We start from the raw sequence: 56,392 nt of genomic DNA, 5'->3' as shown, positions 1-56,392 counted from the left end.
CTCCATGACCCGGGGGCCACATGAGTCGGGCCCCGGTGCGGGCACGGCAGGCCGTCCCCTGCCTGCCGTACCCACCTCCGGGGCCCATTTCCACCCGGCCGCGACAGCCTCTCCGCAAGAAGTGCTGTCCGACCAGGGGCCTTTGCGATCCCTTCACGTGTTGACGCGCATCCTTATAGGCACCCGCGTGCGCCTGAGGGAGGGATCAATCACTCACCGGAATGGGCGAGTTCGATGTCGTGTCCGTCAACTCCGGTACCGGTCACTGTCACGGCGCCGGCCACCGGCGGGTAGCCGGTCGCGATGACCGAGTACTCGCCCGCGTCCAGGTCGGTGAAGGCGTACGCGCCGTCCTCACCGGTCGTCGCGGTGGCGACCACGTTGCCGGCCGCGTCGATCAGCGTGACCCGGGCGTCGGCCAGCGGGCTCCGGCCGGACCCGGCCCGTACGACACCTCGGACCAGCGCACCGGCCCGCAGCGCGGCCTCGATACGGGTCACACCTTGGCCGCCGACCTCCACCGGCAGTGCCAGCGGGCGGAACCCGGCCGCGTTGACGGCCACGGTCACGGAGCCCGGGACCAGCTCGCCGAAGGCGAACTCGCCGGTCGGGCCGGACGTACCGGTGGCCAGGACATCGCCGCGTACGTCGGTCACGATGACCATCGCGCCGTCCACCGGCGTACCGGACTCGGCGGCCCGTACGGTTCCGGCCAGTCCGCTCGTACCGGAGAGCAGGATGTCGAAGGCCAGCGGCTCCTCGCCGACGACCACCGTGGACGCCTGCGGCTGGAAACCGTCGGCGGAGGCGATCAGGACGTAGCTGCCGGAGCCCGGCGCGTCCAGCGTGTAGCCGCCGTCGGCCCGGGCGACGGAACGTCCCAGCTGACGGCCGCCCAGCGAGATCAGGGTGAGCGCCGCACGAGCGACCGGAACCCCTTCGGCACCGCGCACCACACCGCGTACGGGCGTGCCTTGGACGTTCTCGTACGAGGTGTCCTGCACGGTTTCGTTCGCGTACGAGGTGGCGGTGTCGGCCGTGGAGGCCGTGTCGACCGAGGTGACCCCGGCCGCGCCTTCGGAGCCGAGCCCGGCGGCGCCGACGGCGGCGGGAACGGGAGCCTCCGCCTCAGCCTCGACCGAAGCCGGGGCGTCGTTGGCGGCGCTGGTCTTCAGCGCGACCTCCTTGATGAAGAGCGTCACGATGAAGGCGATCAGCGCGCACGGAGCGGCGTACAGGAAGACGTCACCGACGCCGTGCCCGTACGCGGCCTCCATGACCAGCCGGAACGGCTCGGGCAGCTTGTCCAGGTCGGGGATGCCTCCGCCGCCCGTTCCTCCGTGGCCGAGCCTGGCGCCCTCGGGGCCGAGGTCGGCGAGGCCCTCCTTGACGTACTGCGTGACGCGGTTGCCCAGGACGGCGCCGAGCGCCGAGACGCCGATCGCGCCGCCGAGGGACCGGAAGAAGGTGACGACGGAGCTCGCGGAACCGAGGTCCTCGGGAGCGACCTGGTTCTGCGTCGCGAGGACCAGGTTCTGCATCATCATGCCGATGCCGAGACCCATGACGAACATGTAGATCGCGACGTGCCAGTACTCGGTGTCGTACCGGATCGTGCCGAGCAGTCCGAGCCCGGCCGTGACCAGGAAGCCACCGCTGACCAGCCACGCCTTCCAGCGGCCCGTCTTGGTGATGACCTGGCCGGAGATGGTCGAGGAGAGGAAGAGGCCCGTGATCATCGGGATGGTCATGACGCCGGACATCGTCGGCGACTTGCCGCGCGCCAGCTGGAAGTACTGGCTGAAGAAGACCGTGCCGGCGAACATCGCGATACCGACGAAGAGCGAGGCGATGGACGCCAGCGTGATGGTGCGGTTGCGGAAGAGGCGCAGCGGAATGATCGGTTCCTTGGCCCGCGACTCGATGAGGACGAAGATCAGGCCGAGCAGGACCGATCCGCCGACCATCACGTACGTCTGCCAGGACATCCAGTCGTACTTGTCACCGGCGAAGGTGACCCAGACCAGCAGGAGCGAGACGGCGGCGCTGATGAAGAACGCGCCGGTCCAGTCGACCTTGACGCCTTCGCGCTTGACGACCGGGAGCTTCAGCGTCTTCTGGAGCACGACGAGCGCGATGATCGCGAACGGCACACCGACGTAGAAGCACCAGCGCCAGCCCATCCAGCTGGTGTCGGTGATGACACCGCCGAGCAGCGGACCGCCGACGGTGGCGACGGCGAAGACCGCGCCCAGGTAGCCGCTGTAGCGGCCGCGCTCGCGCGGAGCGATCATCGCGGCCATCACGATCTGCGCGAGGGCGGAGAGGCCGCCGACGCCGATGCCCTGCACGACACGGCAGGCGATGAGCATGCCGCTGCTGGTCGAGAGACCGGCGACGACCGATCCCAGGACGTAGATGATCAGCGCTATCTGGACCAGCAGCTTCTTGCTGAACAGGTCCGAGAGCTTGCCCCAGAGCGGGGTGGTGGCGGTCATGGCCAGCAGTGAGGCCGTGACGACCCAGGTGTAGGCGCTCTGGCCACCGCCGAGGTCGGAGATGATCTCGGGCAGGGCGTTGGAGACGACCGTCGACGACAGGATCGCGACGAACATGCCGAGCAGCAGCCCGGTCAGCGCCTCCATGATCTGGCGGTGCGTCATGGGTGTGCCGTCGGAGGCGCCGGAGCCGCTGTGGCCTCCGTGGCCTCCATGACCTCCGTGCTTGGCGTGGCCGCCCCGCACACCGGTCGGTGTGGTCGTAGCCATGGGGTTCCTTATCCGTGCGTATTTGCTTCTGTTACACAGGTGTACGGGTGTGCGCGTCGTCACCGAGCCCGTTCCGGCACTCGCCGGAGTGGCTTCCGGGAGCACAGCCACCGGGTCCGCGACAGGCGAAGCTGTCACGCAGCCGGGACAGCAGCGCGTTGAGCCGGCCGACGTCCTCGTCGGACCAGTCCTGGAGGTTGCGGGCGAACATCTCGGTGGTCCGCCGCGTCAGCTCGTCGAGCTGAGCGTGGCCGCCGGGGGTCAGCCGCAGGATGCGGGACCGCTTGTCCGCCGGGTCCGGTGACCGCTCGATCCAGCCGCGCTCGGCCACATGGGCCACGTGGCGACTGGTCACCGAGAGGTCCACGGCCATCAGCTCGGCGAGCCTGCTGATCCGCATCTCGCCGTGCCGGTCCAGGAGCGTCAGCACGGCGGCGGAGCCGCCGGGACACTCGGGAGGCAGTGCGCGAGCGAGTCCCCGCTTGACGGCGCCGACGGCGCTGAGCTGCCGGGCCAGTTCCTCGTACCGACTCCGTGCGGCCACCGGGACCCCCCAACGCACTGATGACTAAGTTGGCTATGTTGTTGCTTAGGGCAACCATAGAAGCCGTTGGTTGCTACAGGCAAACGAAAACGGCCTTGCAGAAGTAAAGGAACGCAAAAGGCTCCGTAGGTTCCCGGTCAAGCGCGGCCTCCTTGCGCTCCGACCCGTTTTCCGCGTACTCCACCGCTGGTCGGGCAGGGTGCCGGACGGCCCGGGGGTTGGGCGGAAGGCCCGAGTTCGCTAGGGTCCTGCCCCATGGCACACAACCCCCACGCCCCTCAGCCGGGCCCCGAGGGCACCTCTGATCCGGCGGGCAGCACGCAGATGTTCCGCGCCTTCGTCGACGAGGGCGAGCCGCAGCGCCGGGTGCAGCCGGCCGCGACCTCGTCCGGGCCGAGAGTCGGGGTGATCGCGGCGGTCGTCGCGGTCGTCGTCGTCCTCGGCGCGGTGGCGTGGCTCGCACTGGGCTGACGCACCGAACCACGACCGAGACGCCTGTGGGGCGGGCGGCGGCTCCGGCCGCTGCCCGCCCCACGGACGTTTCCGGCCTCAGTCCCACACGGCGGAGACGCCCTGGGTCTCGACGCGCATCCCGAGCGGAACGCGCCAGGACTCCACGCACACGGTGTACGTCTCCGAACGCCTGGCCCCGGCCGCGATGGGCGCGGGCAGCGACTGGCTGGACCGGATGGTGGCCCAGTCGACACCGAGGGCGCCGATGATGTGCGTGGCGAAGGTGATGGTTCCCGAACGGGCCGGGGCGCCGCCGGTGTTGCGGAACTCCACGGTCACCTTCTCGCACCACCGCTTGTCGGCCGGCGCGCGCTGCGGGGCGCTGAGGGTGAGCGCGGGCGGTGCGGGGGGCTTGCTGGGCTTGCCGGCGGGAGGAGGTGAGGGGGCGCCTGTGGATCCGCTGCCGGGCTTGGAGGGCTTGGGCGCCGGTTTCGGGTTCGGCTTCGAGGGCTCGGCGGCCCCGGTCCCGCCTGGTGTCTCCGTACGCGCTCCGCTCCCTGACCCAGAACCGGTGACCGGCACCGCCGGACCTCCCGTAGGCCCATCCGCAACGCCAGGACCACCGCCGGACGGTCTACCGGCGGACGGCCTACCGGCAGGCGACTCACCGGCAGGCGGCTCACCGGCAGGAGCCGAAGGGAGTACGGGACTCCGCGGCCCGGCTCCGTCCTCACCGCCACCCGTACGGTCGTCACCGTCCAACGGAACCAGCGTCACCTTGCCCGAGGGCCCCGACGGCCCGGAAGCCCCGGACCGCTCGGCCCCGCCGCCGGCCGCGCCCACCGCCGCGTAACCCTCTCCGTCTAATCCGCCTCCGCAACCGGTCAGAAGGCCACCGCTCAGACACAGTGAGGCCGCCGAGGCGACGATCAAGGTGCCTCGGCGGCCGTACGGACCGAAGGTGTGACGGGTCTGCCGTATCCGACGTCGCATCGCGCCAGTGTGTCTGACGCTCCGTCAAATCAGAACCCTCCTGCGCGGCTCAGTCGGAGATGAGCCCTTCCCTCAGCTGGGCGAGGGTGCGGGTGAGGAGGCGGGAGACGTGCATCTGGGAGATGCCGACCTCCTCGCCGATCTGCGACTGGGTCATGTTGGCGAAGAACCGGAGCATGATGATCTGGCGTTCGCGCGGGGCGAGCTTGGCCAGCAGGGGCTTCAGCGACTCGCGGTACTCGACGCCTTCCAGCGCCGCGTCCTCGTACCCGAGGCGGTCGGCGAGGGAGCCTTCGCCGCCGTCGTCCTCGGGCGAGGGGGAGTCGAGCGAGGAGGCGGTGTACGCGTTGCCGACGGCGAGACCGTCGACCACGTCCTCCTCGGAGACACCGAGCGCCTTGGCGAGCTCCGGGACGGTCGGCGAGCGGTCGAGCTTCTGGGCCAGCTCGTCGCTGGTCTTGGTCAGCGCGAGCCGCAGCTCCTGGAGGCGCCGGGGGACCCGGACGGACCAGGAGGTGTCGCGGAAGAACCGTTTGATCTCGCCGACGACGGTCGGCATCGCGAACGTCGGGAACTCGACGCCGCGTTCGCAGTCGAACCGGTCGATCGCCTTGATCAGGCCGATCGTGCCGACCTGGACGATGTCCTCCATCGGTTCGTTACGGCTCCGGAACCGCGCCGCGGCGTAACGCACCAGCGGGAGGTTGAGCTCGATGAGTGTGTCCCGCACATAGGTCCGCTCCGGACTGTCCGTTCCCTCGGGACCCGAGGCGGGGCCGAGCGCGGCGAGCCGCAGGAACAGGGAGCGGGACAGAGTGCGGGTGTCGATGGCTTCCGGCGAGCTGGTGAGCACGGCGGGTGCCGGCACGCTCTTCGTGAGCGTGAGCACCTTCGAGCTGCCCTGTTCTGCGGACATGCCACCCCCTTGAGGTCGCGGACGGTCGCGGTGGCCGCGACCATCGGAGGAACGCAGCCTCCACCTGAATACCGGAGGCGGGGCTGCGGCAAACGCGCTTCCAGCAGAATGTCACATGTCGGCAACACGCTGTAGTGACATGTCGACAAGTCAGCGGTGAATCCGCCCTGGAAACAGGGGGTGTAGGGCATTTATGCCGTCAGAACCGTTCCCTGGAGGGTCTACCCGTTCCGGTTACGCTTCGATCCTGTTTGCGGACCTCAGTCGGGCGAAACTTCTGGCCAAAAGCCTTGACACATGCATCTGGGAGACGCCTAGTTCGGCGCTGATCTGAGACTGGGTCAAGTTGCTGTAGTAGCGCAGGAGGAGGATGCGCTGCTCACGCTCGGGGAGCTGGACGAGGAGGTGGCGTACGAGGTCACGGTGCTCGACGCCGGCGAGCGCGGGGTCCTCGTAACCGAGCCGGTCGAGCAGCCCGGGCAGCCCGTCACCTTCCTGGGCGGCCTCCAGGGAGGTCGCGTGGTACGAGCGCCCGGCCTCGATGCAGGCGAGCACCTCGTCCTCGGAGATCTTCAGGCGCTCGGCGATCTCGGCGGTGGTGGGCGAGCGGCCGTGAGCGGTCGTCAGGTCCTCGGTGGCGCCGGTGACCTGGACCCAGAGCTCGTGCAGCCGGCGCGGGACGTGGACGGTGCGGACGTTGTCGCGGAAGTAGCGTTTGATCTCGCCGACGACGGTGGGCATCGCGAAGGTGGGGAACTGGACGCCGCGTTCCGGGTCGAAGCGGTCGATGGCGTTGATCAGGCCGATGGTGCCGACTTGAACGACGTCCTCCATCGGCTCGTTGCGGCTGCGGAAGCGCGCGGCGGCGTACCGGACGAGCGGGAGGTTCGCCTCGATGAGGGCGGCCCGGACGCGGCCGTGTTCCGGGGTGCCGGGCTCCAGGTTCTTGAGCTGCCCGAAGAGGACCTGCGTGAGGGCCCTGGTGTCCGCCCCGCGGGTTCTGGCGGGCGGGGTGGTGGGGTCGGGGGTTTCGGTCTGGATCTCGTCGGCGGAGGCGGCCTGGACGCCCTGGGAGGCAGTTTGAGGAGCGCCCTGGGGTGGCTGGACGGACTGGGGAGGCACTTGAGGCGCTGTACTGGCCGGCACGGTGACGCCACCCCTTCGCGGTCAACTACGGTCAACTCATCCGTCAAAAGCGGTCATAGCATCACAAGACATGTCCACTGTGTGCAAGCACCGCAAAGTGCCGTGTTGAGGTCATAAAGGTTTAAAAAGCACGAAGAAACCCCTCGCCTGAACGGCGAGGGGTCAGTCGGAACAGGTCCCGCATCTGCGCGCGGGAAGGATCAGAAGGGATAGTCCGCGATCACCCAAGTGGCGAATTCGCGCCACTGGCCGGCGGCGGCCTGGTGGGCCGGGTGCTCGATGTAGCGCTTGAGGGCGGCCTCGTCGGCGACGGCGGAGTTGATGGCGTAGTCGTACGCGATCGGCCGGTCGGTGATGTTCCAGGCGCACTCCCAGAACTCCAGCTCGGGAACCTGCCCCACCAGCTCCCGGAAGGCACGGTCCCCGGCGACGACCCGCGGATCGTCCCGCTCGACGCCGTCGTTCAGCTTGAACAGGACCAGGTGGCGGATCATTCGGTACCCCTACGGTTTCGCTACTTCACCAGTTCGGTCATGAAGTCGCCGACGCTCTGAGCAGCGCTGGAGACGCTTTCGAACGCTACCCCTACGAGCTCGGTGGACCGTGTCGGAGAGGTGATGATCGAGTACAGCACGAAGACCACCACTATGTAGAGCGCGATCTTCTTTGCCTGCGCCACTGCCCTTGCCTCCCCGTAGACCCGCCGGACCCGCGTGCGCCCTACCTAGGGCCGCCTGGGCCGGGCGTGTGATCGGCAGATTGTATCCGCACGTATGGCCGTATCCAGTAGCCGCTCTCGATCACTGATGCGTCTTTTAAGGCCCTAGGACCCGCCTATAGGGGCCTTTCGCCCACGGCCGAGCCGGTCAGCACCCCGGCAGGATGGACCTCGGCCCTCCGGCCCTGGCAGGACCCGGAGGACCCGGAACAGGCCCTCCCCGCGGGGCCACCGCCGCGCGACTTCCCCCTGACCGCGACGGCCGGCCTGGAGGCCCTGTTCTCCCCGGGGGAAGTGGCCTGTCCCCCCGACGCCGCTTCCCCCGATCTGGCCTTTCCCTACCTCTGCTCTTCTGACGCTGACGCCGACGTGGTCCGTCAGGCGAGGCCGCTGGTGTCGAGATCGAACGGCGACGGGATCCGCGCGACGGCACCCCTTGCACCAGACGGCTCGTGCGGCCGCAGGCGCAAGGGGTGCCCGGTACTCGACATACCTACGTCGCTTGACGCCCCCGATCCGCGTCCATGTTCGGCCAGGGACCACCTCGCATGCGCGGGGACACGGTCGGCCGATGTTCATGAGAGCGGGAGACACCTCGTGGAGCCTCCCGTCGGCCGGATGGAGGCAGGCGCAGTTGGTCCGCGCGCCGGTGTCAGCGTGCTCCATAGGGTGGTCGGATGTTCGATCGTTTGGAGATCAAGGTCTTGCCGCCGGGTCCCCGCTTCGCTGCTCAGTTGCGGTTCTGGGTCAACGGCGAGGACGTGGTCGAGGAAGCAGTCGGCGAAGGCGGCCGCGGGCCATACACGGCCGACGCGTTGCCATCCGACGGTCCCAGCCCTCTTCGGGCGACCGGCGAAGCACGGCGCCTGAAGCTGGGGGAACCGGACTGCACCGGTGGCTGCTGCGGATTTCTGACCGCGGTCGTCCAGCGCTTCGGGGAGATTGTGCGGTGGTCGGACTGGGAGGTTCCGTGGGCTGCCCACACCGCCATGCCCCACCCCCCGCCGGAGCTTCACTTCGACGCGCGCCAGTATGACGCCGAAGTGGCTCGTGCTGAGTCGGACCGCGGTTGGCAGGGGCGAACGTAGCCCAGCACGTCGCCGGCGAACCTGCGCGCTCACCGGCCCTCCGCGCCCTTGCGCCGGCGAGCTGGTGACCAACGCCGTTCGGTACGGGACCGAGCCGGGCGACTCGTTCAAGGTCTCCGTTGCCGCCGCGCCGGGGAGGTGCCGCGTGGAAGTGCATGACACCCGGCGGCGGACGCCCCGTCTTCGGCCGGTCTCCGATCAGCGTGTCCGTGGGCGACGGCTGCACCTCGTCGAGGCTCTGGCCTCGCGGTGGGGTGTGGCCGAGCGGCCCTTCGGCAAGATCGTGCGGGTCGTCGTCACGTGGTGAGCCGTCTCCGAGCGCCGTCGGCGACGTAACGCAGAACGCCCCCTTGATCGTGTTTCCACGATCAAGGGGGCGTCAGAAGCGGTAGCGGTGGGATTTGAACCCACGGTGACGGGTTACGCCACACTCGCTTTCGAGGCGAGCTCCTTCGGCCGCTCGGACACGCTACCGAGAGAGAGCTTAGACCATCCCGGGGCGTGCACAGAAATCGGTTCCCGGCGGCGGGGTCGTACGTCCTCAGAGCGTGCGGAAGAACGCCGTCAGCCGGCTCGCGCAGTCGGCCTCCAGTACGCCCGCGATGACCTCCGGGCGGTGGTTCAGGCGGCGGTCGCGGATCACGTCCCAGAGTGAGCCGGCCGCGCCCGCCTTCTCGTCTCGGGCGCCGTAGACGACCCGGGCCACCCGGGACTGGACCAAGGCGCCCGCGCACATCGTGCAGGGCTCCAGGGTGACCACCAGCGTGCAGTCGGTCAGGCGCCACTCGCCGACCGCCTCCGCCGCCCGGCGCAGGGCCAGGATCTCGGCGTGGGCCGTCGGGTCGCCGGTGGCCTCGCGCTCGTTGTGGGCGGCGGCCAGTTCGGTGCCGTCGGGGCCGAGCACGACGGCGCCGACCGGTACGTCACCGGCCGACGCCGCCCGCTCGGCCTCGGCCAAGGCGCGGCGCATCGGGGCCTGCCACGGATCGCGTACGGGGTCGGGGCCGGGCACAGGTACGCGTACGGGATCCGAGGCGGGCGTGGGGGACGGGTTCGGCGGGCTGGCGGTCACCCGCGGACCCTAACGGACGGGAAGCGGCGAGGCGGGAGAGCGTCCGGCGATCAGGGCCGCCGACACCCCCTACCGCACCGCCTCCAGGACCTCGGACGCTCCCAGCGCGTCGGCGATCTCCGTCAGCGCGTCCGTTCGCAGCGTCAGCAGGTCCTTCTCCGAGACCCCGAAGTCGGCGAGGATGCCCAGCTCGCCGATCGGGCCGGCCGGCACGGAGTCGGAGTCGGGGTTGGAGTCGGGATCGGAGTCCCCATCCGTGTCCCGGTCGGTGGTCGTTGCGGATGAGGACGCGGAGCCGGCCGGGTCGCCCGGTTCGCCGTCCTCCGTGCCGTCGAGGTCGACGAGCTCCTCGAGTGCGGCGATCTCGTCCTCGGCCCCTGGTTCGCGGCCGAGCAGTTCGTCGGTGAGCAGGATCTCCCCGTACGAGGAGCGGGCGGCGGCGGACGCGTCCGAGACGTAGATACGCGGGTCCTCCTCACCGTCCACCCGGAGGATGCCGAACCAGGCGTCCTCCTGCTCGATGTAGACCAGGACCGTGTCCTCGTCCACCGAGGCATCCTGGGCCAGATCCGTCAGGTCGGACAGGGTCTCCACATCGTCGAGCTCTGTATCGCTCGCTTCCCACCCGTCTTCGGTGCGCGCGAGCAGTGCGGCGAAGTACACCGTGACTCTCCCACTGGTCATAGGTGAATCGGTCCGACGGGAGGGCAGACGGGAAAGTCCGTCTGCTCTGAGCCCCGCCCAATCGGCATCGTGGCAGAAACAAGCGCCGAGCGAGACCTCTTCGACCGTTGCGTCGGCCATCAGTTCCAGGAGTGCCTGGTCGGGCGTCTGCCTGACGGGGCCGGTCGGTGACCCGATCGGCGGGGGAGTGCGCCGGTGGTACGGAACGGCTTCACCAACGGAACGTACGCATCCGCATCTGTTGCCGCATACGGGCCGCACGGGCCCGGCGCGGCTGGACCCGGTCGCGCAGCTGCTTCGCCTCGTGGAGCTCGCGGAGGAACTGGGCGCGTCGCCGGCGCCGGGCCGCGTCACTCTCCTGCGCGTCCGTGACGTCAGCCGTCGTGTCGCGTGTCGTGTCACCCGCAGCGTCGCGTGTCGGACCGCGTGTCGTGTCGCGCGGCTCGCGCGCGCCGCTCACTCCGCGTGAGACCGCGTTCCGCCGCTGTTCCCCGCTCGCCATCGACACACCACCCCAACCCTGGGTCCGTATGCCCCCACCTTCCCCCCGAACAGGTGGTTGATGCCAGCGCAGAGTGCCGGAGGGCGCGGTTACTGTTGACGCATGCGGATCCACGTCGTCGACCACCCGCTGGTGGCGCACAAACTGACCACGCTGCGCGACAAGCGCACCGACTCCCCGACCTTCCGGCGCCTCGCCGACGAGCTGGTCACCCTGCTCGCCTACGAGGCGACCCGGGATGTGCGGACCGAGCAGGTCGACATCGAGACCCCGGTGACGCCCACGACGGGCGTCAAGCTCTCGCACCCCCGGCCCCTCGTCGTACCGATCCTGCGCGCCGGACTCGGCATGCTGGACGGCATGGTGCGGCTGCTGCCCACCGCCGAAGTGGGCTTCCTCGGCATGATCCGCAACGAGGAGACGCTCCAGGCGGAGACGTACGCGACCCGGATGCCCGAGGACCTCTCCGGCCGCCAGGTCTACGTCCTCGACCCGATGCTGGCCACCGGCGGCACCCTCGTCGCGGCCATCCGCGAGCTGATCAAGCGCGGCGCCGACGACGTCACCGCCGTCGTCCTCCTCGCCGCGCCCGAAGGTGTCGAGGTCATGGAGCGCGAGCTGGCCGGCGCCCCGGTCACCGTCGTCACCGCCTCCGTGGACGAGCGGCTCAACGAGCACGGCTACATCGTGCCGGGTCTCGGCGACGCCGGTGACCGGATGTACGGGACGGCGGAGTAACCCACCCGGTACGAGAAGTGCAGGACGGTGCCCCTTCCGCGTAAGCGTCGTTACGTCGCGGGAGGGGCACCGTTGCGTCAGTCGCTCAGTCGCTCAGTCGCTCAGTCGCTCAGTCGCTCAGCCGCTCTTCGTCTTCGGAGTCGGCGCGCAGGAGGCCGACGGTGCCGGGGACGGCTTCGTCAGGGCCGTCATGGCGGCGGTCGCCTCCGCCGGCGTGCTGAACGCCTTGAACTTCGCGCCGAGGATCAGGTCGACCTCCGCCGTCTTACGCTGGTCGGTCTTCTGCACCGTGCCCGGCAGCTGCGTGCCCAGCACGGTGAAGCTGCCGCCGGCCGCCGCGGTCGGGGCGCCGAGCAGCACGCCGGCGCCGGGGACCTTCTTGTCGTACGCCTTCGGCGCGTTGCCCACCTCGCCGACGGCGAAGCCGCGCTTCTTCAGCTCGTCCGCCGCGGCCTTGGCGAGCCCGCTGGTGGTCGTCGCGTTGTAGACGTTGACCTTGATGGCGGCCGGCTTCGGGAGCGCCTTCGCCGGAGCCACGGGCTTCGGCGTGGGGCAGTCCCGCTGGTGGCCGGCGGCGCTGGCGCTCTGGTCGCCGCCCGCGAAGACGTCGATGAGCTGCAGTGTTCCCCAGCCGGCGAGGCCGAGGGCCACCACGGCCGAGATGCCCACGAGGACGATCCTGCGGCGGTTCCGGGGGCGGCGCATACGGGGGTAGGTGTCGCCCGTGATGCGGTACTTTCCGCCCATGCCGGGGGGAGTGAGCATGCTCATGGAGGCAGCGTAGTGCGACCCGGTGATGCTGCGTACTAAATGATCAACGTATGGCACCCGGATGAGCGTGAAAGCACCCGAAAGGCCCGAATTCGGGTGCGGCTGTCAGGTGGCTGTTATAAGGGTGATACGTACGGATGCGCGGCGTGCGTGATGCGTACGGATGCGCGGCGTGCGTGAGGGCTCGCGGCGGCGTCAGCCCAGGTCGAGGACGCGCGCGTGCAGCACCTGCCGCTGCTGGAGCGCGGCCCGGACCGCCCGGTGCAGCCCGTCCTCCAGGTAGAGGTCGCCCTGCCACTTGACGACGTGAGCGAACAGGTCGCCGTAGAACGTGGAGTCCTCGGCGAGGAGGGTCTCCAGGTCCAGCTGGCCCTTGGTGGTCACGAGCTGGTCCAGGCGAACCGGACGCGGCGCGACATCCGCCCACTGGCGGGTGCTTTCGCGGCCGTGGTCGGGGTATGGCTTCCCATTTCCGATGCGCTTGAAGATCACACGGAAAGCCTACCGGTCAAGGGCCGCCGGGCGCAGCCACGGAACCCCACAGCGGCGGCCGCCAAAGGGTGTGCGGTGCCGCATACCGCTGGATACCGGGACAGGCGTTTCGGCTCGTGCGACGCCCGTGCAACGCCCGTGCGATGTCCGTACGACGTTGTATACGAGTGGAGCGTCCCGGTGATGGATGCGGTACGTCGCGGGCGGAGGCGGGCGCTGAGGCCCGGCTCCGCCCGCGACGACGTGCGACGCGCGGCGTGCCGTGTGCGTAGGGGCCGTTACTCCGTGACCTCGTGACCGTGGCCGTCGTGCAGGCCGCCGCCGCTGCCCGGCGTACCGGTGCTCGGGACCGGCTTGACCGGACGGGTCAGCGAGCGCAGGTCGTGGGCGTACGTGCCGACCGCGTTGGCGATCACGTCGATGTTGACGTCGAAGTGGCGCAGGCTGATGTTGCTCAGGTCGTCGCAGGCCGCGTGGTAGCACGCGTCGTAGGCGACGCCCGCCTCTCCGCCGTAGACCTTGGCCTGGGCCTCCGTCTTGATGCCTTCGGCGCCCGTGAACGTACCGCCGGACGGGATGCCGACCTCGATGAACGGGCCGTAGTCCGAGCGGCCGGTGAAGTCCGTGCCCTCGTGCTTCTTGCGCTTGCTGTCGAGGAACTTGTTGATGTCGCGCTCGAGCTGGGCGGAGCCCTCCGGGCCGGGGCCCGCGCCGACGCCGTCGGAGTCGTCGCCGTCGTAGACGAACTGGACGCCGTTGGGCGAGGCGATCATGTCGAAGTTCAGGTAGAGCTTGATCTGCCGGCGCTGCTTCTCGGAGAGCCCGGCGACGTACGCCTCCGAGCCGAGCAGGCCGTTCTCCTCGGCCGACCACCAGGCGAACCGGACCTTGTTAGCGGGCTTGCTCTTCGACTTGGCGAGTTCCAGGGCGACTTCGAGCAGACCGGCGGAGCCGGAGCCGTTGTCGTTGATGCCGGGGCCGTCGGTGACGGAGTCGAGGTGGGCGCCGAGCACCACGGTGTTCGCCGCCTTGCCGCCGCGCGTCTCCGCGAGGACGTTGCGGGTGGTGCGCTCCTCCTGGAGCTGGCGGACCTCGAAGGCGACGGTGACCTCGCCGGCGGCCAGGTCGGCGGCGAGCTGCTCGCCGTCCTCCTGGCTGATGCCGCCAGTCGGGATCCGGCCCGCCGAGGCCTCGCCGAGCGTGCCGGAGAGGAGGCCCTCGGTGTTGTTGTAGATGACCGCTCCGGCCGCACCGGCCTCCGCTGCCACCGCCTGCTTGTCGGCGAAGGCGCAGCCGCCGCGCTTGATCAGCGCGATCTTGCCGGTGAAGTCGGCGGAGGCGTAGTCGGACGCCTCGCAGCCCGGGGTGGCGTCGACGGGCACGTTGACGAGTCCCGCCGTCAGACCGCCGACCGGCGACGACGGCGTGTACGTCATCGCCGTGATCGTCACATCGCGGGCCGTCGGCGACACCACGGCGAGCTTTTCGGCCAGCGTCTCCGTGTACGGGAAGCGGAAGGTCTGGTACGAGACCTGGTACCCGGCGCGCTGGAGCTGCCGGTGGACGTACGCCGCCGAGGCGTCGTGGCCGAGCGATCCGGCCGCGCGGTGACCGCCGGCCGAGTCGGCTATCGCCTGGAACTGCTGGAGGTGGCGGTAGGCGTCACGCGCGGACGCCTTCTTCACCAGCTCCCGGGACAGCTTGACCGCCTCCTTGGAGGGGCCCTTCCCATGACCTGCTCCGGGCTTCGAGTGGCCGTATCCGTGCGAGGGCCCGTGGTACGGGGCTGCGCCCAGGAGGAGCGGTGTGGCCAAAGCGGTGGCGGCCACAACTGCCATGGCTCTGCGACGTGTTGCGTGCACAAGAGTCCTTCCGGTCGAGACATGACGGAGGTGCGGACGGAGGTGCGGACGTACGTGCTGCGAAAGCTGTTGCGAAAGCTAGCGAGTGGGGTGGCTCCTGGGAACAGCAGTGGCCGGATTTGATCGTTTCCGCCGGGTGTTCTGTCCGGCTGCGTGGTGAGCTGTGCATTCCGGTCACCCCTTGGATGGGTATTTGGCCGCTTTCGCCGCTTTCGCCGCACCCTTGGCCGACTTGGCTGTCTTGGCCGTGCCCTTGGTCGCCTTCGCTGCCTTGGCCGCCGCTTTGGCCTCCTGCTTGTACGCGCGCACCTCCACCAGCGACTCCGGCCCGGTGATGTCGGCGACCGAGCGGCGCGAGCCGTCCTCCCCGTACGCTCCTGCCGCCGTGCGCCACCCCGGAGGACGTACGCCGAACTGCTTGCCGAGCAGCGCCAGGAAGATCTGGGCCTTCTGGGTGCCGAAACCCGGCAGCTCGTTCAGCCGGCGCAGCAGCTCCTCGCCGGTGTCCGCGTCCCGCCACACCGCGCTCGCGTCCCCTTCGTACTCCGCCAGCAGGTACTGACACAGCTGCTGGACCCGCTGGGCCATGGAACCCGGGTAGCGGTGGAGGGCCGGTTTGGTGGTGAAGAGGGCGGTGAAGGCCTCGGGGTCGTACGCGGCGATCTCCGCCGCGTCCAGGTCGTCCGAGCCCATTCGCTCCGCCAGCGTGTACGGGCCCGTGAACGCCCACTCCATCGGCACCTGTTGGTCCAGCAGCATGCCGACGAGTGCGGCGAGCGGGCTACGGGCGAGGAGCTCGTCGGCCTCCGGCTGCTGGGCGATCCGCAGGGTGATGTCCTTGCCGCTGTCACTCTTGGTCATACATTCGATGATCCCGAGGCCGGACGCCGACGGCGACTCCAGCGGAGCCGATGGGCCCGTCCGGCCGTATCCGGCGCGGCCCGGGTGGGTTCGGCCGGTGCTACGGCTTCCTGCGGAGGGGGTACGCGAGGGTGCTCGTGACGTCGCCGTACGTGTTCGGGCGCGGGCGCTACGGGACGAGCCGGTCCGCCCGCGCCCGTAGGTAACGAGCCTCAGGCTCACTCAGAGTGCCGTCGGCGGCCGCGCGATAGGCGACCAGTGCGGCATCCAACTCCCCGGCCCGCTCCAGGAGATGAGCGCGTACGGCGTCGAGACGATAGTGACCGCCCGACGCCTTTGCCACCGAGTCGACCGCCGCGAGGCCCGCCCGGGGCCCGTGCACCATGGCCACCGCGACGGCCCGGCCCAGCGCGGCGGCGGGGTCCGGGGTGCGGTGCACGAGGAGCTCGTACAGGGCGAGGATCTGCGGCCAGTCGGTGTCCTCGGCGCGCGCGGCCTCGTCGTGCAGTGCGGCGATGGCGGCCTGGAGCTGGTAGTCGCCCGCCGGGCCCTGCGCGAGCGCCTCCTCGGCCAGCGCGGTGCCTTCCGCGATGGCCGTACGGTCCCAGAGGGCCCGGTCCTGCTCGTCGAGCGGGACCAGCTCACCGTCGCGCCCGGTGCGCGCCGGAGTGCGCGCCTCGGTGAGGACCATCAGCGCCAGGAGCCCGGTCACGCGCCCTTCGCGCGGGAGGAGCCGGCGTACGGCACGGGTCAGCCGGATCGCCTCGCGCGCCAGGTCGGTGCGGTGGAGGTCGGGCCCGGCGGTGGCGGTGTAGCCCTCGTTGAAGATCAGGTAGAGGATCTGGAGGACGGCCGCGAGCCGCCTGTCCCGGTCCTCCGGCTCCGGCCGCCGGAACTCCGCACCCCGCACCGCCCGCTTCGCCCGGCTGATCCGCTGCGCCATCGTCGCCTCCTCCACGAGATGGGCGCGGGCGATCTCCGCCGTGGTGAGCCCGCCGACCGCGCGGAGGGTGAGCGCGATCTGGGCGGCGGGGGAGAGGGCGGGGTGGCAGCAGAGGAAGAGGAGGGTGAGGGTGTCGTCCTCGGAGGGCGCCCGGCCGCCCAGTCCGGCGGGGCCTTCTCCGGGCGGCGGCGCGACGAACGCGTCGGCCGGGGTCAGGGCGGCCACGGTCTCCTCGCGCCGCCGCCGGGCCTCGTCGCTGCGGAGCCGGTCGGTGAGGCGGCGCGAGGCGACCCGGATCAGCCAGCCACGCGGGTTCTCCGGAACCCCGTCCTTCGGCCACTGCCCGGCGGCCGCGATCAGGGCCTCCTGGAGGGCGTCCTCGGCCGGGTCGAAGTGCCCGTACCGGCGGACGAGCGCGCCGAGGACCTGCGGCGCGTGGCGGCGCAGCAGGTCCTCGGTGTCGTCGTCGCTCGTACGGTCCGCCCTCAGTGGTCGCTCCTGGCCGAATCAGTCGATGCCGCCGCCGATGGTCCGGATGAGCACCGGGTACTCGGGTGCCCCGGCCGGCTGCGGACAGCGTGCCACGCGGGCGGCGATCTCGGTCACCCGCTCCAGGCTCTCGCATTCGAGGATCCAGAACCCGGCGAGCAGCTCCTTGGTCTCGCTGTACGGCCCGTCCGAGACGACCGGCCGCCCTTCGGTGTCGAGGCTCACGGCCCGTCCCTGCGCAGGCTCCGTGAGCCCGTACGCGGTCACCAGCTCACCCGACTCGGCGAGGTCGTCGTTGATGCTGCCCATGTAGGCGAACATCTCCTGCATGGCCTTCTCGTCCCAGGCCGGACTGTCCGCCGATCCCGTGCCGGCCTGCGCGTCGTAGTCCGCCTGGCTGCCCTGGACCATCACCAGATACTTCATGACCGTCGCCTCCTGGAAGCTCGCTCTTCGTTCTCTTCTTCTCCGCTTACACAGGGGACGTCGGGGCCGGGGCGGGGTTCTCGACACGACGCGCGGATTTTTTTCGGGATTCACCCGCTGGAGGGTTCGGAACGGGACGTTCAGTAAAGTTCGCCAACGTTGCGCCCGCCTGCCCACCACCCCCTCGAACGAGGTTCTCCGACTGTGTCTGCCGCCGCTCCTCCGCACGCCGTCTCCGTCGTGGGCATCGGCGCGGACGGCTGGTCCGGACTGTCCGGCGGGGCGCGCGCGGCGCTGTGGGAGGCGGAGGTGGTGATCGGCGGAGCGCGCCAGCTGGAGCTGCTTCCGCCGGAGTGCGCGGGCGTACGGGTGGCGTGGCCGTCACCGCTGCGCCCCGCCGTGCCTCGGCTCCTGGCCGAGCACCGGGAGCGCCGGATCGCGGTGCTGGCGAGCGGGGACCCGATGTTCTACGGGATCGGGCGCGCGCTCGCGGAGGAGCTGGGCCCGGACGCGCTCCGGGTACTCCCGCACCCGTCCTCGGTCTCGTACGCCTGCGCTCGCCTCGGCTGGCCGCTGGAGGACACGGAGGTCGTGACGCTGGTGGGCCGTCCGGCGGCGCGCCTGGCCGCCTCGCTCCACGAGAGCCGGAGGCTGCTGGTCCTGAGCGCGGACGCGTCGACGCCCGCCACGGTGGCGGCCCTGCTCACGGCCCACGGCTTCGGCCCGAGCCGGCTGCGGGTCCTGGAACAGCTGGGCAGCGAGGCGGAGACGTACGCCGACGGCATCGCGGAGACATGGACGCACGCGCCCGGCGACCGCCTGAACGTCATCGCGATCGACTGCCGGGCCTCGGCGGACGCGCTGCGGCTCGGCACGGTCCCGGGCCTGCCGGACGAGGCGTACGAACACGACGGCCAGCTCACCAAGCGCCACATCCGGGCTGCCACGCTCGCGACCCTGGCACCCGCACCGGACGAGCTGCTGTGGGACGTGGGCGGCGGCTCGGGCTCGATCGCGATCGAGTGGATGCGCGCGCACGGTTCCTGCCGGGCGGTGAGCGTGGAGCGGGACCCGGCGAGAGCGGAACGGATCACGAGGAACGCGGAACGTCTGGGAGTCCCGGGCCTGAGGGTCGTCACGGGCCCGGCCCCTGCGTGTCTTTCGGAACTCGCCTCTCCGGACGCGGTGTTCATCGGCGGCGGCCTGACGGCACCGGGCCTGCTGGACGCGTGCTGGGAAGCGCTGCGGCCGGGTGGCCGGCTGGTGGCGAACACGGTGACGCTGGAGTCGGAGTCGCTGCTGGGTGAGTGGTACCGGTCGTACGGCGGCGAGTTGACCCGGCTCGCGGTGGCGCACGCGGTCCCGGTGGGCGGGTTCACGGGCTGGCGCCAGGCGATGCCGGTGACGCAGTGGTCCGTAAGCAAACCCTCGTTCGCAGCCTCAGTCCCAGTCCCAGGAGATCGAACATGACGGTGTACTTCATCGGCGCGGGCCCCGGCGCGGCCGACCTGATCACGGTGCGCGGCGCGCGACTGCTCGCCGCCAGCCCGGTCTGCCTGTACGCGGGCAGCCTGGTCCCGGTCGAGCTGCTGGCCGAGTGCCCGGAGGACGCCTGCCTGGTCGACACGGCGAACCTGGACATCGAGCAGATCACCGAGGAACTCGTACGGGCCCACGCCAAGGGCCACGACGTGGCGCGGCTGCACTCGGGCGACCCGTCGGTGTTCAGCGCGGTGAACGAGCAGATGAAGCGCCTGGACGAGGCGGACATCCCGTACGAGGTGGTCCCCGGCGTCCCGGCCTTCGCCGCGGCGGCCGCGTCCCTGAAGCGCGAGCTGACGGTCCCGACGGTCGGCCAGACGGTGATCCTGACCCGCATCGCGCAGCGCGCCACGGCGATGCCGGAGGGCGAGGACCTGGCCACCTTGGGCCGCAGCGGCGCCTTGATCGTGCTGCATCTGGCGGCGCGCTACGTGGACCGGGTCGTGGAGGAGCTGCTCCCGCACTACGGCGCGGACTGCCCGACGGCGGTGGTCGCGATGGCGTCGCGCCCGGACGAGATCATCCTGCGCGGGCCGTTGGACTCGATCGCGGAGCAGGTGAAGGCGGCGGGCGTGATCAGGACGGCGGTCATCATGGTGGGGCGGACGCTGGGAGCGGAGCAGTTCCGGGACAGCCATCTGTATGCGGTGGGGCGGGAGCGGGGCGGGTTCTGACACCCTGAAAGGGCTCCAGCTCACTCGGAAAGAGACACCGGCCCACGAGAACGCCTGCTCAGATCCCCTGCTCCTTCTCCTGCGGCCTCCTGCGGCGGAGCTTCGCGGACCACGCTGGTCATCGGGCCGAGGGTGCGCCACCCCAGGAACTCGTACAGCGCCCGGCCATCAACCGTCCCGGCCAGCACAGCGGACGAGGAGCCCGAGGCAACAGCGGCGTTCTCCAGCGTCCGCATGACGAGGCTGCCAAGCCCCCTGCGACGGTGAGCCGACGACGTCTCGATCTGGTCGAAGACAGCGGTGCGCCCAGGGCCGGGCAGAGCGATCTGACCACGGGCGGCGAACGCACCGTCCTCCGTCACCACGAGCACCCGCGTAACCCCGCCCCGCGCCCAAGTGCGCACCTGGTAGCCGTCGGGGGCCACTGCGGCGTTCGTGCGCAGCGGTGTCGACATCAGGAAACCATCGTCAGCGAGGCGCCAGCCGGGCGCTGCCCACGAGGCGACAGTCTGCGGCGGCAAGAAGATCTTGAGCCAGGTGCCGGGGACGGTGACCGTCTCCGTCAGTTTGCGGACCAGTGACTCGTCAGCATCCGTCACCACGTGCCGGGTGACGTGGCCGCTCAGCCCGACGTCGATGGTGAAGCCCCAGGACTCGGAGACCGGCGGCGCGGCTCCGCGTGAGACGACCCAGCCTTCGACCCATGAACGTACGACTTCGGCGTCCATGCGGATCCTTCCGTAATTCCGTAATAGGTACACAACGTGAGTGAACATTACGCGGGAAGTCTTACGATCATATGGCGATCTCCTCGCCCGGCTGTGCCCACTGGGAATCTCTGAACCCGTTCGCCGCCCGTGAGGCAGGTCTGGCCGCGTAGGGGGTGAATACGGCGAGACCTTCGTACCGATCACCATGAGCAGGCCAGGATGTCGACTGTGACCTCACCTTCCCGGGCTACCGGGCCTGATCACTGGCAGCACTACGAAGCTTCCTCGCGCGGACGTCGCTCCCTCAGCCGCCTCCACTGGGACTGGTACCAACGGATCGGACCTGGGGCCGAACTGCTGGGGGACCTCACCGGTCGTACGGTCGCGGAGCTGGGCGCCGGGGCAGGCCACCAGGCTGCATATGTAGCAGCTGAGTTGAAGGCGGCGCGCGTCATCGCGATCGACAGTTCCACTGCGCAGCACGGCCGTGGCCGTGACCTCTACGAAGATGTGCCCGGCCTGGACTTCATCCACGAGGACGCTGCCGCATACCTTCAGGACCACCCGTCCAGCCTCGACGTCGTCTACAGCATCTTCGGCGCACTCGACTTCAGCGACCCACAGACCTTGCTCCCGTCCGCCGCAGTGGCGCTCCGGCCTGGCGGCACTCTGGTGTTCTCGACTCTTGCCCACTACCGAACGGGCGCGCCATGTGAGACGGAGTGCCGGCCCGCCGACATCCCGACCCGTATACCTGACGGCAGTCCCAGCACGATGCAGCGGTGGGTCCTGGGAGCATCGGTCTGGACGGAGTTGTTGAGCGAGCACGGGTTCGACGTCATTGATTCCGACACCGTGCACGACCCGGGGCTAGACGGCGAGGCGCCGGTGGCCACGACCCTTTCCCGAGCGAGGACGAAGGGTGGGCCCGGGGCCCCTCACCTGCTCAGCTACCAAGTCCCTGCCTCAGGGGTCAGGTCCGCGGGAGGTCACGGGCTGGCTGCTGATGGAAAGCCGCACGAGCGTGCTCTTGGCGACCAATAGACCTTGAGCCCTTCGTTAGCCACCGGCGTGCTGTTGCAGGTTTCTCTCCTTCGCCAAGGCACCCGGCTGCGTTCCGCTCCGCCGGGTGCGCTTCCCGGCTCTGGCTGCGCCCGCGCTCCTGCCTTCGGCCCGCTCGGCGCTGCCGCCGCCGACGTTTGTTCTCCAATGTGCCGTTGAGCGATGCGGATGCTCTGGCCGTGTGGCGGGATGCTGGGGTGGGCGTCCAGCGGTCGGCCCACCGGCAGACACGCCACGCCGCAACCACTCAACAGCCAGCCCAACAAGCTTGCGAGCTTCAGGAACCCCGAGACGCAAGCTTCGGCGGGTGCTGAGCAGTGGGTTGCCGTCGGACGGGGTGCGGTCCGCTGTGGGGTTCCTGGGGCATCGGCTTGTGCAGAAGATGCCCGAGGCGCCGGAGGGGGAGAAGCCTCCTGCCGGTGTGGAGGTCGGGGCGGAGGAAGCACCGCCTTCCGTTCCTCCGTACGTTGCTCCTCTCGTCACCTGTGAGGGGCCCGGGAACGAGCATGTCTTCCGCGCCTACGACGGGCAGACCGTGTGTCCCGAGTGCCAGCAGGCCGCTGCCTGGGCGCGGTGGGCCGAGCGTCGGGCCGCCGACCTGGGGGTTGATCTCGCTGAAGATGCCGCGAAGGCCGTGGAGGCCGGGCGGGATCCGGACGGGTGGCGGTCACGGCTCGCCGCCGCCGCAGCAGCCGGGGGCTTCGCCGAGCAGTAGCTGCCGGGGGGCGGTCGGTCTCAGGCCGTGATGCCGGTTCTGTGCGGGTGCGCTGGATGAATTCCCGCCGGACAGCCAGGCCCCCGCGCGCGCAGATCATTACGCTGCACTGGTGCTGTCATACGAGGAGTTGACCCCGCCTGAGCGCGCGCTGTGGGACGCCTTTCCCGAAGGCCGTCGCGTTGATCTGCGGGCCGGTGTGCCGGAGGTGGACGATCCTGCCGCGGGTCACCGGTGGGGGCGCGGGCGTACCGTTCGGGCCGCTGTCGTGGCGACGCTGCTGCTCGGTGCGAACGACGGCGAGCGGTCCGGGACCGTGGCCGCTCTGCGGCTCGTGGGGGCCCGGATCACCGGGCGGCTCGACCTGTCCGGGGCGGAGATCTCCCACACGTTCTCCTTGGAGGGCTGCCGGCTGGACGAGCCGGTGCGGCTGTACGGCGCTACGACCCGGACGATCGCGATCACGGACAGCCGGCTTCCCGGGGTCGACGCCGAACTCGCCCGTATCGAAGGTGATCTGGATCTGCGGCGGTCGACCGTCGAAGGCGGCTCTCTCACACTCATCAACGCCCGGATGGCCGGAAATCTGCTGGTCTCGGACGCCGAGATCTCGGGCACGGACGAGTGGGCGGTACTTGCCGGCGGCCTGGTTCTGGAGGGCAGCGTCTTCGGGCAGCGGCTCGTCACACGAGGCGGGTTCCGGGTGCCCGGGGCACAGTTGCTCAGCGGCCTGTTTCTGCAAGGCGCGCGGCTGGGGAGCACCAGGGGCGTCGCGCTGGCCGCGGGGTCCGTGGCCGCTTCGTGCGTGGAGTGCTCGCAGGGGTTCACCGCAGAGGGGGAGATACGGCTGCGGAGCGCCCGGATAGAAGGGCTGCTGACCTTCGAGGACGCCTATTTGAACGGGCACGGCACCGCACTGGACGGCGTGTCGATGTCCGTGGGTGATCTCGACCACCGGCCCGCGGCGCCGCCCTCCGGACTGGTGGATCTCCGGTCCGCGCAGGCCACCTGGTTCCGGGACGGCGAGCGGAGCTGGCCCGAGAAGGTGCTCCTGGACGGGTTCACCTACGGGTCCATCCGGTCCGGCGGCTCCTCGGCCGCGGCAGGTGACGGCGGGACGCGACCCAGCCACGAGGTGGCCCGGCGGCTGGACTGGGTCCGGCGGAATCCCGGCTACGCGCCACAGCCGTACGAGCAACTCGCCGCCTGGTACCGCAAGGTCGGCCATGACGACGACGCCCGCCGCGTGCTGCTGGCCAAACAGCGGCACCGGCGACTCACTCTGTCTCTGCCGGCGCGGGTGTGGGGGCACCTGCTCGACGTGACCGTGGGCTACGGCTACCGGCCCTGGATGGCCGGTGTCTGGCTCCTCGCGCTGACCTTGCTGGGCACGCTGGCCTTCAGTACGCACACGCCCAGCCGGGTCAAGGAGGACGAAGGCAGTCCGTTCCAGCCTTTCATCTACACCCTCGACCTCCTGGTCCCCATCGGTGATCTGGGACAGCGCTCCGGGTGGTACTGGTCGGACAGCGGCGTCCAGTGGCTGGCCTACCTGCTGATCGCCTTCGGCTGGGTGCTGACCACCGCCATCGTCGCCGGTGTCACCCGCGCGCTGCAGAAGAGCTAGGCGGTACGAGCGGAGGACCGGCCCACCACCACTCCCGCCCGGTCGACGCAGATCACGTCCACCTCCACCGGTGCGCCCCGCAGCACCGACAGCGCCTCATCGCGCGCCCGCGAAGCCACCAGGTCGCCCAACCGCACGCCCGCCGCCTCGCTCAGCCGCAACGCCTCCAGGCCCGTGTTGGCCGTGGCGATCCGGGACGCCAGCTCCTCGGTCGCGCCGCCTTCGCGGGCCAGGTCCGCCAGGAAGGGCTTGTTCACCTGGGAGCGGGCCGAGTGGAGGTCCAGGTGGCCGGCCGCCAGTTTGGAGAGCTTGGCGAAGCCGCCGCAGATCGTGAGGCGGTCGACCGGGTGGCGGCGTACGTACTTGAGGACCGCGCCCGCGAAGTCGCCCATGTCCAGCAGCGCTATGTCCGGCAGGCCGTACTCCGCGACCACCGTCTTCTCCGACGTCGAACCCGTGCAGCCCGCCACGTGCGTCAAGCCTGCCGCTCTTGCCACGTCCACTCCCCGGCGGATCGAGTCGATCCAGGCCGAGCAGGAGTACGGGACCACGACGCCCGTCGTGCCGAGGATCGACAGGCCGCCCAGGATGCCGAGCCGGCCGTTCCACGTCGAGCGCGCGATCTCCTCGCCGTGGTCCACCGACACCGTCACCTCCACGTCTCCCGGCTCCCCGTACGCCGCCGCCACCCGCTCCACGTGCTCGCGCATCAGCCGGCGCGGCACCGGGTTCACCGCCGGCTCGCCGACCTCCAGCGGCAGGCCGGGCAGCGTGACCGTACCGACGCCGGAGCCCGCCCGGAACACCACCCCGGAGCCCGGCGGCAGCCTCCGTACCGTCGCCCGCACCAGCGCCCCGTGCGTCACATCCGGGTCGTCCCCGGCGTCCTTCACCACCCCGGCGCTCGCCTGCCCGGCCGTCAGCTCCTCCACCGCCAGCGCGAACGCCGGTGTCTGGCCCCTCGGCAGCGTGATGCTCACCGGGTCCGGGAAGTCGCCGGTCAGCAGGGCCGTGTACGCGGCCGTCGTCGCCGCCGTCGCACAGGCACCGGTCGTCCAGCCGGGGCGGAGACCCGTGTGCTTGAGTTGGGCACTGCGACCGCCCCGCGCCTCAGCGGTCATGGGAAGCGTTCATGAGAAGAGTCCGTTCGATGCATGTTCTTGTTCTGGGAGGGACGACCGAGGCGCGTCGGCTGGCCGAGAGTCTCGCCGCCGAGGCCCCGGAAGTCCGCGTCACCACCTCGCTCGCCGGTCGCGTCGCCGCTCCGCGTCTTCCGCCCGGTGAGGTGCGCGTCGGTGGGTTCGGCGGACCCGCCGGGCTCGCGGAGTGGGTACGTGAGCACCGCGTCGATCTCCTCGTCGATGCCACCCACCCCTTCGCCGCCACCATGAGCCGCAACGCGATCCTTGCCGCCGCCGAGGCCCATGTTCCTCTCCTCGCCCTCCGCCGGCCCGGCTGGGTCGCGCAGGACGGCGACCGCTGGCACTCCGTCGCCTCGCTCGCCGAGGCCGCCGAGGTGCTGCCGGCACTCGGTGAGCGGGTCTTCCTCACCACCGGGCGGATGGGGCTCGCCGCCTTCGCGGAAGCCGCACTCGATTCCTTGTGGTTCCTCGTACGGTCCGTGGATGCGCCGGAGCCGCCCTGCCCGCGCCAGATGCACGTGGTGCTCGATCGGGGGCCGTTCGACCTGGACGGTGAGCGCGAGATCCTTCGGCTCCACCGCATCGACGTGCTCGTCACCAAGGACAGCGGCGGCGACGCCACCGCTCCCAAGCTCACCGCCGCCCGCGAGGCCGGGATTCCCGTCGTCGTGGTGCGGCGGCCACCGGTTCCCGAAGGAGTGCCGGTGGCCGCCACCTCCGACGAGGCCGTGGAGTGGGTCGTACGGAAGCTCTACGCGGAGGGCTTCGACGGCGTGGACGGTTCCGGAGCCTCCGGGTAGCGGCGCGGCGTCCACACGATGGACCTGCCCGTCTCGCTCCGCCGCACCCAGCGCGTCTGCGACGAGCCCACGATCAGCAGCGTCCGCATGTCCACCTCCGCCGGGTCGACGTCCGCCAGCCGTACCGTACGGACGCTCTCCGTCGCGCCGCCCACATCCCGCGCCAGGACGACCGGCGTGTCCGGAGAGCGGTGCTCCAGGAGCAGGTCGCGGGCCTGGCCGACCTGCCATGTACGGGACTTGGAGCCCGGGTTGTAGAGAGCGAGGACCAGGTCAGCCGAGGCTGCCGCGTGCAGGCGTTCCGCGATGACCTCCCACGGTTTGAGGCGGTCCGAGAGGGAGATCGTGGCGTAGTCGTGGCCGAGCGGTGCGCCGGCGCGCGCCGCCGCCGCGTTGGCCGCGGTGACACCGGGCAGGACCCGTACGGAGATGTCCGCGTACTCCTCCTGCGCGGCCACCTCCAGCACCGCCGTCGCCATCGCGAAGACGCCGGGGTCGCCGCCCGAGACGACCGCGACGCGGTGGCCGCGCCGGGCCAGGTCCAGCGCGAACTCGGCGCGCTCCGACTCCACCTTGTTGTCCGAGCCGTGCCGTGCCTGGCCGGGACGGACCGGGACGCGGTCCAGGTAGGTGGTGTAGCCGACCAGCACGTCCGCCGCCGCCAGCGCGCCGCGCGTCTCCGGCGTCAGCCACAGCGGGCCCGCCGGGCCGGTGCCGACGACCACGACCTCGCCGTCCACCGGTCCCGAAGGCCTGACCGCGTCCACCCGGCTCGGCAGCACCGCCACCGAGAAGTACGGCACCGACGCCGGGTCGATGTCCGCGAGGTCGCCCGTACGCTCGCCGGCCATCGTCGCCCGCTCCACGTACCGCGCCTCCGCCAGCCGGCCCGACGCCTCGAACGCGCCGCGCACCGCCGGGAACGTACGGCCCAGCTTCATCACCACCGCCGTGTCCGTGGCGGTGAGACGGGCCGTCAGCTCCTCCTCCGGCAGCGTGCCGGGCAGGATCGTGAGGATCTCCTCGCCCTCGACCAGCGGCGTGCCGAGCCGGGCCGCCGCCGCGCTGACCGAGGTGACGCCCGGGATGACCTCGGTGGCGTACCGGTCGGCCAGGCGCTTGTGCATGTGCATGTACGAGCCGTAGAACATCGGGTCGCCCTCGGCGAGGACCGCCACCGTCCGGCCCGCGTCCAGGTGCGCCGCGAGCCGGGCCGCGGCCTTCTCGTAGAACTCCTCCAGCGCGCCCCGGTAGCCGCCCGGATGGTCCGTGGTCTCCGTCGTGACCGGGTAGACCAAAGGCTCCTCGATGTGGTCCGGCCGCAGGTGCGCGGCGGCGATGGACCGGGCGATCGAGCGGCCGTGGCGGGCGCTGTGGTACGCGATCACGTCGGCCTCGCCGATGGCCTGGACGGCCCGGAGCGTCATCAGGTCCGGATCGCCGGGGCCGAGCCCCACGCCGTACAGCCTGCCGCCGCTCCTGCTGATGTCCGTCACGGAGGTGCTTGGGGTGCTCACTACTCTTCCTCGCTGGCTATGGCGTTGATGGCGGCCGCCGCTATCGCGCTGCCGCCGCGCCTGCCGCGCACGATCAGGTGCTCCAGGCCCGACGCGTGCTCGGCCAGGGCCTCCTTGGACTCCATCGCGCCGACGAAGCCGACCGGGACGCCGATGACGGCGGCCGGGCGCGGTGCGCCTTCCTCGATCATCTCCAGCAGCCGGAACAGGGCCGTCGGCGCGTTGCCGACCGCGACCACCGCGCCTTCCATCCGGTCCCGCCACAGCTCCAGGGCCGCCGCGCTGCGGGTCGTGCCCATCTTCGCGGCCAGCTCGGGCACGGACGGGTCGGAGAGGGTGCACACCACGTCGTTGTTCGCGGGCAGCCGCTTGCGCGTGACTCCGCTGGCCACCATCGCCACATCGCAGAGGATCGGCGCTCCGGCGCGCAGAGCGGCGCGGGCGTCGGCCACGGCGTTCGGCGAGAAGGCGAGGTCCGTCACGAGGTCGACCATGCCGCACGCGTGGATCATCCGGACGGCGACCTGGCTGACGTCGGCGGGCAGCCCGGCCAGATCCGCCTCCGCGCGGATGGTGGCGAAGGACTGGCGGTAGATCGCCGGTCCGTCCTTCTCGTACTGGTGCACAGTGCTGTCGCTTTCTTCTGCCGTGAGCTGATCAAGGAAGGGTGTTACGTCAGAGGGCGCGGGCCTCGGCCACCGCCGCCGCCAGCCGCGCCGGGTCGTTCCGTACGGTCGTCCGGGCGTCCCGCCGCTCGCCCCGTACGTGCGAGATCCGGTGGCCGTCCGGTGTGGCGACGACGTCGATCCACTCGCCGTGCGGGTGGCCGCAGCGGCGTTCGCACCCGGACCAGTACACAGGTAGCCGGCCGGGCGCTCCGACAGCGGCCCCCGCTTCGGCCCGCACGTCGGAGAGCGACTTCGCGCAGCCGGGGCGGCCGATGCAGGCGCCTACGCCGGTCCACGGTGAGTCGGGTGCGGTGATCAGGCCGGCCTCGGAGAGCGTGCGGAGTGCGTCTGCCGCTTCGGCCCGGCCGCCGCCGAAAGGGATGACGACTCCGCGCCACGGCGTGAGCCGCAGTTCGCCGCCGTGGCGCCTGGCCGTGTCCGTGAGCAGCCGCCATTGAGCGGCGGTGAGGCGGCCCAGAGGTACGTCGACGCTCAGCGCGGCCGTGGAGCCGAACGGGCCGGCCGGGCCGGGCGCCTTCGCCGTACGTGGGCGGGTGCGGTGCTCGGACGGGCCGGCGACCGAGCCGATGGCTCTGACCAGCTCCGTCCGTACGTCGTCGGGCAGGTCCTTCACGCGCCAGGCCCCGGAGTCGGAGGCCGCGCGGAGGAACGCCTCGGCGGCCCGGAGCGCGGCGCGCGGGGCCTCGGCGGCCGGGATCCGGAACACCTCGTCCGCCGCGCCGATCCGCAGCAGAGCGTCCGAGCGGCCTTCGGCGATGACCGTCACGTCCGCTCCCAGCGCGTCCACATCGCCGTGGCCGCCGTCCAGCGCGAAGAGGAAGCGGCCGGAGAGCGCGGCGGTGGCGGGTGACGCGCAGACCAGGTGGTCCAGCTCGGTCAGCCAGGCCGCCAGCGACGGCGAACCGTCCAGGCCCGCCAGCGGCGAGGCCACGATGTTGCGGGCCCGCTCGTGCGCGGCGGACGGCAGGAGGCCGGCGTCCGTGAGCAGGTCCGCGAGCGCGCCGCCGCACTCCGTACCGAGGCCGCGCAGCTGTACGTTGCCGCGCGAGGTGAGATGCAGGTCACCGTCGCCGAACCGTTCGGCCGCCGCCAGGAGCGCGTCCGCCTGGTCCGCGCTGAGCACGCCGCCGGGCAGGCGTACGCGGGCCAGCGCGCCGTCGTCGGCCCGGTGCAGCCGCAGCGTTCCCGGGCAGGCGTCACCGCCGGCACGGGAGGAGGCGCCGCCCACGGAAAGGGGCGAGGGGGCGGAATCGGGCATGGCGGCGAGCATACCGACCGGGCCGCTCCCGGCGGCCGGGTCGCAGCTGTGACCTGCGGGACAGGGCCGATGCGGGCGGCGGGGCTTGTACCCTGCGCGACCTGCGGGACAGGGCCTGTCCCGTGGCCTGCGGCCGGCGATGCGGCCGGCAGGGGCTTGCACCTCGTGACCTGCGGGACGGACTCCACCACGTCCTGCCGGACAGCGCCCGCCGCGCACGCGGCCCACCCACCGAACAGTGATCACCACCGCACCCCTGCCCCCTGCCCCGCCTCCACCTCCGCCGCTTAGGATGCAGGCGGTGGTCCGTTCAGGCCGCCATCGCCAGACGGCGACAGGGGAGGAAGCCCGGTGAGATTCCGGCGCGGTCCCGCCACTGTGAGCCCGGCCGCCACCACCGGCCGGGCGAGTCAGGAACTCCCTTCTCCGAGTGCCCGGTCATCGCCGGGCCGACCGGGGAGACCCTCCGACACCGCCCGGGGCGTGGACACCCCGAGGAAGGCCTGACGCAGCATGATCCTGCTCCTGTCGACGTCCGACACCGACCTCCTGAGCGCCCGAGCCGCCGAGGGGCCGGTGAGTTACCGGTACGCCAACCCCTCCCGCGTCGACCTCGACGGCCTCCCGGAACTGCTGGAGGGCACCGACCTCGTCGTCGTACGCCTCCTCGGCGGCGTACGCGCGTGGCAGGAGGGGCTCGACGCGGTGCTGGCCACCGGGCGGCCGGTCGTCGTGCTGACCGGTGAGCAGGCTCCGGACGCGCAGCTGATGGCCGCCTCCACCGTGCCGATCGGGATAGCCGCCGAGGCGCACGCCTACCTCGCGCACGGCGGGCCCGCCAACCTGGAGCAGCTGGCCCGGTTCCTCTCCGACACCGTGCTGCTGACCGGCCACGGCTTCGAGCCGCCCGCTCCGGCCCCGGCGTGGGGCCCGCTGGAGCGGGAGGCCCGTGCGGTGGAAGCGGGTGCGCCGACGGTCGCCGTCCTCTACTACCGCGCCCACCACATGAGCGGGAACACGGCGTTCGTGGAGGCGCTGTGCACGGCGGTGGAGGACGCCGGCGCCCGGCCGCTTCCGCTGTACGTCGCGTCTCTCCGTACGCCGGAGAGCGAGCTGATCGACCAGCTCCGCGCCGCCGACGCCATCGTCACCACCGTCCTCGCGGCAGGCGGCACCAAGCCCGCCGAGGCCTCGGCCGGAGGCGACGACGAGTCGTGGGACGCGGGCGCGCTGACCCAGCTCGACGTGCCGATCCTCCAGGCGCTCTGCCTCACCAGCCCGCGCGCCGCGTGGGAGGAGAACGACGAGGGCGTCTCGCCGCTGGACGCCGCCACACAGATCGCGGTGCCGGAGTTCGACGGCCGCCTGATCACCGTGCCCTTCTCCTTCAAGGAGATCGACGAGGACGGGCTCCCGGCGTACGTCGCCGATGCCGAGCGCGCGGCCCGCGTCGCCGGGATCGCCGTACGGCACGCGAAGCTGCGGCACATCCCGAACGCGGAGAAGAGGATCGCGCTCGTGCTGTCCGCCTATCCGACCAAGCACTCGCGGATCGGCAACGCGGTCGGCCTGGACACGCCTGCCAGTGCCGTGGCGCTGCTGCGGCGGCTGCGCGCCGAGGGGTACGACTTCGGGCCCGAGGCGGACATACCGGGGCTGGTCTCCGGCGACGGTGACGAGTTGATCTACGCGCTGATCGAGGCCGGCGGCCATGACCAGGAGTGGCTGACCGAGGAGCAGCTGGCGAAGAACCCGGTCCGGATCCCGGCCGCCGACTACCGCCGCTGGTTCGCCACGCTCCCGGAGGAGCTGCGCCTGGCGGTGGAGCGGCACTGGGGCCCGGCGCCCGGCGAGATGTTCGTGGACCGGTCCGCCAACCCGGACGGCGACATCGTCCTCGCGGCTCTGCGGCGCGGCAACCTCCTCATCCTCATCCAGCCGCCGCGCGGCTTCGGCGAGAACCCGATCGCGATCTACCACGACCCCGATCTCCCGCCCTCCCACCACTACCTGGCCGCCTACCGCTGGATCGCCGCCTCCGCCGAGGACAACGGTTTCGGCGCGGACGCCATGATCCACCTCGGCAAGCACGGCAACCTGGAGTGGCTGCCGGGCAAGAACGCGGGTCTGTCGGCCGCGTGCGGTCCGGACGCGGCTCTCGGTGATCTGCCGCTGGTCTACCCGTTCCTCGTCAACGACCCGGGCGAAGGTACGCAGGCGAAGCGCCGCGTCCACGCCACGCTGATCGACCACCTGGTCCCGCCGATGGCCCGCGCCGACAGCTACGGCGACATCGCGCGCCTGGAGCAACTCCTGGACGAGCACGCGCAGATCGCCGCGATGGACCCGGCGAAGCTGCCTGCCATCCGCGCGCAGATCTGGACGCTCATCCAGGCCGCCAAGCTCGACCACGACCTCGGCCTGGAGGACCGGCCGGAGGACGAGGGCTTCGACGACTTCATCATGCATCTCGACGGCTGGCTCTGCGAGATCAAGGACGTCCAGATCCGCGACGGCCTGCATGTGCTCGGCAATCCGCCCGCCGGGAACGACCGGGTCAACCTGGTGCTCGCCGTGCTGCGCGCCCGGCAGATCTGGGGCGGTACGGCCTCGCTGCCGGGTCTCCGCGAGGCGCTCGGGCTCGACGAGTCGGCCGCGACCCGCACCGACGCGGACGCCGTCGAGGAGCAGGCGCGTGCGCTGGTCCAGGCGATGGACGACGCCGACTGGGACCCGGCGGCGGTGGCCGGTGTCGCGGAAGGCCTGCCGGAGGCGGTGGCCGACATCCTCACCTTCGCGGCGACCGAGGTGGTCCCGCGTATGGCGGCCACGACGGATGAACTCACGCACGCCGTCCACGCGTTGAACGGCGGCTTCGTGCCGGCCGGTCCGTCCGGTTCGCCACTGCGCGGCCTGGTCAACGTGCTGCCGACCGGCCGCAACTTCTACTCGGTCGACCCGAAGGCGGTCCCCTCCAAGCTGGCGTGGGAGACGGGCCAGGCCCTGGCGGACTCCTTGTTGACCCGCTACCGCACCGACAACGGCGACTGGCCCACCTCCGTCGGCCTCTCGCTCTGGGGCACCAGCGCGATGCGCACGGCGGGCGACGACATCGCGGAGGCGTTCGCGCTGCTCGGCATCCGGCCCGTCTGGGACGACGCCTCGCGCCGCGTGACGGGCCTGGAACCCATCGCGTACGCGGAGTTGGGCCGTCCGCGAATCGATGTGACGCTCCGCATCTCGGGCTTCTTCCGGGACGCCTTCCCGCACACGATCGGGCTGCTGGACGACGCCGTACGCCTGGCCGCCTCGCTCGACGAACCGGCCGAGCAGAACTACGTACGGGCCCACGCCCAGGCCGACTTGGCCGAGCACGGCGACGAACGCCGGGCCACCACAAGGATCTTCGGCTCGCGCCCCGGCACGTACGGCGCCGGCCTCCTCCAGCTCATCGACTCCCGCGACTGGCGCACCGACGCCGACCTCGCCGAGGTCTACACGGTCTGGGGCGGTTACGCCTACGGCCGCGAGCTCGACGGCCGTCCGGCCCGCGACGAGATGGAGACCGCGTACAAGCGCATCGAGGTCGCCGCCAAGAACACCGACACGCGCGAGCACGACATCGCGGACTCGGACGACTACTTCCAGTACCACGGCGGCATGGTCGCCACCGTGCGCGCGCTCAAGGGCAAGGCCCCGGAGGCGTACATCGGCGACTCCACGCGTCCCGAGACCGTCCGCACGCGCACGCTGGTCGAGGAGACCTCCCGCGTCTTCCGCGCCCGGGTCGTCAACCCGAAGTGGATCGAGGCGATGCGCCGCCACGGCTACAAGGGCGCGTTCGAGCTGGCGGCCACCGTCGACTACCTCTTCGGCTACGACGCCACGACCGGGGTCGTCGCCGACTGGATGTACGACAAGCTCACCGAGACGTACGTGCTCGACCCGGAGAACAAGCAGTTCCTCCAGGAGGCCAACCCCTGGGCTCTGCACGGCATCGCGGAGCGTCTGCTGGAGGCCGAGTCGCGCGGCATGTGGGCCAAGCCGGACCCGGCGGTGCTGGAGGCGCTGCGCCAGGTGTACCTGGAGACCGAGGGCAACCTGGAGGGCGAGGACTGAGGCCCGCTCCTCCCGTTCTTCTTCTCCCGTACCCTGCCCCGTTGTCCTTGCGACCGGCACAATCACGGTCATGGGGACGACGGGGCAGGGAACGGGTTCGGATGAGGTCAACAGGCTTTCCCGGGAGGCCCGTTCGGGAGTGAGGCGGCTCCTCGCCGGCCTCCGGCTCGCGGTCCTCTCCGGCGTGACGGGTGCGGCGGTCGCCGCTCTCGTGGTCGGCCTGATCCTCATGGACGTGCCGGTCATCGTCACCGGCGGCGGGCCCCTGGTCCTCCTCGTCGTTCTCGGTGCTCTCGGCGGGCGACGTCGCTCGGCGCGCGAGAAGCCGCCGGCCGGCCGGATCGCGCTGGCCCGGATCGAGGACCTGCGAGCGACGAGCGGCGAAATGGCCGACGTACCGGTCGAGTTCAGGCTCACCGTGGCACCGGAACCGGAGGACGACCGGCCGGCCTACCGCGTGAAGTTCACCCAGCACATCAACCTGGCCGACCTCCCCGCCTACCGGCCGCGCGGGATCGCGGTCGTGGAGTACCGCCCGGACGAGCCCTGGAACGTACACGTCATCACCCGGCCGACCCTGGAGTGGAGCCGCCGGGCCGAGGCGGCGGAGATCGACTCCGCGCCCGAGTCCACGCTGGTGAGCGATCCGGACGGAGGCGCCGGCGCGTGGTGCCTGGTGGCGCTGCTCGGGTTGCTGGCGGGTGCGGCGGTGGTGGTGCTGGTGTTCCGGAGTGACCTGTTCGCGTCGGAGGGTCCGGCGGAGCGCTCTTCCTCCTCTTCCTCCGCCTCCCGGACGTTCTCCACCTCCACCACCGTCTCCGGGCCGTCGTCCTCGCTGCTCACCTTCGGGCGGATGCGGGCGACCGCGATGGAGCTGGAGGCCCGCGTGGACACCCCATACGTCACCGCGCTCACCATCGAGGACCACCGCATGGCGGTCCGCGGCGACTCCACCAGCCCGCCCACCGAAACGGTCCACCTCCCGTCCCTCCCGTACGAACTCTTCCCCGGCCTGGTCCGTGAGGCCCGCACCACCCTCGGCGTACGCGAGGCCCAGAGCTGGCGCATCGACGTGACGCCGGGAGCGGGTGCGGGCGCCGGGCCCCGGGTCCGGGTCACGGTGAACGGCGCGGAGGGCACCGGCCACCTGGACGCGGACGCTACGGGGCGGGTTACGCACCGGCGGGCGGTGGGGGAGACCGGGTGATGCCGGCCCCGGGAGCGGAACCCGGGGCCGGCATCACGTGGAAGGTGCGGAAGGCGACAAACCGTGGATCAGTTGGCGTTCACCAGGTGGTGGGCCGGAACCTTCACCGTGCGGGCGCCCTTCTTCCCGCCGAGGACGACCTTCCGCAGGGCGCTGTTGTTCTTGTGGTTGGTCTCCTTCAGGCGGTTCTCCGGGTTGGCGAGGACCTGGATGTAATAGGTGCCGTTGGGCAGGTCGGTGATGTCGAAGGACTGGCCGGGCAGGTCCTGGGTGTAGGTGTCACCGGAGCCGATGTCGAGCACCTCGCGGACGGAGATGGAGTTCTCCTGGCCGCACGCGGTGGACAGATCGGTGTTCTCCGGGTGCCAGTTGGCGTTCTTGACCGTGTAGTCGACGGCGTCGGTGTTGGCGAGGCAGAAGGCCTCCTTGCCGCTGCGCACGGTCTCCTTCCGGTCGGCCTTCAGCAGCCGGTAGCTGGCGAAGTCCGTGAAGTGCCAGTGCTCGTGACCGGGGCGCGGGTCCCACTCCATGGTGCCGGTCGGCGTGTAGCCGACCTGCTTGCCCTTGGCGTCGTAGAAGTACTGGTAGGCGTCCATCAGCTCCTTGCCCGGCGAGCGGAACCCGTCGACGACGAGCTTGGCCGGCCCGGCGTTCCACACGTTGGCGCTGAAGGCGAGGTAGTCCTTGCCGGGCACGTCCTCGTAACCGTCGCTGACGGTGATGCCGTACGCGGGCAGCGAGCGCAGGTCGGGCTTGGGCACGTCGGGCACGGTCGCCTTGCCGGTGGGCCGCTTGGCATTGGGCTGCACGGCGGGAGCCCGCCGCGACCCGTCGGTCTGCCCGGCGCGGTCACCGACGCGGGTGGCGGAGAAGCCTTGACGCTCGGAGGCTTGCTTCTTGAGCGCCCAGGGGAGGGCGGGGGGCGCCGGCGGGTAGGGCCCGTGACCGACGTTGAACGTGGACCCGGCACCGGTCGTCGCGGCGGCGGGGGCGTCGGTACGGGCGGGGGCGCCGTGTCCGGCGTGGGCGGAGGGGGCGGGTGCGTGTCCGGCATGACCGGCGTGCGGGGAGCTGGAGGCGACCTTGGCGGCACCACCACCGGCACCACCTTCCTCCTCCTCCCAACTACGCTCCCGCACAGTGAGCTTGATGCTCTGCGGCTTGTCCGCGATCCCGAAGAGGTCGCGGTACTTCTTGGTCACGGAGACCTTGGCGGTGTACTTCCCGGCGGCCAGCTGGACCGGCGCGGAGTAGTACCCGGCATAGGTGTTGGCCGCCCATCCGTTCTCCACGCCCCAGACGGAGCCGAGGGTGAAGGGATTGACGGGACAGCTCTGCGGATACTTCGACTTGGCGGGAGCGTCGGGCCGCACCCGCCCGGAGGCGTTGTTGGGACAGAAGGGCTCGGTCTTCTTCAGCACCGACTTCCCGGCCGCGTCGACGACGCTGACCTGCAGAAAGCCGGGCAGCCCGGCGAAGTCCTTCACCAGCCCCGCGGGAAGCGCCTTCGTGGTGGTCTTCTTCCCGTTCCGGATGATCTGCGAGGCGACGACCGGATCCTTGTAGGACTTACGGGTCACCTTGAGCTCGAAGGCTCCGTTCTCGGAGGTGAGGTAGGTCCCGAGGTCGAGATAAACCCCGGGATCGTCCTTCCACGAGTCGAGCGTCACCGACTTGGAGGCGGCGATCAGGCTGAGCTTCGGCCCCGGCTGCGCGGTCTTCGCATCAGGCGCGGCGGCGACGACTCCCGCCGTCACGGCGACGGCCGCGGCGACGGCGATGGAGGGGCGGGTGAGGCGGTTGGTGCGGCCCTGCTGGGATCTGGTCATCATTCCTCGTACTTCCGGCTTTTCCGAGTGCGTGACGGACACGGACGAACAGCACGGCCCTCAACTACCCTGTGGCGACGCTGTGTCCGCCCTGTGAGAGGCGGGCTGAGGTGGATCGGGTTGCCTCGTGTCTCCCGAGTGGCCCAGGATTGTCCGAAAAGAGTTGTCCGCCGGGCGGCTGTGGTTCACGCCCGCTGCCTTGACGGCTACCCGTACAAGCCACGCACCGTGTAGAGGAGCGCCGCATCCAGGTCCGCCGTGGCGAGGCCGAGCGTGCGCCGGGTCTCGGCGGAGTCGAGGATGTGCGGGTGCTCGGCGGCGTACAGCATCTCGAGCAACTCGCTCAGCACCGGAGTGGTCACTGCCGAGTCGTCCTCACCTCGCGCGTACCGGGAGCGGGCCCGGCAGAGTGCCTGGGCCGGGTGGTGGGCGTATCGGAGAGAGGCGGTGGTCGGCGACGCCATGAACTGGACAGAGCCCACCACCTCCCATTCGCGCTTACCTCAGTGCTGCGAGGAATGTGAATATGGCCAGCGCCAACTGGGCAATTATGCAGTACCGGAATGTGCTGATTGCGGACCTCAAGTGGCGGTGGCGTTGTGCGTGCTGCAATATGTCCGTCCAGAGTTCCGATACTGCATGTCCGAGGATGGACTCCAGGCTGAGTTCCGTCACCTTCCGGGCGAAGTCGCTGTGTCCGTCGACGGACTTGAGAGTGTCGCCCCAGTTGAATAGGAATCTTGCGGGTATCTCCGACGGATGAAGAGCGCGAGTCGTCTTGCGTGCGGCGATCGCGTTGATGCACCCCCAGAGGCTTCGCATGGTTAATGAGAGCGCTAGGATTGCCAGGGCTGCGAATAGGGATTCGATCAAAATGCTTCGGCCCCGCGCGTTGGACTGCAAATGGTAGTTGATAAGAATCAGAGAGCCGGTGGTCAAAATGGCATTGGCGCTGAGTAAAATTGATGCCCGAAGTGACGTGGATGAACGAAGGCGATCGTATCTGTCGATGTGCCATTTTGTCATTTCCAGCATGTCGGACTTCGGTACCGGAGACCCTGAAGCCTGTTCGAGGGTAGGCGGTTTGGAGTTTTTCAATCCCTGCTTTGACCGGCGTCCTGTCGACGGGATTTCCGTCACTTTATTTTCCCTTCGCTGCCGTGGGGGCCGAGCGTCCAAAGGTTTAGGCTCCATCGGCGCCTCTGATGTCATCGATCATTTAGCCTAGGGGGCCGCGGCGGAGTAAATGCGAACGTCGTGAAACTTCGGGAGTCACATTGGTGGTCAAGGGGTGCTAAATGGATCAAATATTCATCAACTACCGTAGAGAGGGAGGCGCATATGCTGCGGCCCTCCTCGACGAGTTACTGTCGGCGCGATTCGGAGAAAATAAAGTATTTCGGGCATCGAGGTCGATATTGTTAGGTTCTGATTTTGCGCGCTCGATCCTGAATGCCGTAGAGGGCTGCAGTGTGATGCTCGTGATCGTGGATGCTGGGTGGTTGGATAAATTTGACGTTGCAGAAAGTGACTCCTTGCCTATTCGTGACTGGGTTCTCAGGGAAATTGAAGAAGCGTTCAAGCTTGATCGGACGGTTATTCCCGTGCTGTTGTCGGGGGTCGATCGTTTGCGCGCTCCGGACCTTCCGGAAACATTGAAAGGGCTAGCCGGTCTGCAATACCTCAGATTCGACTACCGCAATATTCGGCAGGACTCTGATTACATGATTGAGCAGTTGGTCCGAGTGTGTCCGGGTGTCGCGACGCTGCAAGATCCTGGCTGCCAGATATCCGTTCGGTTCCGCTGGTTCCGGTGTTTCTTGAGGTCCCTCAACCGGGTGCATTGCGATAAATGAAATGTCAGCGTTCGGTCAGCCGAAAGTTGCAGAAGATCTCCCCCGTGGATCTTTCATGCCTGTAGTTGGTGTGGTCGAATTTGAACCAAGCAAGTTGCTGCTGTTATTCGTCGGGACCCATTTCCCTCCAACTCGGCGGGCAGCGGCAAGAGCATCAGCGCCGCGGGCATCCAGGAAACCGGCCCTGTCATCGCCCGCTGTCTATTCGCATCCGGTTCACTTGCCACCGCCGGTCAATCGATGGAGAAACGCTTCGGGTGCGGCGCCCAGGTGGTGAAATACGCCCATGGCCGATACCGCGTCCCGCACCGGGGTGCCCGCCGCCCACGACACCGACCTGATCGTCATCGGCGGCGGCCCGGCCGGCTGCGCCGCCGCTCGCACAGCCGCGAGCGTGGGCCTGCGCTCGGTCCTGATCGAGCCGGACACTCTGTGCCGCAACCTCCACCGCATCCCGGCCCTGAACAACGTCCTCGGCGGCCACACCAGCGGTCCCGCGTTGGCCGACGCCATTACCGCGGAGCTGAAGAGCACTCAGCTGTGCCGCCTGGAACCAGGCCGCCGCGTCGTCCAACTCCATTCCGCCGACGACCAGGTCACCGTCACCCTGGACACCGGTACGCGCCTGACGGCCCCGTACGCGGTCGTCGCCACCGGCGTCGGCCCCCTCCAGCCCGGCGACGTCCCCTGGATTACCGCCCCCGGCGGCCTCACCCTGTCCCCGCTCTGGCAGGCCGGCCCGGCCGACGCCGAAGGCCGTACGCTCCTCGTCCTCGGCGGCGACCGCCCGATCGGCACCTTCCTCCGCGCCCACCCGGTCACCGGAACCCGCCTGCTCGTGGCGTACCCGGAGACGGACACGTACAAGACCGAGGAGATCCGTGACGATCCGCGCGTCACGCTCCTGCCCGTCGGGCATCTGACGCTGTACGCCTCCGAAGGAGGCACGGTGACCGCGGACGTACGGAACCGGAGCGGCGAACGGCACACGGTCACGGCAGACATGACCTACCTCAGCATCGGCAGCGCACCCGCCGCCCCGGCGGGCGACCTGGTCCGGGACGCCGACGGCTACTGTCCGCCGGACCGCCAGCACCCGCGCATCATCGTGGCCGGCGATCTCCGCTCCGCCCGCTACCAGCGCATCATGACGGCCATGGGCTCCGGCAGCGAGGCGGCGCTGCGCGCCTACTACGCGGCGCGGTCTGGGGCGTCTGGGCCGTCACCGCGGGCGTCGTCCAGCTCGTCATCGGCGCCGCCCGACGCCACCTCGGCGGCCAGTGGCCCATGATCGCGAGCGGAGCCATCTCCACGCTCGCCGGCGCCTCGTTCTTCGCCCAGGCGGGCGCGGACGACGCCTCGCTGACCAACCTGGCCGGCTACGCCTTCCTCGGCGGCGTCTTCTTCCTCGTCTCCGCGCTCCGCCTGGGGAGGGCCCGCGGGATGTGAGGCACCGCCACGGCCGAGTCCGCCGATGCCAAGGGAGGCCGGGGATCAGACATCGGCAGGGTCTGACGCCTCATTCCGGCCGCTCGGTTCCTCTGCGCCATGGTGCTGGGCGGGGATCTCCACGGGATGGGTGCAGCGCCATACGGCGTCCATGCCGGTCTCGGGGTGGACGGTCTCCTTGAGGCCCTGGTGGTCGCACTGGGTGCACGCGTCGATGACGTCGCGGTTGTACACCCAGCGGATCTCGGCGTGCAGCCGCCGGAAGCAGGTGAGCGCCAGCGGTGATGCGTGCCAACGCGGGGCTTCGTACTCGGGGATGGAATGGTGCAGCTCGATCGCCTTGTCGATCTTGCCGTTGAGGCTGGTCACCGAGGCGGACGCCGCCTCCGGTGGCCCCATCCGAGGATTGCGCTCCTTCCACGCCGCGGCGGAGTCGGCCGCTCGCCAGGCGAAGCAGATCATCTGACCGGAGGTGTATCCGTGAGCGAGGCCCTTGCGGATCACGTCGGCGAGTTCCTCGCGCCGCGCTTCGGGCACCGCGGGATAGCCGTACTTCTTGGTGAGCAGGTTGTCGAGGTAGCCGGAGATGTCGATCACCTCCAGCCGGTCCACCAGCGCGGTGAAGGCCTCACGCGCCTCAGCTGCCTGAGGACCGGGCTGAGTCCGGAGGTCATCCGCGATCTTCCTGACGCGCTCCTGTGCGGCGGTCAGGCCACCGACCACCCGCCACGCGACTTCGGTGGAGACGAAGGAGATGCCGTCGCCGTCCTGGGAGAGAGTGAACGCCTGCTGCGGACTCTCCGGCGCGAGGGCAAGCAGCTGCGCGTCGTAGAGGTCCGACAAGAGCTCTCTGTCCTGCTCGGCATCACCTGTCCAACCCAGGGGGCCGACACTTGTGAGGCTGGGAAGTGTCTTGCCGACATTACGTGTGGCGTAGCTGATCAACGCCACGTAGAGGGCAAGGGCCAGAGGGCTGTCCTTCGGGAGAGGGTCGGCCGGCTCGGCCTTTCTCTCTTCGTCCGCAAGGGCGTGAGCAATCAGACGCTGGAGCCTTTCCGCCTGCTGCCGCTCACGTTCCCGCTCGACGCGCTTCTGTTCGGCGGCGCGTTGTTGCCGCTCGGTCTCCTCCTGCTGCCGGATTTTCGTGCACTCTCCGCAGAAGTACGCGGGAGCCTCCACGTCGAGGTTCTTCCCGCCGACCTTGTTGGCCCAGGACCGGTTGGTGACGGCGATCGGTTCGGAGCAGTTCGCGCACGGGCAGTTGAGGAGCGTGGCGTACGAGTGCGCAGCGGCCACCGCGCCGATGTCGCCGGCCACGCCGATGCTGCCGACGGTCCGGGCCCAGGTTCCGTCGTCCTTGATTTCCCAGTAGAGGGCGCTGACTCTCCGGGCATCCTCCGGAGCATCGTGCTTGATCACGATGCGGAGACGTGGAGCGGCCAAGGGAAACTCGCGAACAATCGGCTGGGGAGTGGCCACTCGCCGTTGTTGTGACGGGTTCTTCCTGCCTTGTTCCCGCTTGCGGCGGCGTTCGCGCTTACCCATGCGTCTGTCCCTGGCTCATGTGTGGATGGTGATGCAACTCCGGATCGGGAGGGCGGTTTTCTGACAATTTCGACGACTTCGGGAGCGCGGAGGAACGTGCACTCGGCGGCGCTCTGTTGGCGCACCACGACAACCGAGTGCTTGTCGGAGTCGGGCGGGAAGTCGCCCTGGATGTTCATCCGCCGAGGGCGCTCAGGCGGCAAGGAGACGGTGATCCGCAGCGGATACCGGAACCTCGAGGTCTGGCGGTGCGTGCCGAGCAGCGAGCGCCACTGCCTCGTCAGCGAGGGGCCGGCCACTGTGGCGCGAACCACGCGGACTGTTCGTACCGGCGCTGTGCCTCCCGGAGAGAAAGCCGGTCCTCATCGAGGACCCGACGGATCACTCCGGTCGAACGAACGGTGGCCTCCGCGGCGCTGGGCTGTCCGCCCTGGGAACTCGGCCTGTGCGCCGCCCGCAGCCAGACGATGCGCCGGTACGGGCCGAACGCGGCCGTGTACGGCAGCGTCTGCCGGGCCACCCTCAACGGGCGGTAGGCGACGGCAACCGCCAACGTCGAAGGCCCCCGCAGCGAGCTGCGGGGGCCTTCGACGTATTGCCCGGTGAGAGCAATGGCGGAGGATACGAGATTCGAACTCGTGAGGGGTTGCCCCCAACACGCTTTCCAAGCGTGCGCCCTAGGCCACTAGGCGAATCCTCCGCCGCAAACAATACAAGACGTTGGAGGGTGCTCGCGAACACGTTCGCCGAAGATCGTCCGGAGAGGACCTGCGCGTCGTTCGACGGGGCGGGCGGGTGGACCGGAGGGGGTGGGGATCCGCTAAGGTGGGCGTCAGCCCCTCACGTGGCGCTATCTGACTGAACTCCCCCAGGGCCGGAAGGCAGCAAGGGTAGGTTGGCTCTGGCGGGTGCGTGGGGGGCCCTTTGCGTTGCGTGGGCCCGTGGATTTGCCGGGCTCCGGAGCCTGCGTGCGGGCCGTGTGGGATTGGTTGTCAGTGCGCCCCGATAACCTCGTAGATGTGTCGTCCCTTGCGCTGTACCGCCGCTACCGCCCCGAGTCGTTCGCCGAGGTCATCGGTCAGGAGCATGTCACTGACCCGCTCCAGCAGGCCCTGCGGAACAACCGGGTCAATCACGCGTACCTGTTCAGCGGGCCGCGTGGCTGTGGAAAGACGACCAGTGCGCGCATCCTCGCCCGCTGTCTGAACTGCGAGCAGGGGCCCACGCCGACCCCGTGCGGGGAGTGCCAGTCGTGCAAGGACCTCGCGCGCAACGGGCCGGGGTCCATCGATGTCATCGAGATCGACGCCGCCTCGCACGGTGGTGTGGACGATGCCCGTGATCTGCGCGAGAAGGCGTTCTTCGGGCCCGCCTCCAGTCGTTACAAGATCTACATCATCGACGAGGCCCACATGGTCACCCCGGCCGGGTTCAACGCCCTGCTGAAGGTGGTCGAGGAGCCGCCGGAGCACCTCAAGTTCATCTTCGCGACCACGGAGCCCGAGAAGGTCATCGGGACGATCCGGTCGCGTACGCACCACTATCCGTTCCGGCTCGTTCCGCCCGGGACCCTGCGCAGCTATCTCGCCGAGGTGTGCGGGCGGGAGAACAGCCCGGTCGAGGACGGCGTCCTGCCGCTCGTCGTGCGGGCCGGCGCCGGGTCCGTGCGTGACTCCATGTCCGTCATGGACCAGCTGCTGGCCGGTGCGGCCGACGACGGTGTGACGTATGCCATGGCCACCTCGCTCCTCGGCTACACGGACGGCTCGCTGCTCGACTCGATCATCGACGCCTTCGCCGCCGGTGACGGTGCCGCCGCCTTCGAGGTCGTGGACCGGGTCATCGAGGGCGGCAACGATCCCCGGCGGTTCGTGGCCGATCTGCTGGAACGGCTCCGCGATCTGGTGATCCTCGCGGCCGTGCCCGACGCCGGCGAGAAGGGGCTCATCGACGCTCCCGCCGACGTCGTCGAGCGTATGCAGGCCCAGGCCTCCGTCTTCGGTGCCGCCGAGCTCAGCCGCGCCGCCGACCTGGTCAACGACGGGCTCACCGAGATGCGCGGCGCCACCTCGCCGCGCCTCCAGGTGGAGCTGATCTGCGCCCGGGTCCTGCTCCCGGCCGCCTTCGACGACGAGCGGTCGATGCAGGCCCGGCTCGACCGGCTGGAGCGCGGTGCGTCCGCCGCCGCTGCCGCCTCGTTCGCGGCGCCGCCCGCCACCACGATGCCGATGGGGTACGTCCCCGGGCCCGACGCCCACGTTCCGCAGGCCGCACCCGTGGCCCCCGCCGGTCCGGACGCCGCCCGTGTCGACGTACGAGGCGAGGCACCGGCCCCCGCGCCCGCCGCCTACGCACCACCTGCCGCCCCTGAACCCGCCGCCCCGCAGCCCGCCGCCGAGGCCCCTGCCCAGCGGCCCGGGTCCTGGCCCACCGCCGCCGGTGGAGAGCAGGCCCGGCGCCCCGGCGGCTGGCCCACCGCGTCCGCCCCCGGCAGCGGCCCCGCCACCCCGCCCCCCGCCGCACCGGCCGCACCCGCCCCGGCGGCTCCCTCCGCCCCCGCCGCCCCGCAGCCGGGCGGCCAAGGCATGGCCCAGGGCGCCGGGCAGGTCCAGAGCATGTGGCCCGACATCCTGGAGGCGGTCAAGAACAAGCGCCGCTTCACCTGGATCCTGCTCAGCCAGAACGCCCAGGTGACCGGGTTCGACGGGACCACCCTCCGGATCGGCTTCATCAACGTTGGCGCCCGGGACAACTTCACCAGTAGCGGCAGTGAGGAAGTCCTCAAGCAGGCGCTCGCCGAGCGGTTCAACGCCCAGTGGCGGGTCGAAGCGGTCGTCGACGCCTCCGGCGGCGCGGCCCCTCCGCCCTCCGGCCGCCCGGCCCCGCAGTACACGCCCGCACCGGCGCCCCCGCCCTCCGCCCCGACCCCGACGGCGTACGAAGGCACCCCGGCACACGCCCCCCAGCAGCACCAGCCCCAGCAGCCCGCCGCCTCGTCCTCGCCGCAGCAACAGCAGCCGCCGCAGCAGCACCAGCAGACCTCCCACACCCGGGGCGCCGCCCCCTCCGCCCCCGAGCCCTCCCACGGCGGGTACGCCTCCGAGCCGCCGCGCTCCGTCGCACCCGAGGACGACACCGCGGAGGCCGACGATCCGGATCTCGTCGACTCCGCCCTCTCCGGCCACGAGCTGATCGTCCGCGAGCTGGGCGCGACCGTGGTGGAGGAGTTCACCAACGAGCAGTAGCCCCTGAGCGGGCGGGCCGGCCGTCCACGGGCCGACGGCCACCGGCGGCAAGGCCGCAACGAGCAGTGAGGCGGCGACCCGGCTTCTCCGTGCGGGCGAGGCCGTCCACGGACCGGCGGCCGTCCGGGCCCGTCGCCACCGGCGGCTAGGCTGCACCCCGTGAAGGTCCTCGTCATCGGCGGCGGCGCCCGCGAACACGCCCTGTGCCGCTCTCTGTCCCTCGACCCCGATGTCACCGCTCTGTACTGCGCCCCCGGCAACGCCGGCATCGCAGAGGTGGCCGAACTGCACCCGGTCGACGCGCTCGACGGTGACGCCGTCGCGCGCCTCGCGGCCGAACTGGGCGCCGAGCTGGTGGTCGTCGGCCCGGAGGCGCCGCTCGTCGCCGGGGTCGCCGACGCCGTGCGCGCGGCCGGCATCCCGTGCTTCGGCCCCTCCGGCGAAGCCGCGCAGCTGGAAGGCTCCAAGGCGTTCGCCAAGGACGTCATGGCCGGCGCCGGTGTCCCCACCGCCCGCAGCTACGTCTGCACCACGCCCGCGGAGATCGACGAGGCCCTCGACGCCTTCGGTGCTCCGTACGTCGTCAAGGACGACGGCCTCGCGGCCGGCAAGGGCGTCGTGGTCACCGACGACCTCGCCGCCGCCCGCGACCACGCCCTCTCCTGCGACCGCGTGGTCATCGAGGAGTTCCTCGACGGCCCCGAGGTCAGCCTCTTCGCCATCACCGACGGCACCACCGTGCTGCCGCTCCAGCCCGCCCAGGACTTCAAGCGCGCGCTCGACGGCGACGAGGGCCCGAACACCGGCGGCATGGGCGCCTACTCGCCGCTCCCGTGGGCCGACCCCAAGCTGGTCGACGAGGTTCTCGAAACCGTCCTCCAGCCGACCGTCGACGAGCTCCGCCGCCGGGGCACGCCCTTCTCCGGACTGCTCTACGCGGGCCTCGCGATCACCTCGCGCGGCGTGCGGGTCATCGAGTTCAACGCCCGCTTCGGCGACCCGGAGACCCAGGTCGTCCTGGCCCGCCTCCGTACGCCGCTCGCCGGTGTCCTGCTCGCCTCCGCCAACGGCACCCTGGACGTCCTCCCGCCGCTCACGTGGCGCGACGAGGCCGCCGTCACCGTCGTGATCGCCTCGCACAACTACCCGGACACCCCGCGCACCGGCGACCCGATCGACGGGCTCGCGGAGGTCGCGGCGCAGGATGCGCCGGATGCGTACGTCCTGCACGCCGGGACCCGCGCCGAAGGCGGCGCGGTCGTGAGCGCGGGCGGCCGGGTCCTCTCGGTGACCGCGACCGGCAAGGACCTCGCGGCGGCCCGTGAGCGCGCCTACACCGCGCTCGGCCGCATCCGCCTCGACGGCTCCCAGCACCGGACGGACATCGCTCTGAAGGCCGCCGGAGGCTGATCCGCCGGTCCTCACGCTCCACCCGGCCCCTCGCGCAGCCCTCGAACGCCACCGGCGTACGCGGGGCAGGCGCGGGGGGCCGTCCCGTGCGGGGGCACGGAGACGGAGCCCTGCCCTATGGACGAGGACACGTCAGCAGCTTTGCCCAAAGCCATTCCATCGGGTGACGACTGGGCCAGACGGATGACGCCCGCCGGGACCCCAACTAGGGTGCGGCGCAAGCGTTCCGGCACTTGGCCCACCGGCATTGCGATGTCAGTGACGGGTGCCACAGTGGGGGAGTGAGCAACCGTCGCGGGGCAGAGGGGGTGACATCCGGCCGTGTCCGGTATCGACGTGGGTGAGGAGCTGGGTGCACGGGCCGCACAGGCCCGAGCGCTCGCCCTGCTGCGGATCCGCAGCAGGGCACTGGCCGTGGTGATCACGCCCGCGGCCGTGGCCGTCGTGCTGTTCGCCGCAGGCGCTCAAGGGCACCTCGGCGGGTCCGTCTGGGACGGTGTGCGCTGGGCGGTGCTCGGTGTCGCCGTCGTGGTGCTGCTGGTGGCCGCCGCCGTCGCGGTCTCCGTCGCGCGGGCCCGGCCCGCCGTGAGCCCGACCGTCCCCGTGCCGGAGGAAGGGGCTCCGGACCTCTACCGGCTGGTCCGTGACCTGGCCGACCGGCTCGGCGTCCCCGCGCCCTCCGCCATAGCGCTGACGCCGGACTGCGACAGCTGGCTGGAGGACCGCACTCACCGCACCTACCGCACCAACCGAAGCAGCAGCATCGGCGGAGAAGCGACGACGGAGGCCAGGAACGCCGCTCCCGTCCTCGTGATCGGCTCACCCTTCCTGTGGTGGATGCGGGTCGCCGAGCTCCGTGCCATCCTCGCGCCGGTCGTGGCGGGCACCGACTCCTCCGCCCATCCCGACATAGCCGCCGCCCGCCGCTTCGTCCGCGGTCTGGACGCCGCCGTGGCCGACGGAGCCGCACCCGGCCAAGGAGCCTTTCGCGCCGTCCCGGCCGCCTTCACCGGCTGGGTCGCCCGGCTGCTGCTGCGCGCCTGCCGGGAGCATGCCGCCGAGATGGAGCGGTGCGTGGCGGCCACGGCCTCGATGCGCGCCCAAGGCGTCGACTACGCGCTCCGCATCGCCGCGCAGGAGCAGGTCGGCCTGGCCTATGCCGGCTGGGACCGGCTGCTGACCCGGGTCGCGCTGCCCGCCTGGCGGATGGGCCGCTGGCCCTCCCGGCTGGACGCCGGCGTGGTCTCCGCCCTCACCGAGCTGTCCCGCCGCGACCGGCTGGCCGACGGCTTCACCTCGCGCCTCGGCGAGCGGCCCGCCTGCGACCTGCTCGAGGAGCCCGGCGTCGCCGACGAGGCCACCTCCCTGCTCGCCGCCCGCCTCTTCCACGGCGGCCCGGCGGAGAGCGGCCCGGACTGGGCGCCGGTGGACTGGCAGCAGTATCCGGACGAGGTCGTCGACCGGAAGTGGCGTACGGAGGCGGCCCGGCTGCACCGGGTGCTCGACGCCATGGGCGTACCGCCGGCCTCCGCGGCCGATCCGGCGGTGCCGACGCTGGCCCGCGTCATGGAGCACCTGGCCGGACCCGGCGGACCCGGCGAGGAGCTCGCGGCCGGTATCGGTGCGGCGGTCGCCCGCGACGACGCCCAGGCCCCGGCGCCCGGCCCGGCCCAGCAGCCGGCCTCCGGCACCGGCGCGGACCCGCTCGACCTCTGGGGTCCCGACCCGCTGCCTCTCTTCCCGCTCCAGCCGCCGCGTACGGGCACCGAGCTGCTCGCCGACCACGTCGCCGCCATGGTCTGCTGCGCGGCCGTGGACACGGCGGGTGCGGCTCCCGGTCTCGACTGGCTGGACGGCCCCGCGCTGCTCGTCGACGGCGAGCGCCGGGCGGACCTCGCGGTGCCGGTCCTCAGCCTCGTCGAGGACGGCGACCCGGACCCGCTGCGCTCCTGGCTGGCCGAGGTGGGCGTCCGCTCCGACAAGCCCGTACGCCTGGTGTGACAGCGGGAAGCGGCCGGAAGGAAAGGCTCCGTTCACGTCAATTCGCGACAAAGGGTGACGGAGCGCGTGCGTTATGTGATGTGCTGGGAATCGGCGCTGACATCGTGCGCGCCGGAGTTGTCCGGGGGACCTGAGGGAGGGGCGCGGCATGGGGGCGGAGCAGATTCGCCGGTGGGAGTCGGGCGCCCTCGCGCACGCGGTGAGCGACCCCTTCGGACAGGGCCCGCTGCCCTGGCTGCGCGGCAGTGAGAACTACTTCGACGACACCGGCCAGGTCGTCCCGTGGTACGCGGACCTCGGCCGCCCCACCGGCGGCGGCACCCGCCCGGCCGACGACGTGCACCGCCAGATCAAGGGCTTCGTCTCGCCCGGAGCGGCGGCCCCCGGCGAGGCCGTCGACTTCCACATCACCGTGGACCCGCCGCAGCAGTTCTCCGTGGACGTCTACCGGATCGGTCATTACGGCGGCGACGGCGCGGCCAAGATCACCACCAGCCCGCGCCTCTCCGGCATCGTCCAGCCGCCGCCGCTCGCCGCCGACCGGACCGTCTCCTGCCACCACTGGTGGATGTCCTGGCGGCTCCAGATCCCGAGCTACTGGTCGGTCGGCGCGTATGTGGCCGTCCTGACGACCGCCGACGGATACCGCTCGCACATCCCGTTCACCGTCCGCCACGACCACGCGGCCGATCTGCTGCTCCTGCTCCCGGACATCACCTGGCAGGCGTACAACCTCTATCCGGAGGACGGCCGCACCGGCGCCAGCCTCTACCACGCGTGGGACGAGAAGGGACGGCTGCTCGGCGAGGAGGACGCCGCCGTCACGATCTCCTTCGACCGGCCGTACGCCGGAGCGGGCCTGCCGCTGCACGTGGGACACGCGTACGACTTCATCCGCTGGGCCGAGAGATACGGCTACGACCTCGCCTACGCCGACGCCCGCGACCTGCACGCCGGCCGCATCGACCCCAGCCGCTACCGGGGCCTGGTCTTCCCGGGCCACGACGAGTACTGGTCGCTGCCCATGCGCCGGGCCGCCGAGCGCGCCCGTGACGTGGGCACCTCGCTCGTCTTCCTCTCCGCCAACACCATGTACTGGCAGGTCGGCCTCGCGCCCTCCGCCTCCGGCATCCCCGACCGACTGCTCACCTGCCGCAAGCGGCGAGGTCCCGGCAAGTCCGCGCTCTGGCGCGAGGTGGACCGGCCCGAGCAGCAGCTGCTGGGCATCCAGTACGCGGGCCGCGTCCCGGAGGCCGGACCGCTGGTCGTGCGCAACGCCGAGCACTGGCTCTGGGACGCGACGGGCGCGGCCGACGGCGACGAGATCCCTGGCCTGGTCGCCGGTGAGGCCGACCGCTACTTCCCGCGGACGAGCCTGCCGGAGCACGACAACCGGATCCTGCTCGCCCACTCGCCGTACCAGGACTCCGAAGGCGCCACGCGCCACCAGGAGGCCTCGCTCTACCAGGCCCCTTCCGGCGCGCTGGTCTTCGCCTCCGGCACCTTCGCCTGGTCCCCGGCCCTGGACCGCCCCGGCCACACCGACGCCCGGATCCAGCAGGCGACGGCCAACCTCCTCGACCGGATCTGCAAGCGCGACTGACCGGGGCCCGTCCAGGGCACGAAACACCGGGCCGGGCCCCGCGCGCGCTCCGCGCTCTCCGTACGGGACAATCGGAACCTCTCCTGGATCAATCTACGCGGAGGCACCGTGTCCGGTTTTGTAGAAAAGCCCGAGCCCGTGCAGGTTCCGGGCCTCACCCACCTGCACACCGGCAAGGTGCGTGACCTGTACCGGAACGAGGCGGGCGACCTCGTCATGGTCGCCAGCGACCGTATCTCCGCGTACGACTGGGTCCTGCCGACCGAGATCCCGGACAAGGGCCGCGTCCTCACCAAGCTCTCGCTCTGGTGGTTCGACCAGCTCGCCGACCTGGTGCCCAACCACGTCCTCTCCACCGAGCTGCCGTCCGGCGCACCGGCGGAGTGGGAAGGCCGCACGCTCATCTGCACGTCGCTGCGCATGGTCCAGGTCGAGTGCGTGGCCCGCGGCTATCTCACCGGCTCCGGGCTCACCGAGTACAACGCCTCCCGTACGGTGTGCGGCATCGGCCTCCCCGAGGGCCTGGTCGACGGCTCCGAGCTGCCCGGCCCGCTCTTCACCCCGGCCACGAAAGCGGCCGTCGGCGACCACGACGAGAACGTCAGCTACGAGGAGGTCGCCCGCGAGGTCGGCGTGGAGACCGCCGCCGAGCTGCGGCAGACCACGCTCGACGTCTACCGGCGGGCCCGGGACATCGCGCACCAGCGCGGGATCATCCTGGCCGACACCAAGTTCGAGTTCGGCTTCGAGAAGACCGAGCACGGCGGCGAGCGGCTGATCATCGCCGACGAGGTGCTGACGCCCGACTCCTCGCGCTTCTGGCCCGCCGCCACCTGGAAGCCGGGCGGCGCGCAGCCGTCGTACGACAAGCAGTTCGTACGGGACTGGCTGACCTCGCCGGCCTCCGGCTGGGACCGCGTGAGCGAGCAGCCGCCGCCGGCGCTTCCGCAGGAGATCGTGGACGCGACCCGCGCCAAGTACATCGAGGCGTACGAGGTCCTGACCGGCTCCAACTGGCAGTAGGAGATACGCAGAAGGCCCCGGTCGATACCGACCGGGGCCTTCTGAACCAGCTGGAGCGGACGACCAGGTTCGAACTGGCGACCTCAACCTTGGCAAGGTTGCGCTCTACCAACTGAGCTACGTCCGCGCTGCGCCGAAGCGCGATGCTCACTATACCCAACCCCGCTCCCGCGCGAGACGCACCGCCGTGTGCCGGTTCTCCGCACCGATCTTGGAGGCGGCCGAGGAGAGGTAGTTGCGGACCGTCCCCTGCGAGAGCGAGGCCCGCTCCGCGATCTCGGCGACCGGCGCCCCGTCCGCCGCCAGTTCGAGCACCTCGGCCTCCCGCGCGGTCAGCGGCGAGTCGCCGGCGGAGATCGCGTCGGCCGCCAACTCCGGGTCGACATAGCGGTTTCCGGCGTGGACGGTACGGATGATCTCGGCGAGCCGGCGGGCGCTGACGGTCTTCGGCACGAACCCGCGTACGCCGGCGGCCAGCGCCCGCTTCAGATGTCCCGGGCGGCCGTGGCTGGTCACGATCATGGTGCGGCAGGCGGGCAGTTCGCTGCGGAGCGATGTGGCGACCTTCACACCGTCCGCGCCCGGCATCTGCAGATCGAGGACGGCGACATCGGGCCGGTGCGCGAGGGCCATCGCGAGCGCCTCGGGACCGCTCGCCGCCTCCGCGACCACCACGAGGTCGTCCTCCAGTGCGAGCAGCGCGGCCAGCGCGCCCCGGATCAGGTGCTCGTCGTCGGCGAGCAGCACCCGCAGCGGCCGCTCTTCGGAGCCTTCGGTGGTCATGTTCCCCTCGGTGGTCATCGTTCTTCCGGAGAAGCGGAGTCGGAGCGGTTACGGGGAGCCGTCAGCGGGACCGTCGCCGTGACCCGGAACAGGCCGTCATCGACCGCTCCGGCCTCCAGCGACCCGCCCAGCGCCGCCAGCCGCTCCCGCAGCCCGGCCAGACCCGAGCCGCCCTCGCTCGCGGCGGCCGTGCCCGCCCCGTCGTTCTCGACCTCCAGCACCACCGAACCCGCCACCGTCCGGAGCCGGATCACGCACACGCGCGGATCACCGTGGCGCAGCACGTTGGTCGCGGCCTCGCGCACCACCCAGCCGAGGGCCGCCTGCACCGCCGCAGGCGCTCCCGTACCGGCCGGGCCGTCCGCGCCCTCCACCGTGCAGGTGATCCCGGCGGCCTCCAACACGCCCTTGGCACCGAGCAGTTCGGTGGGCAGGTCGGCCTCGCGGTAGCCGCGGACGACATCGCGTACCTCCTGCTGCGAGGCGCGGGCGATCCGCTGGACCTCGACCATCTGGTCCACGGCCGCCGCGTTGCCGCGCTGGGCCAGCTCCACGGCCAGCTCGCTCTTCAGCGCGATCACCGCCAGGTTCCGGCCCAGCACGTCGTGCATGTCCCGGCCGAACCGCAGCCGCTCCTCCGCCACCGCGAGGCGCGCCTGCATGTCCCGCGCCTCCTCCGCCTGCCACATCACGGACAGGCTCCAGGCGCTCGGCCGCGTCGAGACGAGCACCAGCAGCGTGACGACGATCAGGGAGACGGCCGACCCGAACAGCAGGCGGCCGGGTACGCCGACGGCGGCCAGGAGCGCCACCACCGCCACCGCGTAGGCCGCGCAGCGGAGCAGGTACGTCCGGACCGGGACGAGGAGCACGTACGGCGTAGCGAACGCCAGCGGCAGGTCCAGCACCAGCAGGCTCAGCCCCGCGTCCCCGACGCCGCCGACCGCCGCGAGGGCCACCAGCAGACCGGTCAGCACCGCCAGCAGCACCGCCGGCAGCCGCAGCCGCCGCAGCGGGAAGAGCTCCACGCCGCGGTAGTGGGCGAAGGCGGTATCCACGTTCCGGTTGCTCAGCACGCACTGCACCGCGTTCACCGCGAGGAACGCCGCCGCCAGGGACACCGGCAGCGGGCCCTGGCCCAGGGCCTTGCCGAGCGGCAGCAGACCCCAGGTGACCAGGAAGACCCACGGCAGCGCGCAGAGCGTGAGGCGGGTGTAGAGGTCGATGCGCTGGAGCTTGGTCCGCTCCTGCCAGCCGCGCCGCCAGCCCCGTACTCGACCGATCACCTCGTTCAGCCCCTTCGTCCTGTCGCCGTGGCGAACCGCCGTGCTCAGCCGCGCGGATCCCAGCGGAACCACCGCTGCACAGCAAACACCGCGAACCCGGTCCAGGCCAGCGCCGCCACGGCCGCCGTGAGCAGGTCGCCGCCTTCGACACCGCCGAGCCAGCCGTGCCGGATGAGCGTCATCACGCCGGTCAGCGGCAGCAGTTCGAACGCCGAGGCCAGGCCGTCCGGGAAGACGTCCAGCGGGACGAAGATGCCGGAGGCGAAGAGCGAGACGAAGAACAGCGGCAAGGTGGTGAGCTGCGAGGTCTGGACCGTACGGGTCACCGCGGAGGTCGCGGCCGCCAGGCCGGACATCATCACCAGGCCCACCAGCAGACCCGCCAGGAACAGCTCGGGCCGCTTCGGCGCGCTCAGGTCGAAGGCGACCGCACCGGCCGCGACCAGCAGCACGACCTGGAGGAGAGCCAGCGCCATGGCGGGCAGCGCGTTGGCGGCCAGGATCTCGCGGTCGGTGATCTCGCCGGTGCGCAGCCGCTTGAGGACGAGCTCCTCGCGCCGGGTGACGTAACCGGTGACGAGGGTCATGTAGACGACCTGGACCAGCACGATGCCGATGCCGCCGGTGAGGGCCGCGCCCGCGATCGAGAGGCCGGTGCCGGCGAGGTCGATCTGCTGGAGCGAGGCCCGGATCGAGAAGATCATCACGATCGGCAGCACCAGGGCGATGAAGATCGCGGACCGGTTGCGGAGCAGCAGGATCAGCTCGGCGCGGGCGAGTGCGGTGAGCCGCCGCGCGGACGCGGAGGCCTTGGAGGGGGAGCGGCCGGGGGCCGTCGTGGCGGTGGGCGTGGTCATGCCGTCACCTTCTTCGTCGTCTCGTCCATGGACGCGGTCCCGGCCCGGCGCGGATCGTCGGCGCGGGAGCGGAGCTGCGTGTTCGCGATCTGGAGGAACGCCTCCTCCAGCGAGGCGGAGCGCGCGTCGAGCCCGAGCAGCTGGACGCCCGACTCCCGGGCCCAGCCGAGGAGTTCGTGCAGCGACTCCTGGAGCTCGGCGGTACGGATCTCCACCCGCTGCCCTTCCGCGCCCGCCCGCAGCGAGAGCGGAAGGTGCCCGGCCGGTACGCCGTCGGGCAGCGTGAACCGGATCCTGGCGGGCTGCGACGCGGTGACCTCGGCGGTCGTCCCGGCCGTCACGATCTGCCCCTGGTGCATGATCGCCAGCCGGTCCGCGAGCGCCTCGGCCTCCTCCAGGTAGTGCGTGGTCAGGAGCACGGTGGTGCCGCCGTCCCGGAGCGCCCGGATGAGGTCCCAGGTGTCCCGCCGCCCCTCCGCGTCCAGCCCCGTCGTCGGCTCGTCCAGGAAGAGCACCTCGGGCCGCGAGGTCAGGGCCAGCGCCAGGTCCAGGCGCCGCTTCTCGCCGCCGGACAGCTGCTTGACCCGCACTCCGGTGCGGCTCGTGAGGCCGACCATCTCCAGGGCCTCGGTGGCGGGCCGCGCGCCGGTGGTGCAGGCCGACCACATCCGCGCGGTCTCCAGGACGGTGAGGTCGGAAGGGAAGCCGCCTTCCTGGAGCATCACGCCGGTCCGGGGCCGGACGGCGGCGCGTTCGCGGTACGGGTCGTGGCCGAGGACCTTGATGGTCCCGGAGGTCGGGAGCGCCAGGCCTTCGAGGAGCTCCACGGTGGAGGTCTTGCCCGCGCCGTTCGTCCCGAGCAGGGCGAACAGCTCGCCGCGGGCCACGGAGAAGGAGACGCCGGACACGGCCTCGAAGCCGTCCTTGTAGCTGCGGCGGACCCCGTCCGCCGCGATCACCGTCTCCGCGTCTGCCGGGCCACCTGTCGTTCGGTCGCTGAGAAAGTCGTCGCTGGTCATGCTTCGAGTTTTCCGCCGGAGCGGGCCCGCGAGCAGTGCGCGCTGTCACCACTGCTCATGACAAACGTCATGAGGGCGGAGACGGACACGACAGAGGCCCTGACCGAAATCGGTCAGGGCCTCTGTCGCTGTGGAGCGGACGACCAGGTTCGAACTGGCGACCTCAACCTTGGCAAGGTTGCGCTCTACCAACTGAGCTACGTCCGCAGTGCAGCCACTCGGCTTTCACCGGTGGAGCGAGCACTACTCTACCTGATCCAACAGAGTGGTCCGAAGAGTCGTGCAGAGCGGGTGACAGGAATTGCACACTGCGCCTTCCCCCTGGAAGGGGGATGTTCTACTACTGAACTACACCCGCACGCGGCTCGGGATCCGGCCTTTCGGCCTCGCCCCTCGGCGTGCTCCAGACTCTAGCCGACCTGCGGGGGTGTCGCGCAAGTCGGCTCCCGGCGGGTCTCCCGGAGCGGGTCGCCGACCGGCTCTCCGGACCCCGGTCGCGGCCCTGCGCAGCCCGCCTGACGGAGCGTCCGCCGCTCGGAGGGCGGACGCTCACGCCCCGGCTCAGTCCGCCGCGTCGAACGCCTCGTACACCTTCTTCGGGATCCGGCCGCGGGCCGGCACCTCCATCCGGTGCGAGCGGGCCCAGGCGCGGACGGCCGCGGGGTCCGGGGCGAGAGAGGTGTGGTGGTACGACGCGGGGGTTCTGCCGTGCTTACCGGCATTTGTCTGCTTTCGGCCGGCCGCCATGTAAGGGGCCAGGGCCTTCCGCAGTTTCTTCGCGTTGGCGGGATTGAGGTCGATCTCGTACGTCCTCCCGTCCAGGGCGAAGGTGACCGTTTCCGCCGCTGTTCCCCCGTCGATGTCGTCGGAGAGCGTAACCACTACGCGCTGAGCCACGGATATCGGTCCTTTCCTACGGCGTCGGCGCGTCGTGCGTGCGCCGATGGGCCGGCCTTCCGGCTGTCAGGCGGATGCGGATACGGATCGACTGATGTCGACTGTTCCGGTGTGTTCCGGGTGGTTCCGGTCGTTCGGCGTTCCGGAGCAATGCTGCTTTCCCCGGTAATCATTTGTACAGCGGTCGGTACCGCATTGTGAAGCCCAGCCAATTACTTCCGCGTGTCCGCGTGCAATCCGGGCACGATTTTTTCCCAGGACTTTTCCCGCATGTTGTCGCGGTCGATATCGCGGCGTGATCTGCGCCGGGACGGCGGTGTCCGTGCCCGGCATCCGTTTCCACCCGATATCTACCCGCGTAGAATTTTCGGCCAGGTACGCTGAGTGGACCCGCGGGGGTCTGGGGAACCCCCCGGAGAGACAGCCGCACCACACCACCACACCGGGAGTGCCAGTGGCACGCGTCGTAGTCGACGTCATGCTCAAGCCGGAGATCCTCGACCCGCAGGGACAGGCGGTGCAGCGTGCGCTGCCCCGTCTCGGCTTTGAGGGAATCGCGGACGTTCGTCAGGGAAAGCGTTTCGAGCTGGAGGTCGCGGGGCCGGTGGACGACGCCGCCCTCGCCCGTATTCACGAGATGGCCGAGACCTTCCTCGCCAACACCGTCATCGAGGACTTCGTCGTGAAGGTGGAGGAGGAGAAGTGACCACCCGTATCGGCGTCGTCACTTTTCCCGGCACCCTCGACGATCAGGACGCTCTGCGGGCCGTCCGGATCGCGGGCGCGGAGCCCGTATCGCTCTGGCACCGCGACAAGGACCTGCACCAGGTCGACGCGGTCGTCCTGGCCGGCGGCTTCTCCTACGGGGACTACCTGCGGGCCGGCGCGATCTCGCGGTTCTCGCCGGTGATGGAGCCGCTCATCGAGCAGGCGAAGGCCGGTATGCCGGTCCTCGGCATCTGCAACGGCTTCCAGATCCTGACCGAGGCGCACCTGCTGCCCGGCGCGATGCTGCGCAACAACCACCTGCACTTCATCTGCCGCGACCAGAAGCTGCGGGT

49 protein-coding genes, 5 tRNA genes, 1 other RNA gene, 1 pseudogene and 1 riboswitch (1 of these 57 only partly in view) are annotated in these 56,392 nt (G+C 70.8%); of the genes and pseudogenes, 22 read left to right on the top strand and 34 right to left on the bottom strand.

Annotation, left to right across the window (positions count from 1 at the left end; all coding sequences use genetic code 11):
* Positions 1-209 precede the first annotated feature (209 nt).
* Together ABZ267_RS31180 and ABZ267_RS31175 are read right to left on the bottom strand one after the other, a co-directional pair.
* Positions 210-2,768 (bottom strand): MFS transporter, encoded by a 2,559-nt coding sequence (locus ABZ267_RS31180; protein ID WP_356753849.1) that lies wholly within the window; start codon positions 2,766-2,768, stop codon positions 210-212.
* 31 nt (positions 2,769-2,799) lie between these two features.
* Positions 2,800-3,312, bottom strand: a complete 513-nt coding sequence (locus ABZ267_RS31175) for a MarR family transcriptional regulator (protein WP_356753847.1) — start codon at positions 3,310-3,312, stop codon at positions 2,800-2,802.
* Between the two features lie 255 nt (positions 3,313-3,567).
* Between ABZ267_RS31175 and ABZ267_RS31170 the strand changes: the two genes are divergently transcribed.
* Positions 3,568-3,783: a hypothetical protein gene (locus ABZ267_RS31170; protein ID WP_356753845.1), complete on the top strand. Its 216-nt coding sequence runs from the start codon at positions 3,568-3,570 to the stop codon at positions 3,781-3,783.
* Positions 3,784-3,861: 78 nt separating this feature from the next.
* Here the strand turns inward: ABZ267_RS31170 and ABZ267_RS31165 are convergent, their stop codons facing one another.
* The 5 genes from ABZ267_RS31165 to ABZ267_RS31145 all read right to left on the bottom strand — a co-directional run bounded on the left by ABZ267_RS31165 (position 3,862) and on the right by ABZ267_RS31145 (position 7,499).
* Positions 3,862-4,104 (bottom strand): hypothetical protein, encoded by a 243-nt coding sequence (locus ABZ267_RS31165; RefSeq protein ID WP_356753843.1) that lies wholly within the window; start codon positions 4,102-4,104, stop codon positions 3,862-3,864.
* A 703-nt stretch (positions 4,105-4,807) separates the two neighbouring features.
* A complete protein-coding gene (locus ABZ267_RS31160; protein WP_015610039.1) occupies positions 4,808-5,674 on the bottom strand; it encodes an RNA polymerase sigma factor SigF in 867 nt (288 codons plus the stop codon).
* A 234-nt stretch (positions 5,675-5,908) separates the two neighbouring features.
* Positions 5,909-6,820 carry an RNA polymerase sigma factor SigF gene (locus ABZ267_RS31155; RefSeq protein WP_356753841.1) on the bottom strand — a complete coding sequence of 304 codons (912 nt, stop codon included), beginning with the start codon at positions 6,818-6,820 and terminating at the stop codon, positions 5,909-5,911.
* Between the two features lie 200 nt (positions 6,821-7,020).
* Positions 7,021-7,314, bottom strand: coding sequence for a Dabb family protein (locus ABZ267_RS31150; protein ID WP_356753839.1), 294 nt, complete (start codon positions 7,312-7,314; stop codon positions 7,021-7,023).
* A 20-nt stretch (positions 7,315-7,334) separates the two neighbouring features.
* Positions 7,335-7,499, bottom strand: coding sequence for a hypothetical protein (locus tag ABZ267_RS31145; RefSeq protein ID WP_356753837.1), 165 nt, complete (start codon positions 7,497-7,499; stop codon positions 7,335-7,337).
* 716 nt (positions 7,500-8,215) lie between these two features.
* On the opposite strand from ABZ267_RS31145, the gene ABZ267_RS31140 reads away from it, so the two are divergent.
* On the top strand, positions 8,216-8,626 hold the full coding sequence (locus ABZ267_RS31140; RefSeq protein WP_356753835.1) for a hypothetical protein: 411 nt from the start codon (positions 8,216-8,218) through the stop codon (positions 8,624-8,626).
* Entirely contained in the window at positions 8,571-8,933 is a 363-nt protein-coding gene (locus ABZ267_RS31135; protein WP_356753833.1) for an ATP-binding protein, read from the top strand. The genes ABZ267_RS31140 and ABZ267_RS31135 overlap by 56 nt, the downstream gene beginning before the upstream one ends.
* A 79-nt stretch (positions 8,934-9,012) precedes the next feature.
* Here the strand turns inward: ABZ267_RS31135 and ABZ267_RS31130 are convergent.
* The 4 genes from ABZ267_RS31130 to ABZ267_RS31115 all read right to left on the bottom strand — a co-directional run bounded on the left by ABZ267_RS31130 (position 9,013) and on the right by ABZ267_RS31115 (position 10,884).
* Positions 9,013-9,100 (bottom strand) — tRNA-Ser (locus ABZ267_RS31130).
* 67 nt (positions 9,101-9,167) lie between these two features.
* Positions 9,168-9,596 carry a tRNA adenosine(34) deaminase TadA gene (tadA, locus tag ABZ267_RS31125; protein ID WP_356753914.1) on the bottom strand — a complete coding sequence of 143 codons (429 nt, stop codon included), beginning with the start codon at positions 9,594-9,596 and terminating at the stop codon, positions 9,168-9,170.
* A gap of 171 nt (positions 9,597-9,767) precedes the next feature.
* Positions 9,768-10,361, bottom strand: coding sequence for a hypothetical protein (locus tag ABZ267_RS31120; protein ID WP_356753912.1), 594 nt, complete (start codon positions 10,359-10,361; stop codon positions 9,768-9,770).
* A 232-nt stretch (positions 10,362-10,593) separates the two neighbouring features.
* Positions 10,594-10,884, bottom strand: a complete 291-nt coding sequence (locus ABZ267_RS31115) for a hypothetical protein (RefSeq protein WP_356753831.1) — start codon at positions 10,882-10,884, stop codon at positions 10,594-10,596.
* A 102-nt stretch (positions 10,885-10,986) separates the two neighbouring features.
* Here ABZ267_RS31115 and upp point away from each other — a divergent pair, with 102 nt between their 5' ends.
* Positions 10,987-11,622, top strand: coding sequence for a uracil phosphoribosyltransferase (gene upp / locus ABZ267_RS31110; RefSeq protein WP_326704646.1), 636 nt, complete (start codon positions 10,987-10,989; stop codon positions 11,620-11,622).
* A 117-nt stretch (positions 11,623-11,739) separates the two neighbouring features.
* Here upp and ABZ267_RS31105 read toward each other — a convergent pair whose 3' ends face one another.
* From ABZ267_RS31105 to ABZ267_RS31080, 6 genes are all read right to left on the bottom strand, one after another.
* Positions 11,740-12,369 carry a LytR C-terminal domain-containing protein gene (locus ABZ267_RS31105; protein WP_356753910.1) on the bottom strand — a complete coding sequence of 210 codons (630 nt, stop codon included), beginning with the start codon at positions 12,367-12,369 and terminating at the stop codon, positions 11,740-11,742.
* A 219-nt stretch (positions 12,370-12,588) separates the two neighbouring features.
* On the bottom strand, positions 12,589-12,885 hold the full coding sequence (locus tag ABZ267_RS31100) for a type II toxin-antitoxin system VapB family antitoxin (protein WP_003967677.1): 297 nt from the start codon (positions 12,883-12,885) through the stop codon (positions 12,589-12,591).
* A gap of 278 nt (positions 12,886-13,163) precedes the next feature.
* A complete protein-coding gene (locus ABZ267_RS31095) occupies positions 13,164-14,723 on the bottom strand; it encodes a M28 family metallopeptidase (RefSeq protein ID WP_356753829.1) in 1,560 nt (519 codons plus the stop codon).
* Between the two features lie 198 nt (positions 14,724-14,921).
* Positions 14,922-15,608, bottom strand: a complete 687-nt coding sequence (locus ABZ267_RS31090; protein ID WP_356753827.1) for an HhH-GPD-type base excision DNA repair protein — start codon at positions 15,606-15,608, stop codon at positions 14,922-14,924.
* Between the two features lie 169 nt (positions 15,609-15,777).
* Entirely contained in the window at positions 15,778-17,040 is a 1,263-nt protein-coding gene (locus tag ABZ267_RS31085; RefSeq protein WP_356753908.1) for a DUF6596 domain-containing protein, read from the bottom strand.
* 18 nt (positions 17,041-17,058) lie between these two features.
* Positions 17,059-17,466, bottom strand: coding sequence for a YciI family protein (locus ABZ267_RS31080; protein WP_356364297.1), 408 nt, complete (start codon positions 17,464-17,466; stop codon positions 17,059-17,061).
* A 204-nt stretch (positions 17,467-17,670) separates the two neighbouring features.
* Here ABZ267_RS31080 and cbiE point away from each other — a divergent pair, with 204 nt between their 5' ends.
* Both cbiE and cobM read left to right on the top strand, forming a co-directional pair.
* Positions 17,671-18,936, top strand: coding sequence for a precorrin-6y C5,15-methyltransferase (decarboxylating) subunit CbiE (gene cbiE / locus ABZ267_RS31075; RefSeq protein WP_356753825.1), 1,266 nt, complete (start codon positions 17,671-17,673; stop codon positions 18,934-18,936).
* Complete coding sequence (gene cobM / locus ABZ267_RS31070; protein ID WP_356753823.1) at positions 18,933-19,682, top strand: precorrin-4 C(11)-methyltransferase; 750 nt, start codon at positions 18,933-18,935, stop codon at positions 19,680-19,682. The genes cbiE and cobM overlap by 4 nt, the downstream gene beginning before the upstream one ends.
* Positions 19,683-19,702: 20 nt before the next feature.
* Here the strand turns inward: cobM and ABZ267_RS31065 are convergent, their stop codons facing one another.
* On the bottom strand, positions 19,703-20,410 hold the full coding sequence (locus tag ABZ267_RS31065) for a GNAT family N-acetyltransferase (protein WP_356753821.1): 708 nt from the start codon (positions 20,408-20,410) through the stop codon (positions 19,703-19,705).
* A 201-nt stretch (positions 20,411-20,611) separates the two neighbouring features.
* Here ABZ267_RS31065 and ABZ267_RS31060 point away from each other — a divergent pair, with 201 nt between their 5' ends.
* Positions 20,612-21,436, top strand: a complete 825-nt coding sequence (locus ABZ267_RS31060; RefSeq protein ID WP_356753819.1) for a class I SAM-dependent methyltransferase — start codon at positions 20,612-20,614, stop codon at positions 21,434-21,436.
* An 845-nt stretch (positions 21,437-22,281) separates the two neighbouring features.
* Positions 22,282-23,796 (top strand): oxidoreductase, encoded by a 1,515-nt coding sequence (locus tag ABZ267_RS31055; protein ID WP_356753817.1) that lies wholly within the window; start codon positions 22,282-22,284, stop codon positions 23,794-23,796.
* On the opposite strand, the gene ABZ267_RS31050 is transcribed toward ABZ267_RS31055, so the two are convergent.
* The gene (locus tag ABZ267_RS31050; protein ID WP_356753815.1) at positions 23,793-24,917 is read right to left on the bottom strand and encodes a cobalt-precorrin-5B (C(1))-methyltransferase; all 1,125 of its coding nucleotides are present in this window, start codon (positions 24,915-24,917) and stop codon (positions 23,793-23,795) included. The two genes, ABZ267_RS31055 and ABZ267_RS31050, sit on opposite strands and share 4 nt — an antisense overlap.
* A 29-nt stretch (positions 24,918-24,946) precedes the next feature.
* Between ABZ267_RS31050 and ABZ267_RS31045 the strand changes: the two genes are divergently transcribed.
* A complete protein-coding gene (locus ABZ267_RS31045; protein ID WP_356753813.1) occupies positions 24,947-25,738 on the top strand; it encodes a cobalt-precorrin-6A reductase in 792 nt (263 codons plus the stop codon).
* Here the strand turns inward: ABZ267_RS31045 and ABZ267_RS31040 are convergent.
* From ABZ267_RS31040 to cobG, 3 genes are read right to left on the bottom strand one after another with little or no spacing between them, the layout of a single operon-like run.
* Entirely contained in the window at positions 25,690-27,234 is a 1,545-nt protein-coding gene (locus ABZ267_RS31040) for a precorrin-2 C(20)-methyltransferase (protein WP_356753906.1), read from the bottom strand. The genes ABZ267_RS31045 and ABZ267_RS31040 overlap by 49 nt on opposite strands.
* A 20-nt stretch (positions 27,235-27,254) precedes the next feature.
* Positions 27,255-27,881 (bottom strand): precorrin-8X methylmutase, encoded by a 627-nt coding sequence (locus tag ABZ267_RS31035; RefSeq protein WP_018513593.1) that lies wholly within the window; start codon positions 27,879-27,881, stop codon positions 27,255-27,257.
* Between the two features lie 49 nt (positions 27,882-27,930).
* On the bottom strand, positions 27,931-29,214 hold the full coding sequence (gene cobG / locus ABZ267_RS31030; protein ID WP_356753810.1) for a precorrin-3B synthase: 1,284 nt from the start codon (positions 29,212-29,214) through the stop codon (positions 27,931-27,933).
* A 328-nt stretch (positions 29,215-29,542) separates the two neighbouring features.
* Positions 29,543-29,622, top strand: a riboswitch (cobalamin riboswitch).
* Between the two features lie 93 nt (positions 29,623-29,715).
* Between cobG and cobN the strand changes: the two genes are divergently transcribed.
* Positions 29,716-33,321 (top strand): cobaltochelatase subunit CobN, encoded by a 3,606-nt coding sequence (gene cobN / locus ABZ267_RS31025; RefSeq protein ID WP_356753808.1) that lies wholly within the window; start codon positions 29,716-29,718, stop codon positions 33,319-33,321.
* 70 nt (positions 33,322-33,391) lie between these two features.
* Positions 33,392-34,528: a hypothetical protein gene (locus ABZ267_RS31020; RefSeq protein ID WP_356753807.1), complete on the top strand. Its 1,137-nt coding sequence runs from the start codon at positions 33,392-33,394 to the stop codon at positions 34,526-34,528.
* A 68-nt stretch (positions 34,529-34,596) separates the two neighbouring features.
* Here the strand turns inward: ABZ267_RS31020 and ABZ267_RS31015 are convergent, their stop codons facing one another.
* Both ABZ267_RS31015 and ABZ267_RS31010 read right to left on the bottom strand, forming a co-directional pair.
* The gene (locus ABZ267_RS31015) at positions 34,597-36,360 is read right to left on the bottom strand and encodes a lysyl oxidase family protein (RefSeq protein WP_356753805.1); all 1,764 of its coding nucleotides are present in this window, start codon (positions 36,358-36,360) and stop codon (positions 34,597-34,599) included.
* Positions 36,361-36,563: 203 nt separating this feature from the next.
* The gene (locus tag ABZ267_RS31010; protein WP_356753803.1) at positions 36,564-36,821 is read right to left on the bottom strand and encodes a hypothetical protein; all 258 of its coding nucleotides are present in this window, start codon (positions 36,819-36,821) and stop codon (positions 36,564-36,566) included.
* Between the two features lie 834 nt (positions 36,822-37,655).
* Between ABZ267_RS31010 and ABZ267_RS31005 the strand changes: the two genes are divergently transcribed.
* From ABZ267_RS31005 to ABZ267_RS30995, 3 genes and pseudogenes are all read left to right on the top strand, one after another.
* Entirely contained in the window at positions 37,656-38,213 is a 558-nt protein-coding gene (locus ABZ267_RS31005; protein ID WP_356753802.1) for a toll/interleukin-1 receptor domain-containing protein, read from the top strand.
* Positions 38,214-38,499: 286 nt separating this feature from the next.
* Entirely contained in the window at positions 38,500-39,504 is a 1,005-nt protein-coding gene (locus tag ABZ267_RS31000; protein ID WP_356753800.1) for an FAD-dependent oxidoreductase, read from the top strand.
* Positions 39,402-39,662 (top strand): annotated as a pseudogene (locus ABZ267_RS30995) (DUF308 domain-containing protein); the annotation flags it as partial. The gene ABZ267_RS31000 and the pseudogene ABZ267_RS30995, both read left to right, overlap by 103 nt.
* Positions 39,663-39,707: 45 nt before the next feature.
* Here ABZ267_RS30995 and ABZ267_RS30990 read toward each other — a convergent pair.
* On the bottom strand, positions 39,708-41,207 hold the full coding sequence (locus ABZ267_RS30990) for a hypothetical protein (protein WP_356753798.1): 1,500 nt from the start codon (positions 41,205-41,207) through the stop codon (positions 39,708-39,710).
* A 612-nt stretch (positions 41,208-41,819) separates the two neighbouring features.
* A tRNA-Ser gene (locus ABZ267_RS30985) sits at positions 41,820-41,907 on the bottom strand.
* 132 nt (positions 41,908-42,039) lie between these two features.
* Between ABZ267_RS30985 and ffs the strand changes: the two genes are divergently transcribed.
* The 6 genes from ffs (at position 42,040) to ABZ267_RS30955 (ending at position 50,489) form a co-directional block, all read left to right on the top strand.
* An RNA gene (gene ffs / locus ABZ267_RS30980) (signal recognition particle sRNA small type) lies at positions 42,040-42,134 on the top strand.
* 92 nt (positions 42,135-42,226) lie between these two features.
* The gene (locus tag ABZ267_RS30975) at positions 42,227-44,452 is read left to right on the top strand and encodes a DNA polymerase III subunit gamma and tau (RefSeq protein WP_356753796.1); all 2,226 of its coding nucleotides are present in this window, start codon (positions 42,227-42,229) and stop codon (positions 44,450-44,452) included.
* A 159-nt stretch (positions 44,453-44,611) separates the two neighbouring features.
* The gene (gene purD, locus ABZ267_RS30970) at positions 44,612-45,862 is read left to right on the top strand and encodes a phosphoribosylamine--glycine ligase (RefSeq protein WP_356753794.1); all 1,251 of its coding nucleotides are present in this window, start codon (positions 44,612-44,614) and stop codon (positions 45,860-45,862) included.
* A 321-nt stretch (positions 45,863-46,183) separates the two neighbouring features.
* Positions 46,184-47,863, top strand: coding sequence for a hypothetical protein (locus ABZ267_RS30965; protein ID WP_356753792.1), 1,680 nt, complete (start codon positions 46,184-46,186; stop codon positions 47,861-47,863).
* Positions 47,864-48,011: 148 nt separating this feature from the next.
* On the top strand, positions 48,012-49,466 hold the full coding sequence (locus ABZ267_RS30960; protein WP_356753790.1) for a N,N-dimethylformamidase beta subunit family domain-containing protein: 1,455 nt from the start codon (positions 48,012-48,014) through the stop codon (positions 49,464-49,466).
* Positions 49,467-49,574: 108 nt separating this feature from the next.
* Entirely contained in the window at positions 49,575-50,489 is a 915-nt protein-coding gene (locus ABZ267_RS30955; RefSeq protein ID WP_356753788.1) for a phosphoribosylaminoimidazolesuccinocarboxamide synthase, read from the top strand.
* Between the two features lie 51 nt (positions 50,490-50,540).
* Here ABZ267_RS30955 and ABZ267_RS30950 read toward each other — a convergent pair.
* From ABZ267_RS30950 to ABZ267_RS30915, 8 genes are all read right to left on the bottom strand, one after another.
* Positions 50,541-50,616, bottom strand: a tRNA-Gly gene (locus ABZ267_RS30950).
* 23 nt (positions 50,617-50,639) lie between these two features.
* Positions 50,640-51,290 (bottom strand): response regulator transcription factor, encoded by a 651-nt coding sequence (locus tag ABZ267_RS30945; RefSeq protein ID WP_356753786.1) that lies wholly within the window; start codon positions 51,288-51,290, stop codon positions 50,640-50,642.
* A complete protein-coding gene (locus ABZ267_RS30940; RefSeq protein WP_356753785.1) occupies positions 51,287-52,558 on the bottom strand; it encodes a sensor histidine kinase in 1,272 nt (423 codons plus the stop codon). The genes ABZ267_RS30945 and ABZ267_RS30940 overlap by 4 nt, the downstream gene beginning before the upstream one ends.
* A gap of 44 nt (positions 52,559-52,602) precedes the next feature.
* Positions 52,603-53,415, bottom strand: coding sequence for an ABC transporter permease (locus ABZ267_RS30935; RefSeq protein WP_356363559.1), 813 nt, complete (start codon positions 53,413-53,415; stop codon positions 52,603-52,605).
* The gene (locus ABZ267_RS30930) at positions 53,412-54,434 is read right to left on the bottom strand and encodes an ABC transporter ATP-binding protein (RefSeq protein WP_356753783.1); all 1,023 of its coding nucleotides are present in this window, start codon (positions 54,432-54,434) and stop codon (positions 53,412-53,414) included. Before ABZ267_RS30930 ends, ABZ267_RS30935 begins: the two co-directional genes overlap by 4 nt.
* Positions 54,435-54,565: 131 nt before the next feature.
* Positions 54,566-54,641, bottom strand: a tRNA-Gly gene (locus ABZ267_RS30925).
* A 79-nt stretch (positions 54,642-54,720) separates the two neighbouring features.
* Positions 54,721-54,792: transfer RNA gene (locus ABZ267_RS30920), tRNA-Gly, on the bottom strand.
* Positions 54,793-54,995: 203 nt separating this feature from the next.
* Positions 54,996-55,331: an Lsr2 family protein gene (locus ABZ267_RS30915; RefSeq protein WP_356753781.1), complete on the bottom strand. Its 336-nt coding sequence runs from the start codon at positions 55,329-55,331 to the stop codon at positions 54,996-54,998.
* A 454-nt stretch (positions 55,332-55,785) separates the two neighbouring features.
* Here ABZ267_RS30915 and purS point away from each other — a divergent pair, with 454 nt between their 5' ends.
* Complete coding sequence (gene purS, locus ABZ267_RS30910) at positions 55,786-56,037, top strand: phosphoribosylformylglycinamidine synthase subunit PurS (protein ID WP_356753779.1); 252 nt, start codon at positions 55,786-55,788, stop codon at positions 56,035-56,037.
* On the top strand, positions 56,034-56,392 hold the 5' portion of the coding sequence (purQ, locus tag ABZ267_RS30905) for a phosphoribosylformylglycinamidine synthase subunit PurQ (RefSeq protein WP_356753777.1). It continues 322 nt past the right edge of the window; 359 of the gene's 681 nt are visible here — the first part of the coding sequence; the start codon lies at positions 56,034-56,036; the stop codon falls past the right edge of the window. Before purS ends, purQ begins: the two co-directional genes overlap by 4 nt.

This window comes from Streptomyces sp. NPDC006174, from assembly GCF_040614075.1.
Classification (GTDB): domain Bacteria; phylum Actinomycetota; class Actinomycetes; order Streptomycetales; family Streptomycetaceae; genus Streptomyces.
This window is presented reverse-complemented; position numbering and strand designations above follow the sequence as displayed.

What these genes read in the sequence shown, in the direction of transcription:
- ABZ267_RS31180 (WP_356753849.1), bottom strand. Translation starts at nt 2,768, where the DNA reads ATGGCTACGACCACACCGACCGGTGTGCGGGGCGGCCACGCCAAGCAC.
- ABZ267_RS31170 (WP_356753845.1), top strand. Translation starts at nt 3,568, where the DNA reads ATGGCACACAACCCCCACGCCCCTCAGCCGGGCCCCGAGGGCACCTCT.
- ABZ267_RS31160 (WP_015610039.1), bottom strand. Translation starts at nt 5,674, where the DNA reads ATGTCCGCAGAACAGGGCAGCTCGAAGGTGCTCACGCTCACGAAGAGC.
- ABZ267_RS31150 (WP_356753839.1), bottom strand. Translation starts at nt 7,314, where the DNA reads ATGATCCGCCACCTGGTCCTGTTCAAGCTGAACGACGGCGTCGAGCGG.
- ABZ267_RS31140 (WP_356753835.1), top strand. Translation starts at nt 8,216, where the DNA reads ATGTTCGATCGTTTGGAGATCAAGGTCTTGCCGCCGGGTCCCCGCTTC.
- ABZ267_RS31135 (WP_356753833.1), top strand. Translation starts at nt 8,571, where the DNA reads ATGACGCCGAAGTGGCTCGTGCTGAGTCGGACCGCGGTTGGCAGGGGC.
- tadA (WP_356753914.1), bottom strand. Translation starts at nt 9,596, where the DNA reads ATGCGCCGCGCCTTGGCCGAGGCCGAGCGGGCGGCGTCGGCCGGTGAC.
- ABZ267_RS31115 (WP_356753831.1), bottom strand. Translation starts at nt 10,884, where the DNA reads ATGGCGAGCGGGGAACAGCGGCGGAACGCGGTCTCACGCGGAGTGAGC.
- upp (WP_326704646.1), top strand. Translation starts at nt 10,987, where the DNA reads ATGCGGATCCACGTCGTCGACCACCCGCTGGTGGCGCACAAACTGACC.
- ABZ267_RS31105 (WP_356753910.1), bottom strand. Translation starts at nt 12,369, where the DNA reads ATGGGCGGAAAGTACCGCATCACGGGCGACACCTACCCCCGTATGCGC.
- ABZ267_RS31095 (WP_356753829.1), bottom strand. Translation starts at nt 14,723, where the DNA reads ATGGCAGTTGTGGCCGCCACCGCTTTGGCCACACCGCTCCTCCTGGGC.
- ABZ267_RS31090 (WP_356753827.1), bottom strand. Translation starts at nt 15,608, where the DNA reads ATGACCAAGAGTGACAGCGGCAAGGACATCACCCTGCGGATCGCCCAG.
- ABZ267_RS31080 (WP_356364297.1), bottom strand. Translation starts at nt 17,466, where the DNA reads ATGAAGTATCTGGTGATGGTCCAGGGCAGCCAGGCGGACTACGACGCG.
- cobM (WP_356753823.1), top strand. Translation starts at nt 18,933, where the DNA reads ATGACGGTGTACTTCATCGGCGCGGGCCCCGGCGCGGCCGACCTGATC.
- ABZ267_RS31065 (WP_356753821.1), bottom strand. Translation starts at nt 20,410, where the DNA reads ATGGACGCCGAAGTCGTACGTTCATGGGTCGAAGGCTGGGTCGTCTCA.
- ABZ267_RS31060 (WP_356753819.1), top strand. Translation starts at nt 20,612, where the DNA reads ATGTCGACTGTGACCTCACCTTCCCGGGCTACCGGGCCTGATCACTGG.
- ABZ267_RS31050 (WP_356753815.1), bottom strand. Translation starts at nt 24,917, where the DNA reads ATGACCGCTGAGGCGCGGGGCGGTCGCAGTGCCCAACTCAAGCACACG.
- ABZ267_RS31045 (WP_356753813.1), top strand. Translation starts at nt 24,947, where the DNA reads ATGCATGTTCTTGTTCTGGGAGGGACGACCGAGGCGCGTCGGCTGGCC.
- cobG (WP_356753810.1), bottom strand. Translation starts at nt 29,214, where the DNA reads ATGCTCGCCGCCATGCCCGATTCCGCCCCCTCGCCCCTTTCCGTGGGC.
- cobN (WP_356753808.1), top strand. Translation starts at nt 29,716, where the DNA reads ATGATCCTGCTCCTGTCGACGTCCGACACCGACCTCCTGAGCGCCCGA.
- ABZ267_RS31020 (WP_356753807.1), top strand. Translation starts at nt 33,392, where the DNA reads ATGGGGACGACGGGGCAGGGAACGGGTTCGGATGAGGTCAACAGGCTT.
- ABZ267_RS31015 (WP_356753805.1), bottom strand. Translation starts at nt 36,360, where the DNA reads ATGATGACCAGATCCCAGCAGGGCCGCACCAACCGCCTCACCCGCCCC.
- ABZ267_RS31010 (WP_356753803.1), bottom strand. Translation starts at nt 36,821, where the DNA reads ATGGCGTCGCCGACCACCGCCTCTCTCCGATACGCCCACCACCCGGCC.
- ABZ267_RS31005 (WP_356753802.1), top strand. Translation starts at nt 37,656, where the DNA reads ATGGATCAAATATTCATCAACTACCGTAGAGAGGGAGGCGCATATGCT.
- ABZ267_RS31000 (WP_356753800.1), top strand. Translation starts at nt 38,500, where the DNA reads ATGGCCGATACCGCGTCCCGCACCGGGGTGCCCGCCGCCCACGACACC.
- ABZ267_RS30990 (WP_356753798.1), bottom strand. Translation starts at nt 41,207, where the DNA reads ATGGGTAAGCGCGAACGCCGCCGCAAGCGGGAACAAGGCAGGAAGAAC.
- ABZ267_RS30960 (WP_356753790.1), top strand. Translation starts at nt 48,012, where the DNA reads ATGGGGGCGGAGCAGATTCGCCGGTGGGAGTCGGGCGCCCTCGCGCAC.
- ABZ267_RS30945 (WP_356753786.1), bottom strand. Translation starts at nt 51,290, where the DNA reads ATGACCACCGAGGGGAACATGACCACCGAAGGCTCCGAAGAGCGGCCG.
- ABZ267_RS30935 (WP_356363559.1), bottom strand. Translation starts at nt 53,415, where the DNA reads ATGACCACGCCCACCGCCACGACGGCCCCCGGCCGCTCCCCCTCCAAG.
- ABZ267_RS30930 (WP_356753783.1), bottom strand. Translation starts at nt 54,434, where the DNA reads ATGACCAGCGACGACTTTCTCAGCGACCGAACGACAGGTGGCCCGGCA.